This window comes from Collinsella tanakaei YIT 12063 (assembly GCF_000225705.1).
Taxonomy (GTDB): Bacteria; Actinomycetota; Coriobacteriia; order Coriobacteriales; family Coriobacteriaceae; genus Collinsella; species Collinsella tanakaei.
On the sequence record NZ_JH126472.1, the window covers coordinates 1 to 57,671 of the forward strand.

At 60.1% G+C, this 57,671-nt stretch carries 49 protein-coding genes, 1 rRNA gene and 1 other RNA gene (1 of these 51 running past the window's edge); 12 read left to right on the plus strand and 39 right to left on the minus strand.

What is annotated here, in order from left to right:
* The 4 genes from HMPREF9452_RS08630 to HMPREF9452_RS08645 form a co-directional block, all read right to left on the minus strand.
* Positions 1 to 106 (minus strand): 16S ribosomal RNA (locus tag HMPREF9452_RS08630); the annotation flags it as partial.
* A 456-nt stretch (positions 107 to 562) separates the two neighbouring features.
* Positions 563 to 1,957: a phosphohexomutase domain-containing protein gene (locus HMPREF9452_RS08635; protein ID WP_009141757.1), complete on the minus strand. Its 1,395-nt coding sequence runs from the start codon at positions 1,955 to 1,957 to the stop codon at positions 563 to 565.
* Between the two features lie 146 nt (positions 1,958 to 2,103).
* Entirely contained in the window at positions 2,104 to 3,066 is a 963-nt protein-coding gene (locus tag HMPREF9452_RS08640) for a homocysteine S-methyltransferase family protein (protein ID WP_009141758.1), read from the minus strand.
* A 6-nt stretch (positions 3,067 to 3,072) separates the two neighbouring features.
* Complete coding sequence (locus HMPREF9452_RS08645; protein ID WP_040362851.1) at positions 3,073 to 3,498, minus strand: metal-dependent transcriptional regulator; 426 nt, start codon at positions 3,496 to 3,498, stop codon at positions 3,073 to 3,075.
* A gap of 137 nt (positions 3,499 to 3,635) precedes the next feature.
* On the opposite strand from HMPREF9452_RS08645, the gene pepT reads away from it, so the two are divergent.
* Positions 3,636 to 4,883: a peptidase T gene (gene pepT, locus HMPREF9452_RS08650; RefSeq protein WP_009141760.1), complete on the plus strand. Its 1,248-nt coding sequence runs from the start codon at positions 3,636 to 3,638 to the stop codon at positions 4,881 to 4,883.
* Between the two features lie 139 nt (positions 4,884 to 5,022).
* Here pepT and HMPREF9452_RS08655 read toward each other — a convergent pair whose 3' ends face one another.
* The 16 genes from HMPREF9452_RS08655 to HMPREF9452_RS08730 form a co-directional block, all read right to left on the minus strand.
* Positions 5,023 to 6,177: an LCP family protein gene (locus tag HMPREF9452_RS08655; protein ID WP_009141761.1), complete on the minus strand. Its 1,155-nt coding sequence runs from the start codon at positions 6,175 to 6,177 to the stop codon at positions 5,023 to 5,025.
* A gap of 14 nt (positions 6,178 to 6,191) precedes the next feature.
* Positions 6,192 to 7,475, minus strand: a complete 1,284-nt coding sequence (murA, locus tag HMPREF9452_RS08660; protein ID WP_009141762.1) for a UDP-N-acetylglucosamine 1-carboxyvinyltransferase — start codon at positions 7,473 to 7,475, stop codon at positions 6,192 to 6,194.
* A 102-nt stretch (positions 7,476 to 7,577) separates the two neighbouring features.
* On the minus strand, positions 7,578 to 7,976 hold the full coding sequence (gene atpC / locus HMPREF9452_RS08665; protein ID WP_009141763.1) for an ATP synthase F1 subunit epsilon: 399 nt from the start codon (positions 7,974 to 7,976) through the stop codon (positions 7,578 to 7,580).
* A gap of 2 nt (positions 7,977 to 7,978) precedes the next feature.
* Positions 7,979 to 9,412: a F0F1 ATP synthase subunit beta gene (gene atpD / locus HMPREF9452_RS08670; RefSeq protein WP_009141764.1), complete on the minus strand. Its 1,434-nt coding sequence runs from the start codon at positions 9,410 to 9,412 to the stop codon at positions 7,979 to 7,981.
* A complete protein-coding gene (atpG, locus tag HMPREF9452_RS08675; protein WP_009141765.1) occupies positions 9,412 to 10,323 on the minus strand; it encodes an ATP synthase F1 subunit gamma in 912 nt (303 codons plus the stop codon). Before atpG ends, atpD begins: the two co-directional genes overlap by 1 nt.
* Before the next feature lie 5 nt (positions 10,324 to 10,328).
* Entirely contained in the window at positions 10,329 to 11,939 is a 1,611-nt protein-coding gene (atpA, locus tag HMPREF9452_RS08680; RefSeq protein WP_009141766.1) for a F0F1 ATP synthase subunit alpha, read from the minus strand.
* 4 nt (positions 11,940 to 11,943) lie between these two features.
* Positions 11,944 to 12,426: a F0F1 ATP synthase subunit delta gene (locus HMPREF9452_RS08685; RefSeq protein ID WP_009141767.1), complete on the minus strand. Its 483-nt coding sequence runs from the start codon at positions 12,424 to 12,426 to the stop codon at positions 11,944 to 11,946.
* Positions 12,416 to 13,021 carry a F0F1 ATP synthase subunit B gene (atpF, locus tag HMPREF9452_RS08690; protein ID WP_009141768.1) on the minus strand — a complete coding sequence of 202 codons (606 nt, stop codon included), beginning with the start codon at positions 13,019 to 13,021 and terminating at the stop codon, positions 12,416 to 12,418. Before atpF ends, HMPREF9452_RS08685 begins: the two co-directional genes overlap by 11 nt.
* A 48-nt stretch (positions 13,022 to 13,069) precedes the next feature.
* A complete protein-coding gene (locus HMPREF9452_RS08695; protein ID WP_009141769.1) occupies positions 13,070 to 13,264 on the minus strand; it encodes an ATP synthase F0 subunit C in 195 nt (64 codons plus the stop codon).
* A gap of 96 nt (positions 13,265 to 13,360) precedes the next feature.
* Positions 13,361 to 14,161, minus strand: a complete 801-nt coding sequence (gene atpB, locus HMPREF9452_RS08700) for a F0F1 ATP synthase subunit A (RefSeq protein ID WP_009141770.1) — start codon at positions 14,159 to 14,161, stop codon at positions 13,361 to 13,363.
* Positions 14,162 to 14,208: 47 nt separating this feature from the next.
* The gene (locus HMPREF9452_RS08705; protein ID WP_040362854.1) at positions 14,209 to 14,514 is read right to left on the minus strand and encodes a hypothetical protein; all 306 of its coding nucleotides are present in this window, start codon (positions 14,512 to 14,514) and stop codon (positions 14,209 to 14,211) included.
* 218 nt (positions 14,515 to 14,732) lie between these two features.
* Positions 14,733 to 15,380: a uracil phosphoribosyltransferase gene (gene upp, locus HMPREF9452_RS08710; protein ID WP_009141772.1), complete on the minus strand. Its 648-nt coding sequence runs from the start codon at positions 15,378 to 15,380 to the stop codon at positions 14,733 to 14,735.
* Between the two features lie 97 nt (positions 15,381 to 15,477).
* Positions 15,478 to 15,942, minus strand: a complete 465-nt coding sequence (gene rpiB / locus HMPREF9452_RS08715) for a ribose 5-phosphate isomerase B (protein ID WP_009141773.1) — start codon at positions 15,940 to 15,942, stop codon at positions 15,478 to 15,480.
* A gap of 80 nt (positions 15,943 to 16,022) precedes the next feature.
* Positions 16,023 to 17,567: a glycerol kinase GlpK gene (glpK, locus tag HMPREF9452_RS08720; protein WP_009141774.1), complete on the minus strand. Its 1,545-nt coding sequence runs from the start codon at positions 17,565 to 17,567 to the stop codon at positions 16,023 to 16,025.
* A 274-nt stretch (positions 17,568 to 17,841) separates the two neighbouring features.
* Complete coding sequence (locus HMPREF9452_RS08725; protein WP_009141775.1) at positions 17,842 to 18,498, minus strand: L-threonylcarbamoyladenylate synthase; 657 nt, start codon at positions 18,496 to 18,498, stop codon at positions 17,842 to 17,844.
* Positions 18,498 to 19,604: a N5-glutamine methyltransferase family protein gene (locus HMPREF9452_RS08730; protein WP_009141776.1), complete on the minus strand. Its 1,107-nt coding sequence runs from the start codon at positions 19,602 to 19,604 to the stop codon at positions 18,498 to 18,500. Before HMPREF9452_RS08730 ends, HMPREF9452_RS08725 begins: the two co-directional genes overlap by 1 nt.
* 276 nt (positions 19,605 to 19,880) lie before the next feature.
* On the opposite strand from HMPREF9452_RS08730, the gene HMPREF9452_RS08735 reads away from it, so the two are divergent.
* Positions 19,881 to 20,903 (plus strand): YitT family protein, encoded by a 1,023-nt coding sequence (locus HMPREF9452_RS08735; protein ID WP_009141777.1) that lies wholly within the window; start codon positions 19,881 to 19,883, stop codon positions 20,901 to 20,903.
* Between the two features lie 123 nt (positions 20,904 to 21,026).
* Here HMPREF9452_RS08735 and prfA read toward each other — a convergent pair whose 3' ends face one another.
* The gene (prfA, locus tag HMPREF9452_RS08740; RefSeq protein ID WP_009141778.1) at positions 21,027 to 22,094 is read right to left on the minus strand and encodes a peptide chain release factor 1; all 1,068 of its coding nucleotides are present in this window, start codon (positions 22,092 to 22,094) and stop codon (positions 21,027 to 21,029) included.
* A gap of 417 nt (positions 22,095 to 22,511) precedes the next feature.
* Positions 22,512 to 23,396, minus strand: coding sequence for an aldose 1-epimerase family protein (locus HMPREF9452_RS08745; protein WP_009141779.1), 885 nt, complete (start codon positions 23,394 to 23,396; stop codon positions 22,512 to 22,514).
* Positions 23,397 to 23,619: 223 nt separating this feature from the next.
* On the opposite strand from HMPREF9452_RS08745, the gene menA reads away from it, so the two are divergent.
* Complete coding sequence (gene menA / locus HMPREF9452_RS11430; protein ID WP_009141780.1) at positions 23,620 to 24,639, plus strand: 1,4-dihydroxy-2-naphthoate octaprenyltransferase; 1,020 nt, start codon at positions 23,620 to 23,622, stop codon at positions 24,637 to 24,639.
* Positions 24,640 to 24,733: 94 nt separating this feature from the next.
* Here the strand turns inward: menA and HMPREF9452_RS08755 are convergent, their stop codons facing one another.
* From HMPREF9452_RS08755 to HMPREF9452_RS08775, 5 genes are all read right to left on the minus strand, one after another.
* Positions 24,734 to 25,525 (minus strand): amino acid ABC transporter ATP-binding protein, encoded by a 792-nt coding sequence (locus HMPREF9452_RS08755; RefSeq protein WP_009141781.1) that lies wholly within the window; start codon positions 25,523 to 25,525, stop codon positions 24,734 to 24,736.
* Positions 25,526 to 25,528: 3 nt separating this feature from the next.
* Positions 25,529 to 26,731 (minus strand): amino acid ABC transporter permease, encoded by a 1,203-nt coding sequence (locus HMPREF9452_RS08760; RefSeq protein WP_009141782.1) that lies wholly within the window; start codon positions 26,729 to 26,731, stop codon positions 25,529 to 25,531.
* 205 nt (positions 26,732 to 26,936) lie between these two features.
* Positions 26,937 to 27,863 carry a transporter substrate-binding domain-containing protein gene (locus tag HMPREF9452_RS08765; protein WP_009141783.1) on the minus strand — a complete coding sequence of 309 codons (927 nt, stop codon included), beginning with the start codon at positions 27,861 to 27,863 and terminating at the stop codon, positions 26,937 to 26,939.
* 572 nt (positions 27,864 to 28,435) lie between these two features.
* A complete protein-coding gene (locus tag HMPREF9452_RS08770) occupies positions 28,436 to 28,903 on the minus strand; it encodes a low molecular weight protein-tyrosine-phosphatase (protein WP_009141784.1) in 468 nt (155 codons plus the stop codon).
* A gap of 341 nt (positions 28,904 to 29,244) precedes the next feature.
* Positions 29,245 to 29,817, minus strand: coding sequence for a histidine phosphatase family protein (locus HMPREF9452_RS08775; RefSeq protein ID WP_009141785.1), 573 nt, complete (start codon positions 29,815 to 29,817; stop codon positions 29,245 to 29,247).
* Between the two features lie 274 nt (positions 29,818 to 30,091).
* On the opposite strand from HMPREF9452_RS08775, the gene HMPREF9452_RS08780 reads away from it, so the two are divergent.
* The 4 genes from HMPREF9452_RS08780 (at position 30,092) to HMPREF9452_RS08795 (ending at position 35,004) form a co-directional block, all read left to right on the plus strand.
* Positions 30,092 to 30,607, plus strand: coding sequence for a MarR family winged helix-turn-helix transcriptional regulator (locus HMPREF9452_RS08780; protein WP_009141786.1), 516 nt, complete (start codon positions 30,092 to 30,094; stop codon positions 30,605 to 30,607).
* Positions 30,604 to 32,475 carry an ABC transporter ATP-binding protein gene (locus HMPREF9452_RS08785; RefSeq protein ID WP_009141787.1) on the plus strand — a complete coding sequence of 624 codons (1,872 nt, stop codon included), beginning with the start codon at positions 30,604 to 30,606 and terminating at the stop codon, positions 32,473 to 32,475. The genes HMPREF9452_RS08780 and HMPREF9452_RS08785 overlap by 4 nt, the downstream gene beginning before the upstream one ends.
* A complete protein-coding gene (locus HMPREF9452_RS08790) occupies positions 32,468 to 34,381 on the plus strand; it encodes an ABC transporter ATP-binding protein (RefSeq protein WP_009141788.1) in 1,914 nt (637 codons plus the stop codon). The genes HMPREF9452_RS08785 and HMPREF9452_RS08790 overlap by 8 nt, the downstream gene beginning before the upstream one ends.
* 245 nt (positions 34,382 to 34,626) lie before the next feature.
* Positions 34,627 to 35,004 (plus strand): DUF4143 domain-containing protein, encoded by a 378-nt coding sequence (locus HMPREF9452_RS08795; RefSeq protein WP_261792607.1) that lies wholly within the window; start codon positions 34,627 to 34,629, stop codon positions 35,002 to 35,004.
* A gap of 213 nt (positions 35,005 to 35,217) precedes the next feature.
* Here HMPREF9452_RS08795 and HMPREF9452_RS08800 read toward each other — a convergent pair whose 3' ends face one another.
* Positions 35,218 to 36,090: an HAD family hydrolase gene (locus HMPREF9452_RS08800; RefSeq protein WP_009141790.1), complete on the minus strand. Its 873-nt coding sequence runs from the start codon at positions 36,088 to 36,090 to the stop codon at positions 35,218 to 35,220.
* A 178-nt stretch (positions 36,091 to 36,268) separates the two neighbouring features.
* Between HMPREF9452_RS08800 and rlmKL the strand changes: the two genes are divergently transcribed.
* Together rlmKL and HMPREF9452_RS08810 are read left to right on the plus strand one after the other, a co-directional pair.
* The gene (rlmKL, locus tag HMPREF9452_RS08805; protein ID WP_009141791.1) at positions 36,269 to 38,659 is read left to right on the plus strand and encodes a bifunctional 23S rRNA (guanine(2069)-N(7))-methyltransferase RlmK/23S rRNA (guanine(2445)-N(2))-methyltransferase RlmL; all 2,391 of its coding nucleotides are present in this window, start codon (positions 36,269 to 36,271) and stop codon (positions 38,657 to 38,659) included.
* A gap of 284 nt (positions 38,660 to 38,943) precedes the next feature.
* Positions 38,944 to 41,079 (plus strand): KUP/HAK/KT family potassium transporter, encoded by a 2,136-nt coding sequence (locus tag HMPREF9452_RS08810; RefSeq protein ID WP_009141792.1) that lies wholly within the window; start codon positions 38,944 to 38,946, stop codon positions 41,077 to 41,079.
* A 760-nt stretch (positions 41,080 to 41,839) separates the two neighbouring features.
* On the opposite strand, the gene HMPREF9452_RS08815 is transcribed toward HMPREF9452_RS08810, so the two are convergent.
* The 6 genes from HMPREF9452_RS08815 to HMPREF9452_RS08840 all read right to left on the minus strand — a co-directional run bounded on the left by HMPREF9452_RS08815 (position 41,840) and on the right by HMPREF9452_RS08840 (position 48,573).
* The gene (locus tag HMPREF9452_RS08815; RefSeq protein ID WP_009141793.1) at positions 41,840 to 42,643 is read right to left on the minus strand and encodes a nitroreductase family protein; all 804 of its coding nucleotides are present in this window, start codon (positions 42,641 to 42,643) and stop codon (positions 41,840 to 41,842) included.
* A 157-nt stretch (positions 42,644 to 42,800) separates the two neighbouring features.
* The gene (locus tag HMPREF9452_RS08820) at positions 42,801 to 45,020 is read right to left on the minus strand and encodes an LTA synthase family protein (RefSeq protein WP_009141794.1); all 2,220 of its coding nucleotides are present in this window, start codon (positions 45,018 to 45,020) and stop codon (positions 42,801 to 42,803) included.
* A gap of 322 nt (positions 45,021 to 45,342) precedes the next feature.
* Positions 45,343 to 46,113 carry a tyrosine-protein phosphatase gene (locus HMPREF9452_RS08825; protein ID WP_009141795.1) on the minus strand — a complete coding sequence of 257 codons (771 nt, stop codon included), beginning with the start codon at positions 46,111 to 46,113 and terminating at the stop codon, positions 45,343 to 45,345.
* A 270-nt stretch (positions 46,114 to 46,383) separates the two neighbouring features.
* Entirely contained in the window at positions 46,384 to 47,100 is a 717-nt protein-coding gene (locus tag HMPREF9452_RS08830) for an ABC-2 transporter permease (RefSeq protein ID WP_009141796.1), read from the minus strand.
* An 84-nt stretch (positions 47,101 to 47,184) separates the two neighbouring features.
* Positions 47,185 to 48,111: an ABC transporter ATP-binding protein gene (locus tag HMPREF9452_RS08835; protein ID WP_009141797.1), complete on the minus strand. Its 927-nt coding sequence runs from the start codon at positions 48,109 to 48,111 to the stop codon at positions 47,185 to 47,187.
* A gap of 84 nt (positions 48,112 to 48,195) precedes the next feature.
* Positions 48,196 to 48,573 carry a GntR family transcriptional regulator gene (locus HMPREF9452_RS08840; protein WP_009141798.1) on the minus strand — a complete coding sequence of 126 codons (378 nt, stop codon included), beginning with the start codon at positions 48,571 to 48,573 and terminating at the stop codon, positions 48,196 to 48,198.
* Between the two features lie 430 nt (positions 48,574 to 49,003).
* On the opposite strand from HMPREF9452_RS08840, the gene HMPREF9452_RS08845 reads away from it, so the two are divergent.
* A complete protein-coding gene (locus tag HMPREF9452_RS08845; RefSeq protein WP_009141799.1) occupies positions 49,004 to 49,624 on the plus strand; it encodes a helix-turn-helix domain-containing protein in 621 nt (206 codons plus the stop codon).
* 569 nt (positions 49,625 to 50,193) lie between these two features.
* Here HMPREF9452_RS08845 and HMPREF9452_RS08850 read toward each other — a convergent pair.
* Together HMPREF9452_RS08850 and HMPREF9452_RS08855 are read right to left on the minus strand one after the other, a co-directional pair.
* Positions 50,194 to 52,116: an ABC transporter ATP-binding protein gene (locus HMPREF9452_RS08850; protein ID WP_009141800.1), complete on the minus strand. Its 1,923-nt coding sequence runs from the start codon at positions 52,114 to 52,116 to the stop codon at positions 50,194 to 50,196.
* A 1-nt stretch (position 52,117) separates the two neighbouring features.
* The gene (locus HMPREF9452_RS08855) at positions 52,118 to 53,905 is read right to left on the minus strand and encodes an ABC transporter ATP-binding protein (RefSeq protein ID WP_009141801.1); all 1,788 of its coding nucleotides are present in this window, start codon (positions 53,903 to 53,905) and stop codon (positions 52,118 to 52,120) included.
* Between the two features lie 169 nt (positions 53,906 to 54,074).
* On the opposite strand from HMPREF9452_RS08855, the gene HMPREF9452_RS08860 reads away from it, so the two are divergent.
* Complete coding sequence (locus HMPREF9452_RS08860) at positions 54,075 to 55,385, plus strand: AlbA family DNA-binding domain-containing protein (RefSeq protein ID WP_009141802.1); 1,311 nt, start codon at positions 54,075 to 54,077, stop codon at positions 55,383 to 55,385.
* Positions 55,386 to 55,439: 54 nt separating this feature from the next.
* On the opposite strand, the gene ffs is transcribed toward HMPREF9452_RS08860, so the two are convergent.
* An RNA gene (gene ffs / locus HMPREF9452_RS11625) (signal recognition particle sRNA small type) lies at positions 55,440 to 55,533 on the minus strand.
* Between the two features lie 278 nt (positions 55,534 to 55,811).
* Positions 55,812 to 55,982, minus strand: a complete 171-nt coding sequence (locus tag HMPREF9452_RS12200) for a hypothetical protein (protein ID WP_232205049.1) — start codon at positions 55,980 to 55,982, stop codon at positions 55,812 to 55,814.
* Between HMPREF9452_RS12200 and HMPREF9452_RS08865 the strand changes: the two genes are divergently transcribed.
* Positions 55,981 to 57,267, plus strand: a complete 1,287-nt coding sequence (locus HMPREF9452_RS08865; RefSeq protein WP_232205050.1) for an MFS transporter — start codon at positions 55,981 to 55,983, stop codon at positions 57,265 to 57,267. The two genes, HMPREF9452_RS12200 and HMPREF9452_RS08865, sit on opposite strands and share 2 nt — an antisense overlap.
* A 194-nt stretch (positions 57,268 to 57,461) precedes the next feature.
* Here the strand turns inward: HMPREF9452_RS08865 and HMPREF9452_RS08870 are convergent, their stop codons facing one another.
* A protein-coding gene (locus HMPREF9452_RS08870; protein WP_009141805.1) for a MalY/PatB family protein crosses the window boundary here: on the minus strand, positions 57,462 to 57,671 show its 3' portion. Its footprint extends 1,032 nt past the window's final position; 210 of the gene's 1,242 nt are visible here — the last part of the coding sequence; the start codon falls outside the window, past its right edge — the gene reads right to left on this strand; its stop codon occupies positions 57,462 to 57,464.

Genomic DNA, 57,671 nt, shown 5'->3' on the forward strand with positions numbered 1-57,671 from the left:
CAGCCGTTCGCCACTCGCTTCCCTCCGAGGAGGGGTGCCGTTCGACTTGCATGTGTTAGGCGCGCCGCCAGCGTTCATCCTGAGCCAGGATCGAACTCTCCGTCCAAAGTATGTTGGGCGCGGATGAGCCCGTCCGGCCGGCTGTAACGCCGATCGGATCCATTCGAATATAAAAGCCGTTTCCTGCTTGGAAAGGAATCGTAAGGGTTCGCCTTACTCATCTGACTATTCCGTACATCACTGCTCACCATCGAAATGGTTCTTAAGTTCTGTCTCCCGGCGATCGACCATGCTGAAGGCACGGCCTCTCGCCTCGCAGTATCCGGTTCTCAAGGTACGCGCCGCCGGTCGCTTCGGCGCCGCGCGGCAAGGAGATATATTGCCATACCCGGGGCGCCGCGGGGGCGTCTTTCCCGTCCTCCACGGTTCCTCCATATTTCATGCCGCCAGGCGATTGAATCGAACCGCTCGCCCAACTTGTTTCTTCCTTTATTACATCCATACAGCGAGCCACTAATATTTCTCTTTTGCCCTAGCGGCTTCACTGCTCTACGAGCGCGCGCTAGGCGTTCCCCTTGGCCATATCCGCTCCCGCATCCAGAAGCTCATCTCTTATTTCCACTGACGGCGCCTCGGCATACACACGCACGACCGATTCGCTTGCGCTGGGTCGCAAGAGCAGCCATGATTCGTCCTGAAATTCAAAACGCAGACCGTCCATATGACTCACCGCTACGGGCTTTCGTCCGCCTACGAGCTCCGGATTTAATCCGGGCATTATCGTTCTCAGCATTTCCACCTGTTCGACCCGTACCCGAACGTCCCTCCGGCCGTACCACAGTCTGCCGAAGTTCATTTCCAGCTCATTGACCAGCTCGCCAAGCTTCTTCCCCGTAGTTGCCATCAGCTCACAGAGAAGCACATTGACAAGCAGGCCGTCGCGTTCGGCCACGTGAGACGGTATCGCGAACCCGCCCGACCCTTCTCCACCCAGCAAAACGCCTCCCTTTCGCATCTCCTCATATATATAGGTGAAGCCGATGGGGCGCACGGTTACCTTGCACCCAAGCGATTGAGCGACGCGGCGCGCCAACACTGACGTTGCCTGGTTCACCACAACCCGCCCGGTCATTCCACGATTGATTACGAGATGCCCAAGCACAAGCGCCATGATCTTTTGGGGGCTTACGTAATTGCCGTACTCATCTACCGCGCCAACACGCGCGGCATCTCCGTCATTTATCAATCCCGCATGTGCGGCGCATTCGACAACCGCCTGCTCGCAGTCATCCACCCAAGGCTCGATTGGCTCCGGCCTTACATCGCGCCAACCTTCATCGTCCGCACCATGAATCTCCTCGACCTCTACACCAAGGGCGCCCAGCAGCTGTGGCATATACGTTCGAGCCGCTCCGTACATGGGGTCGTACACCACCCTAAGGCGAGCGCGGGCAATGGCATCGCCGTCGACCAGCGTGCTGAGATAGTCAAAGTAGGGAGTCACGAAGTCTTTGATCGCATAGTGCTCGCGCACGCCATAGACCTCGGGCTCGATAAGATGCTCTATTTCCTCGATAAAGTCCGGGCAACCGGTGCCTCCGTCTGCGTTGCACAGTTTCACGCCCAGGTAGTCATAGGGGTAATGCGAGCCCGTAACCGCAAAGCCACCGCACACGCGTGAGTTGCGCGACACGGCCCAGGTTAACGCCGGCGTGGGCGCCACTCGATCAGACAAAACGGCGGCGACGCCATGGGCGGCAAGCGTCCTGGCCGCCGCCTTCGCGCATTCCTCCGCACCAGGGCGCGCGTCATAGCACACGTACACCATGGCACCGGGATTTCTTCTGTTCCAATACTCTCCGGCTGCATCAGCGATGCGCACGACGTTTTCCTCTGTGAAGTCTCCGTCCGTGCGAGCCCTCCAGCCGTCGGCTTCAAAATGTATGATTGCGCTCATTGCGTAACAGCATCCTTACGTTTAGGCATGGCCTATAAAGGTTACCCGTGCTGGCGCATGCCAACACGGGTGCAAAACAATCACAGAGTTGTCAATTTCCCATCGATGTCCCGCGCGCCGGGTCTCGCGCACGGGCGACACGACGGTTAGCCGTGCAAGGCGCCCGAGATGGCGCAGGTGGCGATCGGCGTAAAACCGCAGCATGTTCCCACCAGCCTGGCACCGTCGGCCACCCATTGGACAGACGCCCTGGCTACTCCCTCGACATCCTCATCCCAATGCGGGCAACCGTCTTGGTCCACAGTTGGAGCGCCCGCGTTGGGCCTAACCATTACGGGAAGATCGACCGCGCGAACCATGCGGGGCACCGCCTGGGTGGCAGCGCATACGGAACAGCAGTTCACGCCAACCGCTTGGGCGCCCAGATCGCGCGCGGCTTCGCACGCTTGCTCAATTGCCGCGCCGTCCCCAAGGAGATGGCACGCATCATCGATAGCGAAGCTAGCCAGCACGGGCATGCCGTGGGCTGCCTCGACCGCACCTGTCACGGCGGGTTCAAGGTCGTGCAGCGAGCAGAAGGTCTCCAACAGCACGCCGGCGACGCCGGATTCGAGCAAGATGGTCGCCTGGTTGCGATAGGCCTCGCGCGCAAGCTTGTGCACGGCCGACTCGGCCTCCTTATCCGCTTTGGTTCCCTCTTCGCCCTCCTCCTTATCCGCATCTTCCCACGCTATGCCGCACGGTCCCACGGAACCCAGCACCAACTTGGCGGGCACCCCCGTGATACGCGAGCACGTAAGAGCACAGTCCGCCCCCGCCCTGTTGACAGAACGATAATCCTGCAAGATGCTGTCGCGCTTAAGGCAGGGCGCACTCGCCTGAAACGTGTTGGTGATAAGGACATCCGCGCCCGCCATTTGGTAGAGCGCGTGCATGCGCGTCAACGCCTGCGGCTCGGCGATGTTCCAAAATGCCGCCGGTACATCCGCTGTGCCCGCCTCATCGGCCAGCAGGCTCCCCGTGGGGCCCTGGGCAACAAGGGGTCCGGCAGCAAGGCGGTCCATCAGCTCTTTTGCCGCGTCCCTGTTGTAATAATCCTGCGCCGCCATGAGCACCTACTCGTCCACGACCACAACGCCTTGAGCCTCAAGATAGGCCAACCAGCGATTCATGGTGTCCTCTGACAGCGCGTGCTCCATCATGCATGCCTCCGAGTCCGCGCGGTCATACTCAACGCCAAGCTCCTGCATAAGAAATGTTCGCAAAAGACGGTGGCGATACCACACCGCCTCGCCAACGCACCTGCCTTCTGGCGTGAGAATCACCTTTCCATAATGCGATTGCTCAACCAGGCCCTGTCCCTTAAGCGCCGTAACGGCCTTATTGACAGAAGCCTTGGAAACATTGAGTTTTTGGGCGATGTCCACGGAGCGAACGCCACCGTGCTCGCCATCTTCCTGCTCGATGCGAACCATACATTCAAGATAATCTTCGTTTGCGACCGTAAGGTGGAGCTCGCGGGAGCTATCCGTTGTATCCATGCGGGATTCCCCTTTCTTCACTCTCACGATTCTACCCTCCCGCACCGGCAACTCAACCCCATGCCGGCCCCACGCGGCTTACAAGCGGGTATCCTAGAAAACGTACGGGCACGTCAGCCAACACAAGGAGGAACCACATGCCTATCGAGCATTCCGATGTTCTCGAGCGCTTTTTGCGCTACGTCCAGATTGACACCACCTCGTCCGAAGAGCACTGCGACCAGGTTCCATCGTCCAAAAAGCAGTTTGACCTGGCAAACGTGCTTTCCAAGGAACTGGAATCATTGGGCGCGGCAAACGTCCGCGTAAGCGAAAACGCGTATGTTACCGCCCGCGTTGCCGCAAGCAAGGGCTGCGAGCACCTGCCCGCCCTTGGCCTGATCGCCCACCTGGACACCACCGAGGTCGCGCCTGGAGCCGGCGTAAAGCCCCACATTGTCACGTATACGGGCGGCGATTTGGTCTGCGGCGAAGTGGACGGACACAAAATTGCGATGACTCCGGCAAAGCTGCCCGCGCTCAATAGCCTTGTAGGCGAGGATCTAGTTTGCACCGACGGCACCACGCTGCTGGGAGCCGACGATAAGGCGGGCGTTGCCGAGATTATGGCCCTTGTCGCCCGAATTGCCCAAAACCCCGAGCTCCCCCATCCCGCACTGGGCATTTGTTTTTGTCCGGACGAGGAGATTGGCCACGGCGCCGAACTGCTGGATATCGAGGACTTTGGCTGCCTATACGCCTATACCGTAGACGGCGGCCCTATCGGCGAGCTGGAATGGGAGTGCTTCAACGCCTGCGAAGCCACAGTTCGATTTGACGGCTATTCCATTCACCCCGGCGACGCCAAGGACCGTATGGTGAACGCCACCAACCTCTTCACGCGTTTCCACAGCATGCTGCCCGAGGCCGAGCGCCCCGAGCACACCGCCGGCTACGAGGGCTTCTACCACATAGAGGGCGTCTCTAGCACAGTGGACCACGCCACCGCGCGCTATATTGTTCGCGACCACAGCGCCGGCAAGTTTGCCCAAAAGATCGACAGGCTGCACCGCATCGCCGACTTTATGAATGCCGATCTGGGCGAGGAACGCGTGCATGTTGAGATTGAGCAGCAGTATCGCAACATGGCGGAGATTGTCGCCGACTACCCGCAGCTCATCGATGCCGCCAAGCAGGCCTTTGAGGCGGCTGGCGTAGAGGCGAACGTCATCCCCATCCGTGGCGGTACCGACGGCGCGCAGCTCTCCTTCCGCGGGCTGCCCTGCCCCAACCTGTCCACCGGCGCCTACTGCTGCCACGGCGTCAACGAGTTCATTCCCGTTAGTTCCCTTGAGCGCATGGTCGATGTGCTTGAGCAGCTGGTCGCCCTGTTTGCCCGCAGCTAGCCCTACGGCCCACATTGCAAGACCTAATACGGCAAATGCCGGGCGCCGCGTCGATTCGACGTGCGGCGCCCGGCCTTTTCATGTTGCATGGGACGATGATGAAGGGGTGTTTACGAAAACGCCCTCGCGATCGAACTGGCTACTCCTCCCCCTCTGCGGAAGAGTCCGTCTCACCGCTTACCGATGCGGTGCCGTTAGACCAATCGGACGCTTCATTGTTGGAAAGGTCACCGACGGTGGCAGAAGCATCGGTGGTCGATCCAATGGTCTGGGGTCCCCTGGGATCCTCGCCAGCGTCCACGCGCTCCATCATCGCTGCAAGCTCGTCTTCAAGCGCGACAACGTAGCTCACGCCAGTAGAGTCGTCCGTGGTAGACGGGATGTTCGCAGACCAAATCTCGTCCGTATTCATGCCGCGCATAGCGTTGGCGAGCGCGACGATATCCTGAATGCTCATATCCGTCTCGACCATGCCGGAAAGCGAGTCGATCAGAGGGAAGATGGTGGCGGCGTCGGTGTTGTTGAGAACCTGTTTGGCAAGAGCCGCAATGAAGATGCGCTGATGACGCATGCGGGTGTAGTCGCCATCGGCAAAAGCGCGCGAACGGCAGAAGGTCAGCGCCTCTTCGCCGTTAAGCTTCTGAAGGCCGGGCTCGATCACCACATTGCCCGCCTTGGGGTCATCGATCTTATCCGGAACGTCTACCTCAACGCCGCCGATTGCATCAACAAGCTGCTGCATGCCCTCGAAACTCACCTCTGCATAGTGGGATATCTCGATGCCGCACAGCTCGTTGACCGCCTTGACAACATCATCGGGGCCGCCAAGCGCGTGCGCGGAGTTGATCTTCGCCGTTTCGCCGTTACTTAGGGTCACGCGGGTGTCTCGGGGAATGGAAATAAGCGTTACCTGCTTGTTCTTGGGGTCGATGCGACTAAGGACGATGGTATCCGACCTGAAGCTCGATTCGCCCGGCCTGCCATCTGTGCCCAGCAGCAGCATGTAGAAGGGATCGCTTGTAACATTGCTATCGACCAACGTTGCAAGCAAGTCGCTTGTGATATTCACTCCATGGAGGTTGCCGGCGATCTTAGAGACCCAAAGGCCAGCTGCGCTCACGCCGCACAGCAGCACCGCGAGCAGCGTGCAGACGATGGTGCGCCGAATGAGCTTTCCACGACGGCGCTGGCGCGCACGCTCCGAGTAACGGCTCACGTTATCGCGGCTATAGATGCGACTGCTCGCCCCCACTGAGGGACGACGGGTCTGTTGAACAGGCTTCTTCTTACCCATAAGGTTTCCTTGCATTAATCGTCGATAGAATCGGGCAGCGTAACGCGCTCAACGCAGGCGCCCAGAGCTGTAAGCTTTTCTACAAATCGCTCGTACCCACGGTAAATATGATGGATAGCGGAGACTTCCGTCACGCCCTCGGCAATAAGGCCCGCGATGACCAAGGCGGCACCGCCGCGAAGATCCGGAGAGACTACCTGCGCGCCGGAGAAGCCGTCCACGCCGTGAATGAGCGCATGATGATCCTCAACGCGGATATTCGCGCCCATGCGAGAAAGCTCGGATGCAAACATGAAGCGATTTTCAAAAATGTTTTCCGTGATGATGGAGGTGCCGTCTGCCAAGGCGGAAAGGACCATAACCTGAGCCTGCATATCCGTGGGAAAGCCGGGGAAGGGCAGCGTCTGGATATCGACCGGCGCAATGCGGTCGGCGCGGTACACCTTCATACCGTTCTCGGTACGTTCCGTGCGTATGCCCATGAGCTCCATCTTGCGAAGCACCATGCCAAGGTGAACGGGATTGAACCCGGTAACCTCAACGCCCTGCTCAGACGCCATGATGGCGCCCGCCACCAAAAATGTTCCAGCCTCGATGCGGTCACCCACAACACGATGTTCAACGGGGTGAAGCTCGTCCACGCCTTCGATAGTCACCACGGGCGTGCCGGCGCCGGTGATCTTAGCGCCCATCTTATTAAGCATATTGGCGAGGTCGACGATTTCGGGCTCGCGGGCGGCATTATCGATAACCGTCTCGCCCTTGGCCTTGACCGCGGCCATGATGAGGTTCTCGGTAGCGCCGACGCTTGCGAACTCAAGGGTTACCGACGTGCCGGTCAAGCCCTTGCTTGCATCCGCGTAGATATAGCCATGATCGGTGTCGAACTCGACGCCAAGGGCCTCAAGACCGAGAATGTGCATATCGATCTTACGGGCACCAAGATTGCAACCGCCCGGCATGGCAATCTTGGCGCGTCCAAAGCGGCCGAGCAACGGGCCCATGACAGCGGTAGAGGCACGCATCTTGGCAACAAGCTCATAAGGAGCTTCCCAGGAGTCAACGCTCGAGGTATCGATGACAAGACTGTGCTCGTCCACCACTTCGATAGTGGCGCCCATACGCTTGAGGACCTTGCCCATCACGTGAACGTCTGAGATGTTCGGGACATTGGTGAGTGTGGTCTTGCCCGGAGCAAGAAGCGTGGCGGCCATAAGCTTTAGAGCGGAGTTCTTTGCGCCAGAGACGCAAACCGACCCCTCGATAGCGTGACCACCTTCAACGCGGATGATATCCAAACGTCTTCCCTTTCAAAAAACATGCCCGGGAACGCGAGCGCCCCCGGGCATGATGCTCATCGCAAATAGGTTTGCAATGCTGATACGTATCGCATTGCGCTCTTATTTGGAAAGCAAGAGCTTACACCATGCGATTTCATTATAGAGATACGAGCGGTGTGCATCATCCTTCGACAAATTACTCAGCTTCTCTTCAAAACCTTGAATATCAGCTTGAACCTTCTCGACGTCGAGCTCGCTCAAATCCTGCGCGCGCTCGGCAAGGATGACCACTTCATCACCCGTAACCTCAGCGTAGCCAACATCCACGGCAAACGTATGGCTGACCTGCCCTATCGCCTCATCACAGATGGTGACAAATCCGGGCTCGATGGTGCAGATTTCGTTTGCGTGGTGCGGCGCGACACCAAGATTGCCATCGGTAGACGGGATGGAGACAAACGCGGCATCCGCGTCGTACGCGCTGTGCTCAGGGCACACAATGCGGATACGCAACGCCATCGCTACGCCCCCATCTTTGCGGCGCGCTCGCGCACGTCATCGATGGTGCCCGCATAGCGGAACGCCTGCTCGGGCAGATCGTCGCACTCGCCGTCGACAATGGCCGCGAAAGAGCGAACGGTGTCGGCAACGCGAATGTACACGCCGGGGTTTCCGGTGAACTGCTCTGCGACGTGGAAGGACTGCGACAGAAACTGCTGCAGCTTACGCGCGCGGTTGACCGTGAGGCGCTGCTCGTCCGAGAGCTCGTCCATACCCAGAATGGCGATGATGTCCTGCAAGTCGGAGTACTCCTGGAGCATCTCCTGAACCTTGACGGCCACGCGGTAGTGCTCCTCGCCCACGACCGCAGGATCCAGAGCGTCCGAAGAGGAGGCCAAAGGATCGATTGCGGGGTACAGGCCGAGCTCCGCGATGGAACGCGAAAGAACGGTGGTTGCATCCAGGTGGGTGAAGGTGGTTGCCGGAGCAGGGTCGGTAAGGTCGTCAGCGGGAACGTAAACAGCCTGAACCGAGGTAATGGAACCGGTCTTGGTCGAGGTGATGCGCTCCTGCAGGTCGCCCATCTCGGTAGCGAGCGTGGGCTGGTAGCCAACGGCAGAGGGCATACGGCCAAGAAGCGCCGAGACCTCAGAGCCCGCCTGCGAGAAGCGGAAGATGTTGTCGATGAACAGCAGGACGTCCTGGCCGCGATCACGGAAGTACTCGGCCTCGGTAAGGCCTGCCAGTCCGACGCGCAGACGCGCTCCGGGCGGCTCGTTCATCTGTCCGTAGACCAAGCAGGTCTTGTTGATGACGCCGGACTCGCTCATCTCGAGGAACAAGTCGGTACCCTCGCGGGTGCGCTCGCCTACGCCGGTGAAGACGGACGTGCCGCCGTGCTCCTGCGCCAGATTGTTGATGAGCTCCTGAATCAGAACGGTCTTGCCAACACCGGCGCCGCCGAACAAACCGGTCTTGCCACCACGAATGTAGGGCTCGAGAAGGTCTACGGCCTTGATGCCGGTCTCGAAGATCTCGGTCTTGGTGGTCAGCTGGTCGAAGCTGGGCGCGGGATGGTGGATAGGATAGTAATCCTCAACCTCGGGCATCTCCTTGCCGTCCACAGGCTGACCCATAACGTTCCAGATGCGACCGAGGGTCTGCTTGCCAACGGGCATCTTCATGGGAGCGCCCGTATCGACCACCTCGAGGCCGCGCTGAAGACCATCGGTGGATGTCATAGCGACCGTGCGGACAACGTCGCCGGGCAGCTGACTTTCAACCTCGAGAATGGTCTTGACGTGGCCCACCGGGGTATCAGCGTCAACGGTAAGGGCGTTGTAGATGTTGGGCACGCCATTTTTGAATTTGACGTCGACAACGGCGCCGATGATGCGGACGATGTGGCCGACACCGGCAGTCGCCGTCGAATCGACAGAAATGGTATCTGCCATTAGTAATCCTCCAATGCTGCGGCTCCACCGATGATCTCGTTGAGCTCGGTGGTGATGGATGCCTGGCGCACGCGATTGTAGGTGCGCTTGAGTTCGCTAATGATAGCGCTGGCATTCTCGGTTGCGGAGTGCATCGCTTTACGGCGAGCGCCCTGCTCGGCAGCAGCAGAATCGATAAGAGCCTGCTGAATAACGGTGAGCACGTACGTAGGGATGAGCTTGCCCAGGACGTGCTCAGCCGAAGGAGCGTAGGTAAAGGGCGACGAGATGCGCTGGGGCGCCTCGTTCTCGTTGTTGCGGGGTCCGCGAGCCGTCTTCAGGACGACGGGGTCCAGAGGCAAGATGCGCTCTTCGCGCAACACTTGCTCGACACGGTTCTTAGCGTGGTGATAGATGATGTCCACGCGTCCAAACTTGCCTTCGGAAAAACCGTCCTCGATGTAGCTCGCAATCGCGCGAGCGCGTTCGATGCTAGGGTTATCGGACTCACCAACGACTTGCATCACGACATCAGGATACTTGGAAAAGTACTCAGACACCTTACGGCCGCAGGTAATGAGTTCGATGCGCTTGGCGCCGTGCCGGCGGAAGTGCTCGATGCGCTTCTCGACCGCACGGTCGATCTGCACGTTGAAGCCGCCCGCCAGGCCTCGATCAGAGCTGATTGCCACGATGAGGGCGCACTCGTACGTCTCGGGATTCGCGAGAAGCGGAGAGACTGTCTCGGCCGCGGTGTCGCCCGCAACCGTGAGCATGACGTCGGTGATGGCGTCACGAAATGCCTCAGAACGCTTCTCGCGATCGAGAGCGCGCTTGATCTTCGCCGTGGCGACCATCTCCATAGTGCGCGTGATCTGCTCGGTAGTAGATACCGAACCGATTCGCTTCTTTATTTCACGGAGGTTGGCCATCGGGCTTAGTTCCCCTCATTCTCCACGGACTCAGTGCCCAAAGCGGCACCTGTTGCTGCCAAGAATTCCGCCTTGTAGTCGGAAATTGCCTGCTCAAGCTTCATGCTCAAAGCATCATCGATCTTGCCCCCGCCGATCTCTGCCAAGACCTTGCCGTAGGCGCCCTCGAGATACTGGATCAGACCGTCGCGGAACGGAACCACGTCGGCGATGTCCAGATCGTCAAGGAACCCCTTGTTGCCGGCGAAGAGCACGGCGACCTGGCTGTTGACGGACATGGGCTTGAAGCGAGGCTGCTTGAGAAGCTCGGTCATGCGAGCGCCGTGCGTAAGCTGGCGCTGCGTAGCGGCATCCAGGTCGGAACCAAACTGAGTAAAACCAGCAAGCTCGCGATACGCAGCAAGGTCGAGTCGAAGGTTACCGGCGACCTGCTTCATAGCCTTGGTCTGGGCGGAACCGCCAACGCGGCTAACGGAGATGCCGACGTCGACAGCGGGACGCTGCCCCTGATGGAACAATTCGCCCTGCAGGTAAATCTGGCCATCCGTAATGGAAATCACGTTGGTGGGGATGTATGCGGAAACGTCGCCATCCTGCGTCTCGATGATAGGCAGGGCGGTCAACGAACCGCCACCGTTCTCCTCGGACAGCTTGCAGGCGCGCTCCAGCAGACGAGAGTGCAGATAGAAGATGTCGCCGGGGTATGCCTCGCGTCCCGGCGGACGACGAAGCGTAAGCGACATCTGACGATACGCAACGGCCTGCTTGGACAGGTCATCGTATACGACCAGCACGTGACCGCCAGGGTTGGTGCGGGACGCAGGGCGTCCGTCCTCACCGTTGTACATAAAGTACTCGCCTATGGCAGCGCCTGCCATAGGAGCAATGTACTGAAGCGGAGCGGAATCAGCAGCGGTAGCGCTTACGATAACCGTGTACTCGAGCGCATTGTGCTGAGCAAGGGTCTCGCGAATATTCGCCACCGTGGATGCCTTCTGACCGATAGCGACGTAAACGCAGATCATGCCTTTGCCGCGCTGGTTGATGATGGCGTCGATCGCGATTGCGGTCTTACCGGTCTTACGGTCGCCAATGATGAGCTCGCGCTGGCCGCGGCCAACGGGGATCATCGCATCTACAGCGAGAAGCCCGGTCTGAACCGGCTCGCACACCGGGGTGCGGTCGATGACACCGGGGGCTTTAAACTCAATGGGACGACGATGGGTCTCGCCAAGGTTGCCCTTGCCGTCGATAGGCTGGCCAAGCGGATTGACAACGCGGCCGAGCATGCCTCGGCCGACGGGGATGTCCATAACGCGGCCAGTAGTACGGCAGGCGTCGCCTTCCTTGATAGAGTCGACGTTGCCGAACAAAACGGCGCCGACCTCATCGCGGTCCAGGTTCTGAGCCAAGCCGTAAACGGTCTCTCCCGTCGCGGAACTGGTGAACTCCAGCAACTCACCAGCCATCGCGCTCTTGAGACCGAAGATGTGAGCGATACCGTCGCCCACCTCGGCTACATGGGATACTTCTTGGGTATCGACGGTAGCCGTCAGGTCAAACAGGCGTTGCCGCAAGACCTCTTCGATGTTCTCGGCACTGATTGCCTCGGACATGTGGCTATACCTCCGAATTCTTTACTGCATGAGTCATGACCTTACGGGCCTGCTCAAGTTGATGACGCACGGATGCGTCGCGACGACGGCCGTTCACCGAAAGGATCAGGCCGCCGATGATAGACGGGTCGACGCGCTCGATAAGAAACACGTTGCAGCCCAGATCGAGCTCGCACTTTTGGGTAACCAGCGCACGAAGCTCGTTATCAAGCGGAACAGCGGTCGTGACGGTGACGCCAACGGTCTGCTGATCGCCATCTGCCATCTCGCTATAGAGGTCGAGGACCTCGGACAGCTTATCCAGGTCGCCGTGAGCGGCCATCTGGGACAGAACCGACAGGACCTCGGGACTCGCCTCTGCTTCCGCTTTGAGCGGAGCGAGATTCTCGTACACGCGGTTCTCGGTCTTTGCGGCTTCGAGCAGCGTGCGTGCGTAGGTTTCAAGCTTGCGCTTTTCCAGGCGCTCGCTGATCTGCTTATCGGCCATTGAGGGTGCCTACTTCCAAGAGATACTTCTTGATGAGCTCGCGCTGCTTCTCCTCGTCGTTTGCGAGGGTTTCGCCAACAATCTTGCCGGCAACGGCGACAGACATCTTCGCGATGGTGTCGGTAGCGCTGGCATAAGCGCGCTTCATCTCGTCATCGGCACGATCATGTGCCTTAGAGATGATCTCCTCAGCCTCGCCGTGGGCGGCCGCGACGATGCGGGCGCGCTCCTTCTCGGCATCGGAACGAGCATCCAGAACGATCTCAGAAGCCTTGCGACGCGCGTCGGCGATGATTGCATCCGCCTGATCGCGAATCTCGGCAGCCTCTGCCTTGGTAGCGTCAGCCTCCTCGATACTATCCTCGATCTTGTGCTCGCGTGCATCGAGCACAGAGATAACCTTTGGCCAAACGAACTTGGCAAGCAGGAACCAGATGATGAGGAAGATAACGAGCGCGGGAACGAACTCCGCCATCTTGGGGATAAGGATATCCGCACCGCCCGACTCCGTACCCTCGGCGAATGCCAGGGCGGGCACGCTCGACACCGAGGCGGTGACCCCGAGTGCTATCCTCACGCGTGTAACGTTCTTCATGACTCCCCCTCGGGATCTGAAGTCCGGCGTTCTATTTGGAACACCCGACTATTTAACAACCAATGCAACAACAAAGCCGATCAGGGCCAGGGCCTCAGCAAAGGCGGCGCCCATGATGAAGACAGTGAAGACGCGGTCCTGAACCTCAGGCTGACGTGCCATGGCGAGCGCGACGCCATGAGCGGCCAGGCCGATAGCAAGACCTGCACCGATAACACCAAGACCGTAACCGATAACTCCCACAATTCCTCCTTGAGTTCATGCGCCATCTTTGACGCACTTTGAACACGATACCTATATCAAACGCACTCTATATATATGCGTCTGGTATCCAAAACCTTAATGGCCCTCCGCCTCGGCGCCCTGAATGTAGACCGCGGTGAGGACGGTGAACACGTACGCCTGGATAACGCCGACGAAAATCTCGATTGCATAGATGACAAAGAGAATCGCCGCAAACGCAAGCGACGGAATGGCGCCAAGCAGATTCGCCGCGGTAAGCTGCTGGATGAGCGGCTCCGCGAACAGCGACACCATGAGGGCGAAAGAACCCAGAACGATGTGGCCCGCGAACATGTTGCAGAACAGACGAACTGCAAGCGTAATGGGACGAAGCAGGGTGGAGATGAGCTCGATTAACCAAATGAGGATGTTGAGCGGGAACATAACCCCCTTGGGGGCGAGGCTCTTAATATAGCCCCATACTCCGTGGTTCTTCATACCGATGCAGACAAAGTAAATGAAGACAACGAGGGCGAGCGCCGCAGTGGTAGAAATGGTGCCCGTACCCGGCTTCATTCCAGGAATGATGCCGATGATGTTGTTCACAAGAATGAACAAGAACAGCGTACCCAGGAACGGCATGTGGCGACGCCAGGACTCTTTGCCCAAAATGCCGATTCCCACGTCGTTCTCGAGATACTCGATCACGTACTCGATCGCGTTCGCAAAGCGACCGTGGGGAACCACCGATACGCGGCGTGCAAACGCGAACATGATGACCAGCAGCACGATCGAAGACACGATGAGCCAGAAAGAATACTGGGTGACTCCGTGCATCAGATCGCCAACCACGGGGATCGAGCTAAAGCTCGATACGAGGTGATTGATCTCTCCCGGCAGCTTATCGAACGCTTCCAAGGTTTCACCTTCCTTTTGTTCGCTCGCACACATGTGCGGGCTCGCAACTACTTTCGCCTGCCGCCCGTCATGCAATACACGGCGAAGAGCGTCCAGCAGACAAAGAAGCCCACAAGTTCCCCCACTAAACACGCTAGAACACGTTTTTGCGAAAACAAGTAGACCACTATAACGCCCGAATGTAGCAAAGCAAGCGAAATCATGATTGAAACAAACCCCTTGGCGAGGCTTGCCTTGCGCTTATGCCGCAACACCGGCAGCAGCACAGCCATCAGGATTCCAAATGCCAAGACACCTATCGCGACTCCAGAAATCGCAAACGGAATATTGCCCAAGTTGTCTTGACCAAACACCGTTTCACCCTTCCTGCCGCACGGGCTCCGCCTCTTCAGCGGGACTCGCCGAGCGCTCGAGACCCTATTGTAAGCAGTTGCTTGTTCATTTCAATGGGTTTATTTCACACTGGTTACCTATATCGCCGACCAGTGCGCGTTATGCAACAAACGGGCTGCATATGACGACTAACGGTGCATGCAGCCCTTGTTTCATGTGGTTGATTTATGGACAACTGTTACTTAGTACCGAAGATTCGGTCGCCCGCATCGCCCAAACCGGGAACGATGTAAGCGTTTTCATTCAGTCGCTCGTCCACCGAGCAGGTGTAGACGCGCACGTCCGGATCCGCGTCGAGGACCGCCTTGATGCCCTCGGGTGCGGCGATAAGAACCAGGAGGCGAACATCCTTGACGCCCTGGCTGCGTAGATACTCAATAGCGGCAGTGGCGGAGCCGCCGGTAGCGAGCATGGGGTCGACCACCAGGCAGGTGCGCTGGTCGATATCTGCGGGAACCTTGCAGTAGTACTCGTGAGGCTCGTGGGTTTCCTCATCGCGGTACATGCCCACATGTCCAACGCGAGCTGCGGGGATGAGCTCGAGCATGCCGTCGACCATACCCAGTCCGGCACGCAGGATAGGAATGATAGCGACCTTGCGACCGGCGATCTGCTTGGCGGTAGTGGTGCAGATGGGCGTGGTCACCTCAACATCCTCAAGCGGAAAGTCGCGCGTCGCCTCATAGCCCTCGAACAGGGCAAGCTCCTTCACTAGCTCGCGAAACTGCTTGGAGCCCGTCTTGACGTCGCGCATGATGGTAAGCTTGTGCTGCACCATGGGGTGATCGACTACGGTCAAGCGACTCTGGTCAAATTCAACGCTCATATATCTCCAATCAAAAAGGGGCCGGCACTGGTTTCATGGCTCCCATAAAACCCGCACCGGCCACAGCCATACAAATGGATACTCGGGATTCGCAACGCTACGCAGAGGCCGCGTTCTTACCGGTGGTGTCGAGCTTCATGATCTTCTCGACGCGTGCCGCATGGCGCCCGCCCTCGAACTCCGAGGTAAGGAAGACCTTGACGATGTCGCGGTTGACGGCCGGGTCGACAAAGCGGCCGGAGAGACCGATGACGTTGCCGTCGTTATGGCGACGGAACAGGTCCGCGAACTCGGGCGAGGTGATGGACGAGGCGCGAACGCCAGCGACCTTGTCCGCCGCAATAGCGATACCGATACCGGTGCCGCACACGCAAACGCCGCGGTCTGCCTCACCAGAAGCCACGCAGCGCGCGACCTTCTCGCCGTAATCCGGATAATCGACGCGGTCGTCCGTGTCCGGCCCCAGGTCGATGACCTCATGACCGAGCTCGTCCGCAAGATATGCGGCAAGCATCTGCTTCTGCTCAAAGCCGGCGTGGTCGGAGCCAATGGCGATACGCATGGAAACGTTCCTTTCCTCGTTGGTTGCCTGGGTCACTTACATGTGCCCCTCTTGACGGCGCTCTATTAGCGACACGTGTCTCACTGTAACACGGTACGGGACCGCGCCACAGCGTCATGCCAACCTGATAGTACCCGCGCAAGCTCAACGGGATTACCCGCAGGCTCAAAACATTTGCCAAGATTTCTATTCTGAACCAGCTCGTCCCTGTCTTCCCAATAGCCAACGGCAAGGCCCGCCAGGTACGCGGCACCCAGCGCAGTTGTTTCGATGCTCTCGGACTGAGTGATGGGGATTCCCAGCAAGTCCGCTTGGAACTGCATGATGAACTCGTTGCGAGAGGCGGCGCCATCGACGGAAAGCCCGGAGAGCTTGCGACCGGCATCGGCCTCCATGGAGCGAAGGACGTCATAGGTCTGATACGCCATGGACTCGCATGCGGCACGCACCAGCGTGGCGCGATCGGAACCCGCGGTAAGCCCGCAGATGAGACCGCGCGAATCGGGATCCCACCACGGTGCGCCCAAGCCGCTAAACGCAGGAACAAGGTAGCAACCGTTGTTGCTGGACAGCGAGCGGGCTATCGCGGCGGTTTCTCCCGCGTCGGCGATGATGCCGAGCTTGTCGCGCAGCCACTGGATGGTGCTGCCCGCATGGAAGATGGAGCCCTCCAGCGCATAGCTAATCTTGCCGTTTTCCGCGATGCCGATGGTGGACAGCAGCCCGTTCTTGGAATGCACAACCTCATCGCCCGTATTCATGAGCATGAAGCAGCCGGTTCCGTAGGTATTCTTGGTCTGCCCGGGCTCGAAGCAGCAATGGCCAAAGAACGACGCTTGCTGATCGCCGGCAACGCCCGTGATAGGGGGCGTGTGCGTCATGATCTCGCTTGAGACGCGACCAAAGTCACCCGAGCTCCAACGTACCTCGGGCAGCATAGAGCGCGGGATGTCGAGCGCCTCCAGCAGCTCATCGTCCCATTCAAGGGTATGGATGTTGAACAGCATGGTACGGCTGGCGTTGGTGTAGTCGGTGGCGTACACCATGCCGCCAGTGAGGTTGTAGATCAGCCAGGTATCGATGGTGCCGAACATAAGCTGACCGGCGGCCGCCGCCTCTCGAGCACCGCTCACGTTATCGAGAATCCATTTGACCTTGGTGCCGGAGAAGTACGCGTCCGGCTTGAGGCCGGTCTTCTCGCGGATAGTCTGGTCCATACCCTCATGCACCAAAGCGTCCGCGATGGGAGCGGTACGGCGGCACTGCCACCCGATAGCGTTATAAATAGGCTGGCCGGAATCGCGGTCCCACACAACCGTGGTCTCGCGCTGGTTGGTGATGCCGATGGCGGCGATGCTGTCGGAGTGGATGCCGCTCTTAAACTGGACCTCCATCATGACGGCAATCTGCGACGCGAGGATCTCCATGGGATCTTGCTCCACCCAGCCGGGCTGGGGGTATGTTGTGCTTATTGCGCGCGAAGCCTGCGCCACGATGCAGTCGTACTCGTCCACGATGATGGCACGAACCGACGTGGTACCCGAATCGAGCGCCATGATATAGCTACCGCCGTGAGGCAGGTACATTTGGTCGACCAAGCCCAGGTCTTTTAACGAGAACGCCATAGCGGCACCTTTCTTGAGCACAAAAAGCAACCAGGTTGCACACCCGGTGAATTTACATCGAATTGTCTGTTGTTGCAGCATTGTGTCACATCGCCCATGCGCACCCTGTGATGGTTTTATAGCCACCCGACAAGCGGGTTGAATGGTCGGTTAACGACAAAAGCGACCCTTCGCGCAGGGTCGCTTGCACCAATAGGCACCAACAACGAGGCGATGCGTCCGCTATCGCTCACGCTTGAGCACCATGTCTCCATATTGCTGTTGCACGCGCGGCCTACGCGAGCGCCGCCCGGATCTCACCGGCAGAGATTGCCCCCTCACGCAGAATCACGGGCTCGCCGTCGCGCACGGCAACGATGGTCGATGCATCACGGCACGTTGTCCGCCCCGCGTCCACCGCAACGTCCACGCCCGCCACGATACGCTCCTCCGCCGCCGCAAACGAATCTGGCGCCGGCGCACCATGCGTGTTGGCAGATGTCACCGCCAGCGGGGATCCGCAAGCGCGCACCAGATACTGAATGACCGGAGAGGCGGAGGCGCGCAGCGCCACGGTATTGTCCGCCGCCCGCATAAACGAGGGAACCAACGGCGACGCCTTCACCACAACCGTCAGCGCGCCTGGCCAAAAAGCGGATGCCAGCGCGCGAATCTGAGGCGCGACATCCCGCCCAAAGCGATCAAGGTCCTTAGGTCCAGCCACCAGCCACGGCACGGTTTGGGCGACGTCGCGATGCTTCAGCGTAAAGATTCTGCCGTATCCCGTTTGGGGTCCCGGCGTCTCCCCGCATGCGCTGTAGGCGCCCACGCACACGCCCACACCATACACGGTTTCGGTGGGCAGCAGGGCAAGGGCGCCAGCCCTGAGCGCATCCGCAACCCCATCAAGACCGTCTGTGCAACCAGGACCAACTGCAACAACCTTAGTCATTAAGCCTCTCCAACCGTCGCCAAGATGATACGGGGGCGGCGCGCAAGGTCTTCGATTATCCTAACGTCCTTGAACCCTGCCGCAGTGCAGATAGCCGCCGCATCCTGAAGCGACTCCTCGTGCAGCTCGCATGCAAGCAAGCCTCCAGGTCGCAGCATCCTAGGCGCCGCGGCGACTAAGCGGCGGAAGATGTCGAGCCCGTCTTCTCCGCCCTCAAGAGCTAAATGGGGCTCATAATCGGTCACCTCTAAGGGGAGGACCTCCATCACCTTGCGCGGAATGTACGGCGGGTTTGACACCAGTACGTCAAACGCCCCGGCCTCATCCGGGCGCACCGGCGACACCAAGTCGCCCAAGCGAAACGCCACCGTCTCCTCGTCCATATGAAGAGCATCGCGATTAGCGATCGCAAGCTCCACGGCTTTGGGATTGACGTCCGTGGAGACGCAGCGCACGCTCCCCTCTCGCTCCGCGGCGATTGAGAGCGATATGCATCCGGTTCCGCAACCAACCTCAAGAACTCGCGCCACGCGCTGCCCATCTTGCGCACCGGATTGCCCGGACTCCGCATCCAGCCCAGCCGCGACGTCGGCGGAAATGTCCTCGGCCACTAGAGCCGTCTCGCCAGCCGCCTCGGTGCCCTCCTCTTCAGCCCGCTTCGCGGCGGCAGCCTCCTCTGCTCGTCGAGCCTCCTCAACCTGGGCGTTCCAGGGCAGCTCGACGCGCGCTCTACCAGAGGCGGGGCCCGCCCCCAGCACGCTGCGGTCAAGGTAGTCCAGCACCTCGCCCACCAATACCTCGGTTTCTGGACGAGGAATCAGCACCCCCGGGGCACATTTGATCTCAAGCGTCCTAAACCCGGTTGTCCCCGTAATGTACTGCACGGGCTCACCCTTGGCGCGTCGCACCACCGCTTGATGCATGCGATCGAGCTCGACGGGAGACATGGGCTTATCAAGCCCCATATAAAGGTCGATGCGCTTCATACCGGTCACGCTGGTCAAAAGCAACTCGGCCGTATAGCGGGCATGCTCGTCACCTTTCTTGCCCAGGTAATCGCGCGTCCAGTCCAGGCAGCGGCCGATAGTCCATACCTCGTTCGCCATAGCCCAACCCTTCCTCTCGCTCGCCTCGCAACCCGCCAAGGGCGTGAAGGCGCTTCGTGTTTCGCAAGCGATTCTACTTCATGAACAATCACACAAGGAGAAAACCAGCGCTTTTGCATGACTAGGAGCCGTTTTTTCTTGGCAGCATGTCCCATGTGCGCACAATCTATCAGAAAACTCGTCCGCATCTTCAAACGTGCGCCGCTTGTACTACTATGTGCACGCAGCGTCGAGCCGCACCCCATCAGCCTTCCGCCCCAAAGGAGATGACCGCGAATGTCGGGCACCAGCCCCCTCGAGAGCATCAAGCACCTTGGTCGCTATATCTTTGTCCGCCGTGTTGTCACCCTGCTCTGCGTTCTAGCCTCCGCCCTGCTTCAAACCTACGTGATCCAAGCGTTTGTCAACCCTGCCAACCTGCTTTCCGGCGGCTTCACCGGCATCGCGCTGCTTATCGACCGCGTCACGTCGCTGGTAGGCGTTAGCTTTCCCACGTCATTGGGCGTGCTGGCGCTCAACGCCCCCGTCGCCCTCTTCTGCTGGCGCAGCATCAGCAAACGCTTTGTCATCTTCTTCATGATTCAGGTAGCGCTGCTCAGCCTCTTCCTGCGTATCTTCTCATTCCAGCCTATTCTGGGCGAAACCCTGCTCAACGTCATCTTTGGCGGCGTGCTCAACGGCATCGCCATCGCCATCGCGCTCAAAAGCGGCGCGTCCACCGCGGGCACGGACTTTATCGCGCTGTACGTCTCCAACAAAACGGGCAAGACCATCTGGCCGTATGTTTTCGCCGCCAACTGCTGCGTGCTGGGTATCTTTGGCGCCATCTTTGGCTGGGAGCACGCCGCGTACTCCATAGTCTTCCAGTTCATCTCCACCAAGGCGATCGATGGCTTCTACCACCGCTACAACCGCTCGACGCTCATTATCACGACCAAGCGCCCCAAAGAGGTGGCGGACATCTACACCGCGACGTTCCACCACGGCGCCAGCATCATCGACGGCACCGGTGCGTATAGCGGCGAGGCCGTTGGCATTATCCACGCGGTCCTGTCCTCCTATGAAGTGGGCGATGCCATCAAGACCATCCGCTCCGTCGATCCGCGCGCCGTCATCAACGTGCTCAAAACCGATGACTTTGCGGGCAACTTCCACCGCGCCGGCGTAGACGAACCCCTGCCCAGCGAAGTGCTGTCCACCCCCGACGACGATCCGGTGCTAGAAATCGCCCAGCACATCCGCGCCGGCGCCGATCTTGCCAAGACGCCGCGCAAACCCTGGATGCGCCCCCGCGATTAGCGTCCGCGAAGCCACCTTGCACCGTAAGGCCGCTTCTCCCAAATGAAGAGAGCCGGAGCTCCCACACGGACGCCCCGGCTCTCTTCATTGCTATCATTGCGCGCGCAGCGACTCTAGAACGCCTTAGACGGCGGCGGCGAGCTTCTCCGCGCGGTCGGCAGCGGCGAGCGCCTCGATTACGGTGGACAGTTGGTCGCCCAGCAGAACGCCGTTGTAGGTGGAGTTGAATCCGATGCGGTGATCGGTCACGCGGTCCTGCGGCTGGTTATAGGTACGAATCTTCTCAGAACGGTTGCCGTGGCCAATCTGGCTGGAGCGCTCGGCACCCAGCTCTGCCTGCTGGCGCTCAAGCTCCATCTCGTACAGGCGGGCGCGCAGCATCTGCATGCAGACCTCGCGGTTCTGGATCTGAGAGCGCTGCTCCTGGGACTGCACCACGGTGTTGGTGGGCAGGTGGGTGATGCGCACCGCCGAGTAGGTGGTGTTAACGCACTGACCGCCGGGGCCGGAAGCGCAGTAGGTGTCGATGCGCAGGTCGGACTGGTTGATCTGAACGTCGATCTCCTCCGCCTCGGGCAGCACGGCAACGGTCGCGGTAGAGGTCTGGATGCGGCCCTGGCTCTCGGTCTTGGGAACGCGCTGAACGCGGTGCACGCCGGACTCGTACTTCATAACGGAATAGACCTTGTCGCCCTCGACCTTGAACTCGATGCTCTTGAAGCCGCCAGCCTCGCTGGGGCTGGAGTCAAGCACGGTCATCTTCCACTTCTTGGTCTCGAAGAAGCGCTGGTACATCTTGAACAGGTCGCCGGCAAAGATTGCCGCCTCGTCGCCACCGGCGGCGGAGCGGATCTCGACAATGGTGTTCTTCTCATCGTTGGGGTCGCTGGGGATGAGCATGAACTTGATGTCTTCCTCCAGCTGGGGCAGCTTGGCCTCGTTCTCGGAGATGTCCATCTGGAGCATCTCCTTCTCGTCCGCATCGCTGGCCTCGCGCAGCATCTCCTTGGCAGCCTCGATGTCATCCAACGCAGAGATGTACTCGCGTGCGGCGTTCACCAGGTCGGTCTGGTGCGCGTACTCCTTGTTGAGGCGCGTGAACTCCTTGATGTTGCCGGCAACGGACGGATCGGAAAGCTTCTTCTCAAGCTCCTGGTAGGCGATGATGATCTTCTCGAGCTTATCGCGCATAGCTGATCTCCTTATTTACATGTGTGGGTCGACTAAGGGCGGCCGCGCGGGGCGGCACATCATATAGCAACTCGGCGTATGGACATGACGGGGCACTCGCGCAACCACGGCGCGAGAAAAACCTACCTAGCTAGAGCATGTCGAATGCAAAACGCACGAATAATCCCCTTTCAACGGCTGCTATGATACCCAACCTCGGGGCGCCTGGGCAACATCGAGCGCGTCTTTGCAGATAAAGCGGGGTGCTATAACGCAAAACGCCCACAGATGGCAGGTCTCGATCAGACCTCGTGCACCAAACGCCGTCGATAACAAGAAGGCCTCCCCTTCCTCCCCCGGGATGTTCTGAGGCGCAACGCGCCGAACACATCCCGGGGGAGGAAGGGGAGGCCCCACCTACTTATATATATTGGTGCGCTAATGAACCGTCATCGAGAACGAGCGCTCGTCCACATCGCCCGGAGCCAGAATGATGATGTTGTCGCGATGCTCCAGCACATCGTCCTCATCCGGCATGCCGGCGTGGCCCGTCCAGGGCTCAACGGCAACAAACGGCGCATCCGGCTTGGCAGACCAAATGCCCACAAAGTCAAAGCCGGGGAAGTCCAGGCGCACGCCACGGCCGGAGACCTTGCTTACCAGGTCGATGGTATTGTTGGGCACGCTGCGCAGCACCACGGTGTCAAAGTCGAACAGACCGCGGTTGACGGCGATGGCGTCGCTGTCCTGCAGGATATGGATGGGATCGGTATAGGAGATCATGCCGCCGTCGACAATCTTGGGGGAGTCGCCCGTCCAGGGCTCGCAAAAGCGCAGCTCGTAATCGTCAAAAGACTCATCCGTGGTACCGGGCATGGGCACGTTGAACGCGGGGTGGCCGCCCACGGCAAAGGGCATGGCGACGTCGCTGCTGTTGGTCACCTTGAAGGTTTGGGTAAGCGTGGCGTCGCCGGTGATGGCGTAGGTCATGTTGAGGGTGAAGTTGTAGGGGTACACGGCCAGCGTCTTATCGCTTTGGGTGAGCTCGAAGGTGACGGAAGACTCGTCCTGGGCGATCACCTTGTGCTCGAAGTCGCGCGCGAAGCCGTGGCGCGGCATGTGGCACACGCCGGCAGAGCACTGCAGCTCTTTGGCGCCGGGCTCGCCCACCTGGGGGAACAGGACGGGAGAGGTCTTGGCCCACCATGCGGGGTCTGCCTGCCACAGGTACTCGTCACCGTTGAGCGCCAGCCCCATAAGCTGCGCGCCCTTGGTGTCAACGCGTGCGACCAGGCCGCCGCGCGAAAGCGTGATGATGGACATTGCTCCTCCTAAAAGCCGTGCTTGTGCATCGATTCCAGCTGCAGCGCCGGGTACGGTCGCGCAACACGCGCGGGCACCCGGCATACTTTCTCCATTCTACCGCGATGCGGAAGCCCACCGGGTGCACACGCGTCCTCACGCGATGGCTAAACTGGTTAGGATGAGGGCAGCAAGCTCCTATAATGAAGTGCTTGACGACGCAGGTGAAAGGCATGGCGACATAATGAACGCGCAGGTACAGAACACTTCCGCACATGAAGTTCGAGCGGCATGGATCGAGGCGGCTCGGCTGCGCACCCTACCGCTGGCGGCGTCGGGCTCGCTCATCGCCGCAGGACTGGCGGCGGCGCGCGGGGCCTTTAGGGTCGAGGTCTTTATCCTCATGCTTGTTGTCTCCGTGCTGCTGCAGGTTATTGCCAACTTTGCGGACGATTACGGTGACCTTGCGCACGGCTTGGACGATGAGACCCGTGTTGGCCCTAAGCGCGGCATGCAGAGAGGCATTATCACACCACGGCAGATGAAGCGCGCGCTCTTTGGCACCTGTGCCCTTACCTTTGCGCTGGGATGCCTGTTGATTTGGGTGTCTTTCCTGCGCGGGCCCGCGCTTGACGGAAACGCCGTCGCCGCGATGGGCGTCTTTCTGGCATTCGGCGTCGCCGCCATTGCCGCCGCGGTCTTCTACACCGTGGGGCCGCACCCCTATGGTTACATGGGACTGGGCGACATTATGAGCTTTATCTTCTTTGGCCTGGTCGCCGTATGCGCAGGCAGCTTTCTGTACCTGCATCGCTTTGATGCCGCATCGCTGGTCGCGGGCGTGGCGCTGGGCCTGCCGGTAGCCGCGGTGATGAACATCAACAACATGCGCGATTCGCTGGACGATGCCTCCAAGGGCAAGCGCACCATCGCCAACAGGCTCTATGAGCTGGGCGAGGGCTGCGGCGCAACCGTGCACGGACAGCGCGTAAACGGAGAGCAGGCCATGCGGATATACCACACGGCCCTGCTCTACCTGTCACTTATCTTGTTTGTCGCCTTCATCTTTGTCGTGAAGGGATTCTCGCTGCGCACCTTTGTTGCGGGCGCCGCAATCTGCCTGAGCTTTCAACCCCTTATGAGCGCGCTGGCAGGCATTGTGCAGGAGCCCGACCACACCAAGCTCGACCGCTTTATGGCGCCCACCAGCCTGGGCACCGTGGCCGTCGCCATCATGGTGACCATCTGCCTGGTGGTCGCGTAACGGCCGTACGCACCGTAGCGAGGCCGCGGTAACGTGGAACCTGCAGCCGAAACATCCGCAGACTCCACAGGCACGGCGGCCGCGCGGACGGGAATTACGCCCTCACCGCGTCGGCATCGTCCAGATAACGCTTAAGGAACTCGCGAGTACGGGCATGCTGCGGGTTGCCAAAGATCTGCGCGGGAGCGCCCTGCTCTGCGATCACGCCCTTGTCCATAAAGACCACGCGATCGGAAACCGTGCGCGCAAAGGCCATCTCGTGCGTGACCACCACCATGGTCATACCCTCTGCCGCCAGCTTGCGCATAGCCTCAAGCACCTCGCCCACAATCTCGGGGTCAAGGGCGCTGGTGGGCTCGTCGAACAGCATGATCTTGGGGTTCATGCACAGCGCGCGGGCGATGGCGACGCGCTGCTTTTGACCACCGGACAGCTTGGCTACGGCGGCGTCGGCAAAATCTGCCAGGCCAACGGACTCCAAATGGTGCATAGCGGTTTGCTCGGCCTCTTGCTTGGTGGCTTTTTTCAGCGTGACCGGCGCCAGGGTGCAGTTGTCCAGCACGTCCATGTTGTTGAACAGGTTGAATCCCTGGAACACCATGCCAATGTCCTCGCGCAGCTTATTCACGTCCACATGGTCGGCGGTGAGGTCGGAACCCTGGAACCACACGTGGCCAGCGTCCGGCGTTTCAAGCAAATTGATGCAGCGCAAAAGGGTCGATTTGCCCGAGCCCGATGCGCCGATGATGGTGACTACCTCGCCCGGCATAATATCCAGGTTCACATCGCGCAAGACCTCGAGATCGCCAAAGGATTTACGCAACCCCTCGATGCGCACCATGGGCTTAGCGCTTGCGCCGTCTGCGGTGGTATTGATCTGTGCCATGGTTTATTTCTCCTCCACGTTGATGGGCTGGTCCGACGTGCCGCCAACCTTGACCGCGGCCACTTCCAAGCGGCGCGCCAAGCGGTTGAGCAACCACGAGGCAAGCATGGTGAGGCACAGGTAGATGATGCTGGTGATAAGCGCGGCATCAAACTGGCGATAGTAGGTGCCACCCACCGTGGTAGTGGCGAACATGAGGTCAAACGTGCCGATGACGGAGAGTACTGACGAGTCTTTGATATTGATGATCAGCTCGTTAGACAGGCCCGGGATGGCAAACTTGACGCCCTGGGGAAACACAACCTTGCGCATGGCCTGCCACTGGGAGAGACCCAGCGAGCGCGCGGCCTCCGCCTGGCCCATATCCACGGATTCGATGCCGCCGCGCAGCACCTCCATCATGTAGGCGGTTGAGTTGAGCGTAATGGTCACCAAGCCCGCCGCAAACGTGCTCCAAATGCCGTTGATCTGCGTGGTGGTGAGATTGGTCATCTTAAAGAGGCCAAACACGCCAAAGAAGATGATCATGGCCTGGACCATCATAGGCGTACCGCGCACCACGGTGCTGTAAACCTTGGCAAAGCCGGATCCAACCACTTTGAGAAAACGGACAAAGTCGTTATCGGAACGGTCGACAACCTGAATGCGCAGGAACACAAGAAGCAACGCCAGGAAAAACGCGATGCTGGTACCAAAGACCGCCAACAGCACGGTGGTCTTAAAGCCCTCGTAAAACGTGCCGCGACCCTTGTACAAAACGTAGAGCATGCGCTCCAGCGTGGTCTCGGGCATAGACGTGGCAGTAGATGCAACCGCCCACGCGGACGCCAGGCCCATGCCAATGCGGTCCACCACCAGTACGGCGACAATAAGCCACACCACGTAGGAAACATAACGCAGGAGGCGTGCCACAGCGGGCTTGGTAAACAAAGACTCGTCCGCATAGGTACGCCACTTAGCAAGCTTGAACACCAGGGCAACAGCGCTTAGCACCAGCCAAGCGATCAAGATGTAGTACATGACCACCTCGACCATGTAGGCGTTTGCCATAAAGCTCATTGCGGGACGAGGGCTACTGGAAAGCATCGCGCCCAGGGCGGCGACGGCACTGGTAGCCAGCAATACATAGCGGTGGTCAGACAATATAAACGTTGCTAGACGGCCGCGGCTGTTTGCGCCTGCCGTCTGCGATTGATTGGAGCCCATGTCTTCTCCCATACCTCAATCAGTACTGTTGTGTTTGTTCTTGCAAATTGCCGCAAGACGCACGCCGGCCAATGTTCAACCGACGCGCGTCTGCGCAGTGCTTCTATGTTGCAAATGCACCCGGCCAAAACTTCGTCCGGCCAAGGGGCTGCCATCCAAACGTAGCGACCGGAGCTCGCCGCCCCAAGCGCCACGCCGCATCTATTTACATAGGCTGACGATCCATGCAGGCAGTCCACATGGCCTGACGGTCATCCTCGTTGATGCCCGCGATGATCTCGTTGATCTGGTCCAGCACCGCATCCTGCCCCTTGGCGATGGCGGCGTTGTCCGGCATGACGGAACCCTCGAACTTATCGGTCATCTCAAGCTCGACAAAGTCCGGGTAGGTCTCAAGCAGCTTGGGAACAGAAAGCATGGAATAGGTGACGATGTCGCAAGTACCGTTGTTGAGGTTCTCAACAACCATGGGCACGGTCTCCGCCGGCGTCATATGGTTGATGTTGGGAATCTGGTCGATGACGTCATCGTACATGGTCGCGGCCTGACCCAGGATCGATGCGCCCTCGAGCTCGGCAAACGTGGTGGCCCCAGCGAAGGCGGAATCCTTCTTGGTAATCATGACAATGTCATCGTCCACGTAGGAGTCAGAGAACGCCGCGGCGGACTCACGCTCGGGTGTGACGGACATACCGGCGCACACAATGTCGATCTGACCATTGTTAACGGCGTCGATCAAACCTGCAAAGTCAAGTTTGACGGCGACGGGCTCAAGGCCCAGCTCCTCGGCGATGATCTTGGCAACCTGAACGTCATAACCGTCCGCATAGGCGCCCTTGACGTTCTCGATGGGAATGGTGAAATCGGACTCTTCGGTGACCTGCCAGTTGTAGGGTGCGTAAGCCGCCTCCATACCAACTCGCAGGGTCTTGCCATCACCAAGGGTAGCCTTCTTATCGCTCTCCTCCGCGGAGCCCTTGTCCGCATCGCTCTCAGGCGCGGCGGGGCCGCAGCCGGTGAGAATCAGCATTCCGCCCATACCCAGGGCGGTAACACCGGAAAGCTTGAGAAAATCTCGACGTGAGCACTGGCTAGTTGCAGCAACCATCTGCTGCTTTGCGTTCTTGGTCATGGCGGTTCCTTCCGTTTATGAGCGCAATATCCCCTTCCGTGCCCCGCAACCGGAGGGGACCCATTCCCCTCCCCCTTGCAACTTAATGCGAGAAAGTTACGTGCACAATCGCCAAGGATAGCGTGAATGCGCAGCAGACGCTAGCGCGCAATAAAGCGGCAACATTCACTTTTTGGCTCATTTGATGCGCTAACGGCGGCTCTTTTTTCACAACGAACAACGTCGGCGCCTCGCCTCTCACCATTCTCTTCATCCAATACCGCTTACGCATCGCTCGGTACACTAATAGTGCATTAATGCCTGTCATTCATTCATTACATCTTTGGACGAGTGCTTGAAGCATAGATATCTATTCATTAAAAGTTGCTTATTATCTATCTTTTATACAATAGCATGCGGAAGCATCCCCACCGGCCCCTCGACATATGCGCCACACCCCATGACACCCGCGCCGCGGCCGGGCATTCAAAAAAGAACATGATTCGCACACTAACGCTGCCACTATTTACGCACGCGGTCACGCCCTCTGCCTCGCCCCGCCCAGCGTCCCTGAGCCCCGCACCGCGCAACCGCTACGCAAGCATCTCGAGCAACGCCGTGCAGCCGTTGACCACGTCCGCGTACGTCGCGTCAAAATTGCCCGTGTACCAGGGATCTGCCACATCGCGCGATGAACCCGCGAACGAGAGCAGCTTTGCCAACTTGGCGCCGCCGTCTGCCCGGCACGCAGCATTGGACGAGAATATCCTGGAAAGGCCGCGCATGTTCTCGCCATCCATACCAACAATGTAATCCCAGTCGCCATACTCGTCCCCACGCACCTGTCGGGCACGGTGCGGCACCACCGCGATGCCGGCGCGCTGCAAGCGCGAAACCGTGCCGCGATGCGGCGGGTTGCCGATCTCTTCCCTACTGGTCGCTGCAGAATCGGTGCGAAACTCGCCCTCGCGACCCGCCTCTGCCACCAGGTGCGCCATCACGGACTGAGCCATGGTGCTCCTGCAGATGTTGCCGTGGCATACAAAGAGAATGCGGTACATGGGTCCTCCAGATTCGTCCGCGATGACGTTGCCACAAGCTAGCTTACCCGCAAACCGGCTTATCCACTGGAGTCGACAAACCTTGGGTATTAAGAAGGACCGTTTTTCAATGCCTAAGTGGTCCGTTTTAATACCTCTGTGAAAATCGGTATTATCCTTTACCACTTTTCTACGATTTTTTGGTCATCTTTAATACCGATTTCCAAATCGGTATTACAGCGTGTCATTTTTAGCATTCAAAATGGCACGCTGTAATACCCATGCCACATGAAGCGCGCAAGTCAGTCTGCGGCCTCAATCATGGACGTAGGACCAGGGCGGTATCTTGGCCACAGCTGACGCTACTCCAAGCGAATCGCCTGTTCAAAGCTAAAGACGCCGTCTTCAAAATCAAACACCAAGATTAGACAGTTTCCCCAACCGCGGGCAAGCTCCTCTTTGGCGGCATGGTAGACCGCGCGCAAGAAGTTGTAGTTTGCGCCCCCATGGCTCACGGCAAGCACGCGCTCGTGCCCCTCTTGGCTCATAACCTGGGTTAGGGTCTCCACCATACGGTCTCGCACCCAATCCGACGAGTCGCCGCCAAACGGCAGGTAATAGCTCACGCACTCCTCGGGCGTTTTGGCGCACAGGTAATCTGGCAGACCCTCTAGCTTGCCAAAGTTCATCTCCTTAAGACCGCGCAGACGCGTGTACGGCATGCTGGTCATAAGCTCAAGCGTATCGCTCGCGCGCTCGGACGTTGAGCAGTACACATGATCAAATGCGATGCCCCGCTCTTCAAAATACCTGCCTACCGTACGAGCCTGCTCTCGTCCGCGGGCGGTAAGGGGCGAGTCGCACCACCCCTGCACGCGATGCTCAACATTGAACTGCGTCTCACCGTGACGTACCAAATACAGTTTCTTGCCCATGCGTGCTCCTCCTCCGCATCGCGCCTTCACCGCAATCCAATCTTTGCGCCGCAGGCTTATCGTGCCACCTTGATAAAGAACCTTACGCACGGGCTAGACACATGTCCAATACCTATATCTTATCCAATGACATGCATAGCTGTTATAAATACTGGTATGTAAAACAGGTGACCATATCTTTTAGAGGGGCAGGTCGCAATATTTAATTCGGTACCTTGACATCTATCGAGCGCGGATTATACTTGCCACGGCAATCAAAGGTAAGGAGAATTTTGTGAACGGTTCTGAAGAAGAGCGCAGAGAGGTGACGGCAAGCAACGCGATGCGCGGGCCAGTGTGCCCGGACCTGCCGGACGCCCCCGCCCTAGAGGAGGACCCCGTGATGGCTCGCGCCGCGCGCATCCTCACCAACCTGGGATTCTGCGGTCACTACATGCACTTTCATCGCGGCGGCAGATCGGGCCGGGCGCCCATTTTGTGCCTGCTGGAGAAAAACGGCGGCACCATGTCGCAGCAAGCGCTTGGAGCGTCCTTTGATCTTAAGGCCGGATCGCTTTCAGAAATCCTTTCAAAAATGGAGGGCGGCGGACTCATCACCCGTACGCGCGACCGGCAAGATCGCCGTCAGCTCACCGTCTGCTTAACCGAAGCTGGCGCAGAGGCGGCCCGCTTGGAGACCGAAGCGCGCATTCGCTTTAGAACCCGCGCGTTTTCAAATCTCACCCCAGAAGAACAAGACCAGCTGGCCGACCTGCTCGACCGCGTGAAGTCCCGTTGGGAGGAACTATGATCAAAACCCTTGCGGCATCGATCCGTGACTACATAAAGCCCACCATAGCCACGCCGCTACTGGTGCTCTGCGAGGTTGCCTGCGAGATGGCCATCCCCTTTGTGACGGCAAACCTCATCGACACCATTAAGGCCGGCGCCTCGGTGGAACAGATCCTGCCCACCGCCGGCATCTTGGTGCTCCTCGCCCTTGTCTCGTTGTTCTTTGGCGCCGCCGCTGGCATCACCTGCAGCCATGCCAGCTGCGGCTTTGCCAAAAACCTGCGCCATGATTTGTTCTACAAGATCCAGACCTTCTCGTTCGCCAACATCGATGCGTTCTCCAGCTCCTCGCTGGTCACGCGCCTCACCACCGACGTCACCAACGTGCAGCAGGCGTTCATGCTCATCATCCGTATCGCCGTGCGCGCGCCGCTGGTGCTGATCTTCGCCTTTGTCATGGCCTATGCCATGGGCGGCTCCATCTCCTTTGTCTACCTTGCAATGATTCCGCTGCTGGGCTTTGGCCTGGGCTTCATCATCCACAAGGTGGGACCCATCTTCACCCGCGTGTTCCATAAGTACGACGCGCTCAACGAATCGGTAGAAGAGAACGTCACCGGCATGCGCGTGGTCAAGAGCTACGTGCGCGAGGACTACGAGAAGCAGAAATTCGCCGTCGCGGCGCAGGACGTCTGCGCCGACTTCACCCGTGCAGAGAAGTTGCTCGCCTTCAACAACCCCATGATGAACCTGTGCGTCAACGGCGCCTTTGTCCTCATCATCTACCTGGGTTCCAAGCTCATCATCACCAGCCAGGCGACCGCCTTCGACGTGGGCCAGCTCTCCTCTACGTTTACGTACGGCTTTCAAATCCTGATGAGCCTCATGCAGCTCTCCATGATCTTTGTCATGGTCACCATGGCGGAGGAAAGCGCGCACCGCATCAACGAGGTCTTGCATGCAACGCCCACCATCGCCAACCCCAGCGAGCCCGCTACGCAGGTCGCCGACGGCTCCATCGATTTCGACAACGTGAGCTTCAAATACTCCAAGAATGCCGAGCGCCAGGCCCTTGATAGCATCGACCTGCACATCAAGAGCGGCGAGACCATCGGCGTCATCGGCGGCACCGGCTCGGCAAAGTCCACGCTGGTCAACCTTATCGCCCGCCTCTATGACGCCACCTCCGGCACCGTCCGCGTAGGCGGCATCGACGTCCGCGACTACGACCTGGACGCCCTGCGCCATCAGGTAGCCATGGTGCTGCAAAAGAACGTGCTGTTCAGCGGTACCATCGCCGACAACCTGCGCTGGGGCGATGCGAATGCCACGGACGAAGAGATTCGCGAGGCGGCACATCTCGCCTGCGCGGACGAATTTGTCGACGGCTTCCCCAAGGGCTACGACACCTGGATCGAGCAGGGAGGTTCCAACGTCTCCGGCGGTCAGAAGCAGCGCCTCTGCATCGCCCGCGCCCTGCTGCGCCGACCCAAGATCTTGATCTTGGACGACTCCACCAGCGCCGTCGACACCAAGACCGATGCCAAGATCCGCGCCGGGCTGGCCACTTACCTGCCCCAGACCACCAAGATTATCATCGCCCAACGCATCTCCAGCGTGCAGGACGCCGACCGCATCATCGTCATGGAAGGCGGGCGCATTGCGCAGATTGGCACGCATGAAGAGCTGCTCGAGACCTCGGACATCTACCGCGAAACCTACACCTCGCAAAACAAGATGAGCGAAGAGGCGCAAGAAGTCGAGGAGGCGGCCGCTGAAGCCGTTGCCGAAATGACCCAGAGCGCGCTCGTCGCAGGCCAGACTCAAATAGACAGGGCAACCACGTTGCAAGACATCGACCAGAAGGGAGGCGAGGCAAATGAGTAAGCCCGCTGCAAGCGCCAAATCCAGCATGCCCGGCACCATGTCGCGTCTTATCAAGATGCTGTTCTCGTTCTTCCCCGTGCTGCTGCCCTTGGTCATGGCCGGAGTCATCCTCTGCGGCCTGATCAACTCCATCGGAGCCGTGTTCCTACAAAGCGCGCTCGAGGTCATCTCCACCTCTTGGCAGACCGGCGACTGGGCTGCCGCACAGCCCAAGATCTTGAAGATCGTCCTCACCCTGGGCGCCATCTACCTTGTGGGCAACCTCTCCTCGCTGTTCTGGAACCGCTACATGGCGGTCATCACCCAAGGCTCGCTTGAGAAGCTGCGCGAGAAGATGTTCAACCGCATGCAGGACCTGCCGATCCGCTACTTCGACACCAACCAGCGCGGCGATATCATGTCGCATTACACCAACGATATCGATACGCTGCGCCAGATGATCTCGCAGTCTCTGCCCAACCTGCTGCAGACCGTCATCGTCCTCACCACCGTGCTGTGCATCATGCTGTACTTCTCCGTATGGATGTGCCTGGTCATCATCACCGGCATCGCCTGCATGGTCGCGCTCACCAAGCTTTTGGGCTCCAACTCGGCGCGTTTCTTCATCGCGCAGCAGCGCGAGCTGGGCGTGGTCGAGGGCCACATCGAAGAGGTCATGAACGGCCAGAAGGTAGTCAAGGCGTTCTGCCACGAGGCCGCGGCCGAGGCGGATTTCGACGAGCGCAATGAGAAGCTCTTCGAGGTCTCCCAGAAGGCCAATATGTACGCCAACATCCTCATGCCCGTCCTCATGAACCTGGGCAACCTCATCTACGTGGTGGTCGCGCTGGCCGGCGGCGTCTTCCTCGCGCTCAACGTTCCCAACCTCTCCTTCTCCGGCCTGCCCCTCAGCATCGCCGTGGTGGTTCCCTTCCTCAACATGACCAAGCAGTTCTGCGGACAGATTGGCCAGGTCTCCCAGCAAATAAACGCCGTGGTCATGGGCCTTGCCGGCGCCAGCCGCATCTTCGAGCTCCTTGACCAGGAGCCCGAGGTGGACGAGGGCTACGTCACCCTGGTGAACGCCCGCGTGAACCCCGACACCTGGGAACTCGAGGAGACTGATGAGCGCACAGGCATGTGGGCCTGGAAGCATCCGCACAAGGCCGACGGCACCGTCACCTACGAGCCCCTGCGTGGAGACGTGCGCATGGTAGACGTCGACTTTGGATACACGCCGGACCACGACGTCCTGCACGGCGTCTCCGTCTATGCCAAGCCCGGTCAGAAGGTCGCCTTCGTCGGAGCCACGGGTGCCGGCAAGACCACCATCACCAACCTCATCAACCGCTTCTACGACATCGCCGACGGCAAGATCCGCTACGACGGCATCAACGTCAATAAGATCAAGAAGGCGGACCTGCGCCGCTCGCTGGGCGTTGTCCTGCAAGATGTCAACTTGTTCACCGGCACCGTAATGGACAACATCCGCTACGGCAAGCTGGATGCCACGGACGAGGAGTGCATCAAGGCGGCCAAACTCGCCGGCGCGGACGACTTCATCTGCCGCCTGCCCGAAGGCTACAACACCATGCTCACCGGCAACGGGTCGCAGCTCTCCCAGGGCCAGCGCCAGCTGATCTCCATCGCTCGCGCCGCCGTCGCGGATCCCCCGGCCATGATTCTGGACGAGGCCACCTCGAGCATCGACACCCGCACCGAGGCCATTGTCCAGCGCGGCATGGACGCCCTCATGCAGGGCCGCACCACCTTTGTCATCGCGCACCGTCTGTCCACGGTCCGCAACTCCGACGTCATCATCTGCCTTGATCACGGACGCGTGATCGAGCGCGGCAACCACGATGAGCTCATCGCTAAGAAGGGGTACTACTATCAGCTCTACACGGGAGCGTTCGAGCTGGAGTAGGCACCTGGGCGCGAGACCCCGACCGATGTCCCCGCACGCGCGCCTCGCGAAGCTTTTCGGGAACATCGCCGGGGACCTCGCCGCCGTAAAGCGCCTTCTCTTCTCGAAGCGCCTTGGTTGATACCTTGATTGAAGAACCCCGTAGGATGGCTTGTACCAGCCGCCTGCGGGGTTCTTTTGTTAGCCATGGCGAACAGAGCCTCTGGCCTTAAGCGTGATTCCAGAAATAATCTCCGTATTGGGAGATTTTTTCTCGAAACGATGCATCTCCCAGCGACTTCGACGGCAAAGACCACCGCAGCGCGCGCTTTCGCGGGGGCATGGCGGAGAACTACGTCATGCAGCAGCTAGTATCCACCGGCGCAAAGCCATACTACTGGGGCATGCAGAGCGTCCAGAAGGTCGAGTTTGTTCTCAAATTCCCCAACGGCATCGCTCCCATCGAGGTCAAATCTGGCAAACGCGTCTCAAGTTCAAGCGCTAAAAAGTTTGCAGACAAATATAACTGCCCGCGCGTCATTCGCGTGACTGAGAAGAACTATGGAATGGACGAGGGAATCAAGAGCGTACCTCTATATGCTGCGCTACTCATTGGCGAGGAGGCCATAGGGCTAACCAGCTGACAAGAGGTAAAACGGATGAGTTGCAACCAATCCCCAGCAGACAGTGGATAGCGCCGAGTCGCGCCTTCTTCATCTTGATAAAAACTAGGCGGAACCGCTTGCGCGACCCCGCCTTACAAAACCCAAAGGTTATTCTGTCTGACTCCATTATGGAAGATCGGGGCCACTTGTCAAACAAGCCCACCACTACGGTCGCCCCTCCTCGTCCACGCGCTAGATCAGTCCAAAGTGGCGCAGGGCCGCCGGAACGCCGTCCTCTTGAACCGAGGCCGTTACGTAGCTCGCAGCCTGTTTGACCGAATCCAACGCGTTGCCCATCGCCACGGGATGATCCACCACGCGCATCATGGGCAGATCGTTCTCGGAGTCGCCAAACGCAAAAGTACGGTACGCCGCATCTGCAGCGGCATCCGTGCCATCCAGCTTCGCTAACGCCTCGAGCGCATGGTGAATGCCGGATCCCTTATCGGTGCCGATCACGCTCATCTCGCCCACGCCTACGCCCAAATCGCAGATGGTGTAGTGCTTGCCCAGAAAATCCCACGCGCTCCGCAGCGCCGGGACCTCGCTGTTCATGAACGAGATCTTGTCGAACACCTCATCGCCCGCCAACGCATAGAAATCTTCGACGGTGTGCACGGTCGCCACGCCGGGAAAATCATCATAGGGCACGCCCGCGGGCACAAGGCTCACGCACAGGCTCGCGCCTTCATACATCACGCCCGCGCCTGCCTCGAAGACCACCTTGAGGGTTTGGTCCAACAACTCGCGCGCGATGCCGTTTTGGTAGACGATCTTTCCGTCTATAACAATAGTTGCCCCCGCGCCGCTGATAAGGCCCGCGGGCTTAAGGTCGAGCAGATCCTGTGCCACCAGGCTCAACGGGCGCCCCGTACAGATAAACGCCTTGTGGCCGTTGTCCGCCAGCGCGTGAAACGCCTTGTATACCTCGGCCGACGGAGGATTGCTAACGATGTTCTCGCCCGTCGCGGCATCCGGATCATGCCACACCAACGTACCATCCACATCAAAGAACAGCGCCGCCGGCATAGCCAGGTCGGCAGGTTTTGATCCAAACGCGGTCATGTAGTCCCCCCTTATAACGCAGTTATCCTCCCATATTGTAGCGGTCAGGTGGGGGCGAGCTGCCCCGCGCGCCACTATGCGATAATGGCACCTTGAACACGTACGCGCCCGCGCCGATGCCATCGAGCAGGCCTCGCAGCATCGGCATCATCGCGGCGCCCTTATGAAAGGCAGCACCATGAACGAAGCAACGCAAGCCGCGCTCACCGCGACATACCTGGAGTTCTACGCCAGCTGCCCGGAGGGGTTCGAAAGCGCGCTCGACGCGGAACTGCGCGCCATGGGTCTGCGCAAGACCCGCCGCCTTAAGGGCCGCGTCACCTTTACTGGTACGGTTGCCGACGCCTACCGCGCCTGCCTGTGGTCGCGCCTGGCCAGCCGCGTCTTTGTGGTCCTTGGCCGCTTTGATTGCTGGGACGCCAACGCCCTGTATGACGGCGCCTACGACATGCCCTGGGAATCTATCCTGGTCCGAGGCGCCAGCATCGCCGTGACCGCCCGTGGCTCCAACAAAGAACTGCGCAACTCGCACTACGCCGCGCTGTGCGTGAAAGACGCTATCTGCGACCGCCTGGCAGACGAGGCCGGCGCCCGCGCCAACGTCGACACCGAGCATCCGGACGCGCGCATCGCCCTCTCCATCCGCGGCGAACGCGCCAGCATCCACCTCGACCTCTCCGGCGAGCCCCTTTTCAAGCGCCTGCCGCGCGAAGCCACCCGATCCGGCGCCAAGGCGCACGTGCTCCGCCCGGACTACGCCGCCCTTATGCTCGCCCAAACCGGCTGGTCGCAGGCGGTGTCATCGCTTGATAGGAATCAGGACTCCCCCACGGCGCCCGCCCTAGTGGACCTCTCCTGCGCCGGCGGCGGGCTGGAGCTCGAAGCCATCAGCCAGCTTATCGACCGCGCACCCGGCTTATTGCGCCAGCAATGGGGCTTCACCGGTTGGCAGCGCCATGACGAGGGCGCATGGAACGCGCTTATCGCGGAGGCGGACGGGCGCGCAGAGGCGGGCAGAAACCGTCGAGCCGTTATAATCGCCACGGATGCAGACCCGGCGTCCGTAAGCTACGCCGCCCGCGTGCTGCGCTCCGCCGGCATGGCCAAGCACGCCACCCTGGTCGCCGCCCGGGCGGAAGACGTGCTCGCCGCCCTAAAAAGCGAGGACGCCGACGCCATCTCGCTGCTCGCCGACACCACCGAGGTCCCCTTCACCCAAACAGCGGGCATCCTCTCCCTTATCACCAAGGTCCGCACCGCATGCGGTTGCTCTCAGCTGGTCGCGCTCACCCGCGACGATTTCCTTTCGCGCAGTCTCAACCTTGAGCCCAGTGCGTCCATTTTGGTGAAACCCAACAACGAAGAGGCCCACATCACCGTATTCTCGTCCGCAGAATCATTGGACGAGGAGGGGGCGAACGAAAAGCTTGTCCAACCCGTCACGCATGCCGTAGATTTGGGCGATGGCAAGCAAGTCGCCGTTTTGGTGCCCGAATCCGACCAATTCGCCGCGCGCCTGAAAAAGGTTGCCAGGCTGCGCCGCAAATGGGCCAAGCGCGCCGGCGTCACCTGCTACCGCGTCTACGACGCAGACCTTCCGGATTACGCCGCGGCAATCGACCTGTACCAGGGCAGCGACGCCACGCCCGGCCGATGGCTGGTAATCGCCGAGTACGCCGCGCCCAAAACGGTAGACCCCTCGCTGGCCCGCGCGCGTCTGCTCGATATCCTCACCATCGCTCCTATCGTCCTAGACGTTGACCCCGACCACGTCTACGCCAAGGCGCGCACGCGCTCGCGCGGCGGCTCGCAATATGCCGACGCCGGCCGCAGCTCCATGTCTCGAAGCGGTCGCGGGCCGCAAGATGCCGTCGACGAGGACTCGCGTCGCAGACTGCCCCGCATCCAGGAGGGCGGCCTTACGTTCCTGGTCAACTTTGACGACTACCTGGATACAGGCATTTTCTTGGACCACCGCGTCACGCGCGACCTGGTGCGCGAGCACGCTCGCGGCAAGAAGCGCTTCCTCAACCTATTCGCCTACACCGGCACCGCCACCTGCTATGCAGCGGACGGAGGCGTTGAGGAAACGGTTACCGTCGACCTCTCCAACACGTATCTTGATTGGGCCGACCGTAACATGCGGCTCAACGGCTTTACAGGCCGCAACCATGAATTTGTCCGCGCGGACGTACGCTGCTGGATCTCGGAGCAGCGGGAGACCCGCAACCGCTGGGACCTCATCTTCTGCGACCCGCCCACGTTCTCCAACTCGTCCAAGATGGGCAACCGCACCTTCGACGTGCAGCGCGACCACACCGAGCTCATCATCGGCCTGTCGCGCCTGCTCACCCGCCAAGGCGAGGCGATCTTCTCGTGCAACCTCCGCACCTTCAAGCCCGATATCGAGGGCCTGGCGCGCGCAGGCGTGGTCTTGACGGATATCACCACGCAGACGATCCCAGAGGATTTTGCCCGCAACCCGCGCATCCACAAGTGCTACCTGGTCAAGCGCTACACGGTTGAAGAGGCCATGCAACGCGCGGGCATCGAGGCGGACCCCCGCTAAGCGCTCTGACCACGACCGCCAGACGGAAGGCTTCGCCCGTCGATATAAACCCATCCAACGCCGCTGCCCGCCCTTTTCCATGTGCGGGCAGCGGCGTTTTTCATACCGCATGGCAAGGCGCAATTAACCTGCATAGCATCGGCATCCAATGAATGGCGAACTACTTCCAATAAGGCTATAATCTCGTGCCACCAAGGCGTGCAACCCACGACGCGCGACCTTGGTATCGATTCGCCCCACGTCCAACCGGACTGAGGCCCGTTTCATCAAGGAGCATAGAACCGATGACGCAATCGACTGCCTCCGATCAAAAGGAGCACACGAGCGGCACGCAGGGCACGCGCAAGCCCGATGACCACGGCGCAGCCGCAATTAAACGAAAATCTAAAAATGAATCAAAACACGGGGATGGGGATGACAAAAGCCACAACATTCCGGTAAGCATCGCCGCCATGTTGGTAACGCTGGGCGTCGTTTACGGCGATATCGGCACCTCGCCCATGTACGTCACCAAGGCGCTGCTCGCCGGCCAGGGTGGCATCATGCAGGTTACCGAGGAGTTCATCCTGGGAGCCTTGTCGCTGGTTATCTGGACGGTCACCCTGCTGACCACGGTAAAGTACGTGTTGATCTCGCTCAAAGCCGGAAACCATGGCGAGGGCGGCATCTTCGCTCTGTACAGCATCGTCCGAAAATATGGAAAATGGCTCATCATCCCTGCGATGCTGGGCGGCTCCGCGCTGTTGGCTGACGGCATTCTCACTCCCGCCGTCACCATCACCACGGCCGTCGAGGGCCTGAGGACCATTCCCGCCATGCGGTCGTTGATCGGCGATGGGCAGACCAACGTGGTCATCATCACCCTTATCATCGTCAGCCTGCTGTTCGCCGTGCAGCGCGCGGGCACCAGCAAGATCGGCCGCGCCTTCGGCCCCGTCATGACCTTCTGGTTCTTGTTCCTGGGCGCTAACGGCTTGGTCTACGTACTGGGCAACCCCGCTATCCTGCTGGCTTTCAACCCGCTGCGCGGTATCGCGTTTTTGCTCTCGCCCAACAACCACGCCGGCGTCATGATCTTGGGCAGCTGCTTCCTCGCCACCACCGGCGCGGAAGCCCTGTATTCCGACATGGGCCACGTTGGCCGCGGCAACATCTACGCCACCTGGCCGTTCGTCAAGATCTGCCTGCTTTTGTCCTATCTGGGCCAGGGCGCTTGGCTGCTCGCCAACGCCGGCAACCCCGAGCTTGCCGCCATCCAGGACCTCAACCCGTTCTTTGAGATGCTGGGAGAGGGCATGCGACCGTTCGCCGTCGGACTGTCCACCTGCGCGGCCATCATCGCCTCTCAGGCGCTTGTTACCGGAGCCTTCTCGCTGGTCTCCGAGGCGAGCCGCCTGGACCTCATGCCCCATATGCAGATCTTCTATCCCGCCGAGACCAAGGGCCAGCTCTATATCCCCATGGTGAACAACGTCATGTGGGTTGGCTGCATCGCCGTCGTCCTGCTGTTCCAGTCCTCCGCGCACATGGAGGCGGCGTACGGCCTGGCGATCACCATCACCATGATCTGCACGTCGATCCTGTTGTTCTTCTTCCTGCATAACATTCGCAAGCGCAAGATCGCAGCCTGGATCTTCGTCATCTTCTTCGTCGCTCTGGAAGGCTTCTTCTTTGGTGCATCGCTCACCAAGTTCTTCCACGGCGGCTACTTCACCATCCTCATGGCTGCCCTCATCATGGGCATCATGGTCAGCTGGTACAACGGCACCTCCGTCGAGCGCCGTCAGGCAACCTTGCTGCCCATCCGCTCCTATCTGGGCCAACTTGACAGTCTTCGCAACGACGAGACCTATGAGCTCATGAGCGACAACCTGGTGTACCTCACCAACGAGACCAACACCAACTACCTTGACCGCGACATCCTCTACTCCATCTTGGACAAGCACCCCAAGCGCGCCCGCGCCTATTGGTTCCTAAACGTAGAGGTAATGGACGAGCCGCACACGTTCTCCTACTCGGTCGAGACCTTTGGTACCGACTACGTCTTCCGCGTCCATCTCTACCTTGGTTACAAGGTTAACCAGCGCGTGAACGCCTACCTGCGCCAGGTGGTCTCCGACCTGTCCGCCTCCGGCGAGCTGCCGCCGCAGACGCATGAGTACTCCGTGTACAAGAAGCCCGGCCCCATCGGCTCGTTCCGCTTCTGCATGCTCCGCAAGATGCTGGCGCCCGAGAGCGACGTGGACAGCCGCGAGCGTTCCGCCATCGCCCTCAAGTACACCATCCGCCGCTTTGCCGGCTCTCCGGCTCGCTGGTTTGGCCTTGAGAGCTCCAGCGTGTTCTACGAGTACGTGCCCTTGTTCACCAAGTTCAAAGAAGTCGACCGCATGACGCGCATCGACCCCAACACGCGTCCGTAGCGCTTGCTTCTATCGCGCTTCCGGCAACCGGCGCGACGCGCGCGTTCGTGCGCCACTACGGGTTGCATCCTGTGCCAGGGCTGCACCTTGCGTATAGCCTCGCCGCCCACAAGCTGGCGGCGCAAAAAGACCCGTCGATCTGCAAGAGATCGGCGGGTTTTTGCTTGCCAAACGTGCCGCACGTACCACGTGCCCACCGCGCACCCGCCGTTCGCAGGCCGCGTGGGCGCCTCTCAAGACCCCGCGCGCGGACGATGTCAAAAAGAGCCTTAGTGCGGAAGGCGGGCTGGGACAAATATCGAGTTAGTGCGGAAGTTAGGTCAAATAATGCCTTAGTGCGGTCCCTAGAGTGTCAAATAGTGCGTTAGTGCGGAACGAGAAGAGGATAGTAAGGGTACCTTGTGAATAAAGTATTCTCTTAACGCATGGTAGAAAGCTTAAGTGATTACGCTCGATGCATAAAGATACGCGACCAAAGCGCCTCCAAACCGCACTAACGCACTATTTGTCCTAACCTCCGCACTAAGGTGTTTTTTGACACGCGCGAGCCTGTCGTCCTTTTCGCAGCGGCTCTATATTTGCCCCGCGGGCGCGTAACTACGTGACCGCCAAGCCCATCTACGAGAAATCGCCGTGAAGAACCCTTCGAGAGGGCCTTCACGGCGATTGAGCGAGGCGCAATCTGCAAAGAAAGAAGAGCCGCCCCCTACAGAGCAACTTAAGCAAACGCCAGTATCAAGCATGAATGAGGAGCGAGGGGCTACGCCTTCTCCTCAGCGCTCCAATTGGCAAACCACTGTTCCATAGAGCGATTCATCTCAGCCATAAAATCGCTTGTATGTTTACGAGTGTAGATATCGACCACGCGCGCGCCCGCCTCAGTTGCGTGCGGACGGAACATGGCATCCATTTCCGCTATCTGGGCATCCATAATCGCGGCGTCCGCACGGCGATAGCGCTCGCTCATGACCAGGTTCTCAACCGGATGCGGCGTGGCAGGGCGCTCCTTATGCGGCACGCCAAAAACCAGCATGCTGAGGGGCATGGTGTGCGCGGGCAACCCCAGCAACTTGCCAACCTCTTCAGCGTTCTCCACAATGTCGCCGATATAGCAGCTGCCCAGGCCCACGGCCTCCGCAGCTATCACAGCGGTCTGCGCTGCGATAACGGCATCCTGCGCAGCGATCGCAAAGTCACCAAGACCGCACGTGCGACGGGCAGAGCGGCCCGTTTTCTGTACAAACTCATCTGCGAAGCACCCCGCGTGCTCAAAAAGATCGATCCACTTGCAGTAATCAACCACAAAGACAAGAGCCCATTTGGCCTTGGCGATGAAAGGCTGATTATCGCAGAGCACAGATAGGCGATCGAGGGTCTCCTGCCTCTGGATGTCGATAATCGAATACATCATCATAGCGCCGGCAGATGGGGCTCGCGTGGCGGCATGGAGCACCGCAGCGCGCTGCTCATCGGTAATGGCCACGTCGGCGAATTTGCGTGTGGACGAGCGCCGATCGATAAGGTCGAGCATGGGTGCGGGCGCGGCGGCAGCGATTTCAGCCATAGAAAAACCCTCCTACGGGATGTCTCGGGTACACCGAGCATCTTACCGCAGGAGGGCTGATGCTTTACGTGTCTTGCCGCCAAGCGGACACGCGGATACCGGACCCATTGCCCCGGCTCGCGATTAGGACAAGCCTGACCGGCGCGCGGTGACGGAACTACTTGATCTGCGTTGTGCCGGGCGCCAGGTTGGGGTCGGTCTCGTTCGCGGCGGATTGATACATCTTGGTGTAAATGTCCTTGCCATCGCGGAACAGCTCGTAGTACTGCATCTTAGCGTAATCGCTGCGAGCCTGGACGGCATCCGCCGCCGCGCTCCCCGCGGGATATCCGTCGTACGTCGCGGCGCTAGAGAGGTACCATTGCAGGCTCTTGTCCTCATAGCCGGTGGCGTTGATGGCGGGCAGGGCCTCGCGCAGGGTAATATGCGCCTTCTGGTAGCTGGTCAGCGGCGCACCGATGAGATCCATCAAGACGCTGCTGAGGTAGTTGACGGAGAGATCGTCTTGAGCGCTTTCCTGGTCGCGGCCGGCGACGTCGTAGTTGGCCCAGATGAAGTAGTCGGTCTGCCACAGCCGCTCGTTATGGACCGCATCGCTCTCGCCTGTAAACCAGGCGTCGTTGAACTCGTCCGGGAAGAACGGCTGATGATCGCCGAAGAAGACCAGGATCACCTTGCGGTCGAGCTTGCGCAGCTGGTTCACAAAGTCCTCCAGCGCACGGTCGGACTCCTCGATAAGGGCCAGGTACTCGTTGACCTCCGGATCGCTCACGCCATCGATAACGTAGTTGACTTGTTTATCGACGGGAATCAAGCCGGTGTCGTAACCGGAATGGTTCTGCATGGTCACGTCGAAGATGAACTGCGGATTGGAATTCTCGTCCAGCATCTGCAGGATCTTGTCATAGGTCGCTGCGTCCGTCACCATGCCGCGAAGCTTCCCGGCGTCCTGGAAGTCCTGGATGGTAAGGAAGTTGTCAAAGCCAAACGCGCTGTAGACGTTCTCGCGGTTCCAGTTGGTGCCATGGTTGGGATGGATGGCCGTGGTGTCGTAACCAAGGTCCCTGAACTGCTGGGACAGGGTCTCGGTGCGGGTGAGGTCGTAGATGGTGTACGGATAGGTGCCCGTGCCCAAGAACGCCATGGAGTTTCCGGTGAGGTATTCGAATTCGGTGTTGCAGGTGCCGCCGCCAAACGCGGAAACGTAGAGCACGCCGCGCTGCAGAGTGTCGGACAGGTTCTTGAAGAACTGCGGGCCCTGATAGTCCGCATGCAGGTTCTGGTAGATGGAGAGATCCGAGAAGGTCTCGTTCATGATGGTGATGACCGTGGGCTTTTCCTCATCAAACTGCGAGACGGCTTGCGTGCGCTCAACGCTTGCAGCCCGGTTGGCATCATACTGGTCCGCGTAGTCAGAAATGAGCTCCTTAGCCTGGTCCATGTCATAATCCTCGGGCACGGGAGGCTTGATGGTCTGGGCGCCAGAGATAAAGCTGGGCAAGAAACCCTGACGGTAGTAGCTCTCAAGCGGGCGCCAGGTATAAACCTGAATGCTAAGCGTGTTGTAATAATCGACCAGCGTCACGTGGGCACCCACGCCCGCCAAGCATGCGATGCCCACCATAAGGTTGATGAGCAGCGCGCGGCGATTGCCGCGATCGCGCTGGGGACGAAGCATAGCGGCCATGCGGCACAGCTGCACGGAGATGGCCATGAACGCCATGCCATACAGACAGAAGGGCGACAGGATGTAGGAGTAGCCAGTGCCGGCAACGGCCATCGCAGTAGACAGGGCGGAAATGTCACCCGGAGCGATGGGCATGGACTTGAAAGTGATGATGAAATACTCGACGATGCCCAAAATGCTCATGAGCACGGCGACGACCGCGGGCGGGGTATGACGGCGCTGGGAGATGAAGAACACGCCAGCCATGATAGCGGTGATAATCGCCCACTCGAGCAGCAGGCAGAGCGGATACATCCACAGCAAGTTGTGGTTGCTGGGAATCTCCAGGCCCAGTGTGGCGCCCACGCCCGCCAAAAACAACAGGATCACGCACGCGATGAGCGGATGGGCGAAGCGGCCGGCAGGACCCGCGATCTTAAGCAGGCGCTCGCGCACCAGATCGCGCTCAAGATTAAGCCAGGCGCAACCCGTAAGAACCGCGTTGAGGACAAGCGGCGACAACACGTCGTTGGCGACGCCGCCCATTGCCGCGTAGAGCCCTACAGCAAGCTGCAGCACGGCGAAAAACACAACCGAAAGCACGGTCGATCGGCGTGCGGAGCGCGCGTCCTGGTCCAAGGTGCGTACCTTGCGGATGGTCAAGGCGACCGTTGCCGCAAAGGCAACAAGGGAGATGATGGCTACGAGCATACGGATCCTTCTTTACTTGGGATGCCGCGAGCGGCTGCTTGCGGGTGATCTCTGTTAAGAACCTGTTAGGTTTGCCCTATAGGTTTGCAGCCCACCATACTAGCGCCCGATTATCGAGTTTTTGTCAATGTGTGGAGACGGACCGCATGTAGCGAGCCTAATCCAACGAATGTACACAAGGGGAAACATTTGTGTGACACCCAAGCGTCGCACCACGGGAGCCCGCGGCGCCTAACGTTATGCTTGCACACCACTTACGCGGGCATGATGTCCCGGCGCGCACGGCGTCTGTAGCAGCGCCGCAGCCCGCTCCCAACCCGGTCTAAAGCCCTTCGCCACGCAGCTTTGCGGTAAGGCGGTCGAGAAGGGCGGGATCGCACCCCGCATAATCCTTCAGATACTCGCGCGCGGTGCCATAACGAGCATGCAGATGCTCAAGCGTGCGCTCCATCTCTACGGGGGCAGACTCGAACAGGCAGCGAGGCGCCTTTTTGAGCAGCAGAATCGAGACGCCGGCACGCTGGGCTCGCAGGCCGCGACCCATGTAGTCCTGCGTCACACGATAGTCCGCAACTATAAATTCATCGTCCACGCCCGCCAGGCCAAGCAAAAGCATGGCGATCACACCGGTGCGGTCTTTGCCTGCGCGGCAATGGAACAGCGAGCAGCCGGGGCCGTCGAGCGCTTCCATAACGGAGCGGATGCTGGAGGCGTCGTTATCCAAAAGCGACTGGTAGACGTCGAACATGCAGGCGGGCAGCGCGCCGCGAAAGCCACTTGAGTTGAGCTGATCGAGCATGGGGATATGCGTGTAGAAGACGCCTTCTTCCGGACGCTTGGCGTACGGATCTGGCCAATGCTTGAGTTCGAAGTTGCTGCGCAGGTCGATGACGCGGCGCAGGCCGTAGCACCGCAGCGCCTCGCGGTCGCCCAAAGTGAGCCTGCCCAGCGTGCCCGAGCGCAAAAAGGCGCCAAACGCCGTGGTTCCGCACTCGCCCGCTTGGCGCGTATATGGATATCCTCCAAGATCGCGCACGTTATGGGCCCCCTTGAGGGGCAGCGGGATCGATGCAAAGGGTTTGTCGCCTGCCATAGAGCCTCACCGTACAGGGCGCGGCACGAGTAACGCCGCGCGTGAAAACAAAAGCGCCCCGGCGCCATGCCGGAACGCTCTTACTATAGTCGAATTGATTTTGCGTGTGCCTCCCCCGCTACGCGGGCTTACCGTCCCTTTACGCGAACGGTCATGCAGACGAGGGCGGACGGGTGCGGGTCTATCGCAGGCTCGGCGGGAACAGACCGGGCGAGCACGGGGCGCAGCAACTCAAAGTCGCCGCGAAAGCCGTAATCGAGCGGCCGGGGCCTAAAGGTCGCGGCGAGCGGAGATACGCATAGAGACCGCGGCGCTAACGGAGAGAACAAACGCGGTGAGCACAATGAGAACGAGGGAGAGGACCGCAGTCCCCGCATAGCTCTCCATCCAGGATGCGAAGCGGGCCAACACTTCCGCAGCGTCTATATGGTCGGCAATCTGCCCAAAGCCAACCATGCAGATAAAGTATGCAAGCATTACAAACATGGGCAGGAATTGCGTCGCTTTGGTGTTGCCGAACTTGAAATACGCCGGAATAGTAAAAGCCGCGGCCGAAGCCCCCATAAACAAGCACAGAAACAGCGAGAAGATGCTTGCGAGAACATCCGCCTGGGTCATATGCAGAACGTCTCGAAGGTCCCCGGGAAGAATATTCAACGCGCCAACTGCCACAGCCAACACTTGGAGGGCAATCCCAAGCGCGACACCGGCACCTGCCATGGCAATCACCGCAACATACCTGCCAAGCACCACGTCGCGACGGGATAAAGGCAGCGTAAGGCGATAGGCACCCCAGTTGTTCGCGTCGTCGTACGCGCTTGCCGCCATCGCCCCCATCATGCTGAACATGGTGACAAAGATACCGGCAAGCGGAACTACGGTCCCCATGCCAAAAGCAACAAAAAACCCCACGATCGCCGCTATAGGCAAAAGCTGCTTGATATAACCGGTGAGCACCGTCAGCTCGACCAAAAAAGCCTTTTTCATAGTGAGTCCCTTCAAAAGGAAGCAGAGATGGACAAGGACATCGTCCAAAGAAGCGCGGACAAGAAGGCCGCGGGCGCGGAGCAGCTAGCAGTAGCGCTCGCCCTTGATCATGAACACCATGTACTCGTCGATGCCCATGCGGTCGCACGGGATGGACGGGAAGCTTTCCGCAAACGCGAAGCGATCGGGCACCAACAGGTCGATGCCGTAATCCTGCCGCATGATGCGCATGGCCCCAGGGGCGATGACGCCGGAACAAGCGATCTGCTCAAGTTCCGCGGCGCGGCAGCGGGCGACGCCCATGAGGTCGCAGACCTCGTCCTTAGCGATGTTGAAGACGGGATGCCCGGCGTCGATGCAAAGCACCGTGTCCGCGATCTTATCCAGGTCGCTAGTGATATGGCTGGACATGAGGATGCCGTTCACGGGGTTGCCCTGGGCATCCTCGACCGCCACGAAATCGCGCAGCGCGTCGAGCACCTCATCGTGAGCTATGGGATCAAGGCCCGCCGTCGCCTCGTCCAAAATGAGCAGGCGAGGGTTGTGCGACAGCGCGCAGGCAAGAGAGAGCTTCATGCCCATACCGCGGGAGAGGTCCTTGACGGCTTTTTTGGGGTCGAGGTCCGCGGCGCGAAGGCGCTGCTGAAAGCCGGCGGCATCCCAGGTTGAATACGCGCGGGCCATAAGCTTGCCCACCTCTTCGATTTTAAGGTGACCCGGCAGGGAGATGGTGTCGAACACCACACCCACCTGCTCTTTTGCCCTGGCGGATGCCGTGTTCGCAAGATCACGGGGCGAGTAGCCCAGGACGCTTGCCTGGCCGGCGTCCAGCGAGATGAGGCCCAACAGGGCTTTGATGGTGGTCGACTTGCCGGAGCCGTTCTTGCCGACAAAGCCCACCACCTGGCCGGGCTCGACCGTGACGTTGACGCCCGCGAGCGAGAAGCCGGGATAGTGCTTGGTAAGGCCGCTTGCCTGGATAAGGGGCGCGGCAGCAGTTACTTGGTTCATGGTCTCCATCCTTGGTATGGCTGGATTACGTGTTGGTTTGGCTTGGACAAGGTGGACGAGGTGGGCTTGCGCTCACAGCGAGGGCTACTCGTCCTGATCGAGCAGGAGGTCGAGCATCTCGCGCAGTTCCGCCGGCTCAAGGCCCAGGTCGCGCCCGGCTTCGACCGCGCGGGAGAGATGCCCCTCGATCTCACGCAGGTGCTCCTCGCGGATGAGCTCCTTGTTGCCACCGGCGACAAAGCTGCCTTTGCCCTGGACGGTCTCGATGAAGCCCTGGCTTTCCAGGTCCGCATAGGCACGCTTGGTGGTGATGGCGCTCACCCGCAGGCTGTTTGCCAGCGCGCGGATAGACGGGAGCTGCTCGCCCTCCGCCAGCTGGCCCGCGATGATCTGCGCCTTGATCTGGCTGGTGATCTGCTCGTAGATGGGCTTGCTGCTGGAGTTTGAAATGATGAGTTCCACGTTGTTGGTCCCTTTCCCTACATACCGCCGCCGCGGGGCGTCCCCCAGTCGGTGGCGGCCCGCCGCCCGACGTCTCGAGCGACTCGCGGTTGGCGCCCGTCGGCACTGCCCGCTACTGAGCATAGTGTATATACTCGTTAAGTACAGTATATACACACGCATACACAGTGCAAGAGATTTTTTGGGATTTTGCCGCGCCGACTCATAGGGTAAAGGGCGTGCTGCCAGGGTCCGGACCCACCGACCCTCGCGCGCGAGAAAAGATGCGGCGCTGCAGAGGAATTGCTGGTCAGAGGCATGTATAAAGCATTTTGACGAGGTTTTTCATCCTTGTGAGAAGGCGCTATAAACACCTTTGATGGTACGATTCCCCCGTCAATGCCATGGTGACTCTCGACAGGGGTCACCCCGACCCCCAAGGAGCAGGAGCATGGAGCTGGGCTCGCACATCAAGGAGCACCGCAAGGAGCTGGGCCTCTCCCAAGACGATCTGGCGGAGCGCATCTACGTGTCGCGCCAGACCATCAGCAACTGGGAGTGCGGGCGCACGTATCCGGACGTCCAGAGCCTGCTTCTGCTCTCGAACGTGTTTGGGGCGACCGTAGACTCCCTCATCAAAGGAGACGTGGAAACCATGGCACAGGTAATGGATGCAGCGGTCAAGAAGTACAACAACCTCTCGACGGTGGCGGTAGTGAGCGCAGCGGCCTTTTTGCTGCTGGGAATCTGGGGCGCTTTCCAATACGAATGGGGATGGGGCGAGCACACGATCCCCACGGTGGTGTTCGCGCTTGCGTCCCTGTTTGTGATGTTGATTGCGTTCGCCAACCTAGAGCGCTTGAAGAAGCAGCATGACCTGGCCACCTATCGCGAGGTTTTGGCATTCAGCCGCGGTGAACACGTGGACCGCGACACGCCTGCCGGACAGCACGCGCGCGAGATGAAGCCGTGGAAGAAGGGCGTGATCAACAGCCTGAAGATCATCCTCGGCGCCGCCGTGGGCGGTGCTATCGGCATCGGCATCGGCATGCTCATCAAGATGCTGGCCTAAGTTGCCATGCATGCACAGCGCAAAGACAGTGCGCGGGGTTTGGGATTTCGCTGATCCGCGCCCTTGCTAAAAACAGCCTTCAGTTGGAGTTGCCCTCCAGCCGAGCACGCTAAAAACGACCTTCAGTTGGAGTTGCTGCTAAAAACGAGGTCCAGTTGGACTTGGACTCTGCTGAAATCGAGCTCCGTTTCACCCGTAGCTCTAAAAACGAGGTCCAGTTGGACTTGCGGCATCGAAGTATCTGAAGACGCACCGCTCCTACCTGCGACTTCTTCAAAGACAGCCTCGCAAGAGACCACGCCAAGTCCAACTGAAGGGCGATTTCAGCAGCACCAACTCCAACTGAAGGCCAAAACCAGCAAGCGAACGCGAACGGAGGCCGTTTTCAGCAAGGCAGCAGCGGCATCCCAGCCGTGCTTGCCCACAGCGCTGGCGACCGCGCATTGAAGCCGCGTGTTGAGGCCGCTATCAACAGGGCCGCAGCTGCTTTCCAAGGGATGCCCCGAGGCGCGAGGCGCCGGTGCGCATCCCGTGAAACAGCTGCGGCCCTCCATTAAACCCCGCTGTCCTTACTCGTCCACCCACTGGCTGTTATAGAGCTCCGCGTAGAACCCGCCCTGGGAAAGCAGCTGCTCATGGGTACCGCGCTCGATGATTCGACCATCGCGCATGACCAAGATGCGGTCAGCCTCGCGGATGGTGGAGAGGCGATGCGCCACCACAAAGCTGGTGCGACCGTGCATAAGCTCGTCAAAGGCCGCCTGCACCTGCGCCTCCGTACGGGTGTCAATAGAGCTGGTCGCTTCATCAAGCAGCAGGATCTCTGGGTCGCAGAGCATGACGCGGGCGATGCACAGCAGCTGCCGCTGGCCTTGCGACAACGTGCCTCCGCCCTCGCCTATCACCGTGTCGAACCCCCGGGGCAGTGCGCTGATGAAACCGTCCGCATGCGCCCGGACAGCCGCCCGCTCAACCTGCTCGCGCGTTGCGCCCGGGCGGCCGTAGGCGATGTTGTCGTGCACGGTGCCTTCGAACAGCCAGGTATCTTGCAAGACCATGCCAAAGCGCGAACGCAGGTCCGCACGAGCGTAGGAGGCGATGTCGACGCCGTCGAGCTCTATGCGTCCCCCTTGCACATCGTAGAAGCGAAGCAGTAGGTTGATAAGGGTGGTCTTGCCGCAGCCCGTGGGTCCCACCAGGGCAATGCGCTGGCCGGGGGCGGCGTGGATGCAGATGTCTTGCAGCAGCGGGCGCTCCAGCGTATAGCTGAAATTGACGTGGTCAAAAACCACCTCACCGCGGGCAGAACTGGCAGGCCCGGCAAACTCGGCAGGCCCGGCAAACTCGGCAAGCTGGACGGCAGGAGCTGCCAGAGCCTCCCGATCAGCCTTCTCCGGCGATTCCTCGTCCGCATCGAGCAGTGCAAACAGACGACGGGCGGAAGCATAGGCGGTCTGCAGCTGGGTGATGACGTTGGTGACCTCGTTGAACGGCTTGGTGTACTGGTTGGCGTATGACAAGAAGGTCTGCACGCCGCCCACCGTGAGCGGGGCCGGCCATCCGGTGATGACGCACATGCAGCCAATGACCGCGACCGCCGCGTAGATAAGGTTGTTGATAAAGCGCGTACCGGGGTTGGAAAGCGAGCTTAGAAACTGCGCGCGCTCGCCCGCCGTGTACAGCTCGCCGTTCATGGTGTCAAAGCGCTCCTGTGCGCGGTCGCCGTAGCAAAACGTGCTCACCAGACGCTGGCTGCCAACATATTCCTCAATATGGGCGCCCAGCTGACCCTGGATACGCTGCTGTGCTGCAAAGCTCTTGTTGGAGAACTTGGCGATCAGCGTGGCCGCCATTATGGAAAGCGGGGTCACCAACACAACCACTACGGCCATGGGCACGGAGATGGAGAGCATGAACAGCAACGTTCCCACAATGGTCACCACGCCGGTGAACAGCTGGTTGAACCCCTGCAGCAGGCCATCGCCAATTTGGTCGACGTCGTTGACCACACGCGAGATCAAATCGCCGTGCGGATGCGCATCGATGAAGCTGACGGGCATGCGACCGATCTTCTCGCTGGCGTCCACGCGCATATCGCGCACACAGCGGTACGTAAGCAGGTTGACGCAATACCCCTGCACCCATTGCAGGGCAGAGGCGGCAAGCACCACCAGGGCAAGCTGGACCAGCAGCGGTGCCAAGGCGGCAAAGTCAACGCGGCCCATGCCTATGATGAGGTCGATGGCGCGCCCTACCACAATGGGCACGTAAAGCTGCAGCACCACGGAGAGGCCGGCGGATACAAACGACGTTGCAAACGATGCCGCATGCGGGCGCACGTAGGCCATGAGGCGCCGCGTCACCTGCTTGGTGGTAAGGGGCACGGCGGGCGCGAGCACGCCGGCGGCGCGGACGTTGTTTTTGGACGATGACCCGCCCGCGATGTTCGACGTGACGGTCGACACCGATCCAGTGGATGTATACGGGTTCACGCTACGCCACCTCCTCGCGCTCAAGCTGGGACTCGCAGATCTCGCGATAGACGTCGCAGGCGCTAAGCAGCTGGGCATGCGTACCCAGACCCACCGCACAGCCGCGACGCATAACGCAGATAAGGTCCGCGTCGCGCACGGAAGACACGCGCTGCGACACGATCACCGTGGTAAGGGGCACGGGCGCATCTGGACGAGGATCCTTCGCGGAGCTCGCGGCAAGCTCGCGCAAGGCACGGCGCAGGCGGGCGTCCGTTTGCAAATCGAGCGCGGAGGACGAATCATCAAGCACCAAGATCTTAGGGTCTCCCACAAGAGCGCGGGCGATGGTGAGGCGCTGGCGCTGGCCTCCGGAGAAGTTCTTGCCGCCCGCCTCTACCGGGGCATCCAAGCCGGCCTCGAGCGCACGAACAAAATCGGCCGCCTGGGCAACCTCGAGGGCGCGCCAGAGCTCGCGATCATCCGCATTCGCTTTGCGCCAACACAGGTTTGAGCGCACCGTGCCAGAGACCAGCTGCGCCGTCTGGGGCACCATGCCTATAACGCCGCGTAGCTGGTGCAGCGGCCAGGCGCGCACATCCGTGCCAAATACCTCCACGCCACCGCGGGCCACGTCATACAGGCGCGGCAGCAACGATACCAACGTGGATTTGCCAGAGCCCGTACCGCCGATGATGCCCAGCGTTCCGCCAACGGGCAGCTGCAGGGTGATATCGCCCAGCGCATCTGCAGAGGCGGAGCCGTAGCGAAAACTCACATGGTCAAAACGCAGCGCCGGCACCGCGGCGGCCTCGAGCGCGCACGCGGGGAGCGCAACCGGGGCGGAACCGGTATCCGTGATGGACGGCTCGCACGCCAGCACCTGGTTGATACGCGACGCACTGGCGCTTGCCTTGGTAAAGATCACCACCATATTGGCCACGTACACAATAGAGAGCAACGTCTGGGTCATGTAGTTCACAAACGCGATCACCTGGCCCTGGGTAAGGTCGCCCACGTTCACCGCCGCGCCGCCGCTCCACAAAATGGCGCACACCCCCAGGTTCATGACCAAAAAGGTCACGGGATTAAGCACGCTCGACAGCTTGCCCACCGCGATGGCGGTCTGCGCCTGGTCGGCAGCGGCGGCGGCGAAACGCTCGCGCTCGTGCTGCTCGCGGGAGAACGCGCGAATCACGCGGACGCCGGAAAGCCCTTCGCGCTGCACCAGGCCAACGTGGTCGAGCTTTGCCTGCATGCTCTTAAAATACGGCACGCTCTTAGCCATGACCAGCCAGAACACCACGGCGATAAGCGGGGTGGTCACCAAAAAGATCAGCCCCAGGCGGACATCGATCAACAGCGCGGCCGCCATGGAGCCCACCGCCAAGAACGGCCAGCGAATCAACATGCGTATAGTCATGGCAATGGCCAGCTGCACCTGGTTGACGTCGTTGGTGATGCGGGTGATGAGGGACGGCGTGCCAAAGCGATCAAGGTCCGCAAAGGACAAACGGTTGATGTGCGCATAAAGCTCGCGGCGCATGTCCGTACCCATACCCTGCGACGTCAGCGCGGCCACCTTTTGGCAAACCAGCGTGACCGAGATGCCCACCACGGCCATCGCCACCAGCACCAACCCGTGGCGCACCACAGAATCCATGTCGCGCGCGCCCACGCCGTTGTCGATCATGCTTGCCACCACCAGCGGCGTAATAAGGTCAAAGCACGCCTCTACCAGCTTGGCCAGGGGCCCTATGATGAAATACCGGCGGTACGCGCCGGAAAAACGCCTCAACAGGTTCAGCATCAAACGCCTCGCTGCTCATTGGAATTCACGGACCCATCAATGATATGCCAGCGCGCAGGCACCCATCCGGTAAAACACGGTGCCCGTGCCTTGGAAACCAATGAGAAACGCATCGCCCTGACGCGGGTACCATATCCTCAAATGCGCCGTCACGCTCAAAGGGGCCGCCATGTTCAGTCCGTTTCGCACCGCCAGCGGCAAGCCCAAAACGCTCGCCCAAGTTACGTGGGATGACCTTGCCCAGCTTGCAGATTTGGACGAGGGCTTCGCGCTGGAGTTCAAGCGCTCCTACAACGCATCCGTGCAAAAGAAGATCCCCAAGATCATCGCGTCGTTCGCCAATTCGCGCGGTGGCTGGCTGGTAGTGGGCATTGCGGACGATGACAAGTCCATCTGCCCCATCCCCAAGCCCAATGCGGACTTTAGCCAGATCATCGGCGAGCTGTGCCGGCGCCACGTCTCGCCCATACCCCACTTTGACGCACGCTTTATCTGCGACCCCGCTAACACCTCGCAAGGCGTGCTGGTCATGCAGGTTGCAGAGGGAAACTTCCCTCCCTATATCGCCAACGGCATTGTAGAGGTCCGCGAGGGTTCCACTTCCGGGCCGGCCCAAAGCCCCGCGCTGGTAGAGCTCTACGGCAAGGCTACCAAGCGCCGTGGCGAGATCGCGGGGTTCTGCCAGCGATCCGTCTACTATCCAACGGCAGACCGCTTCTTTGCCGCACAGGGCCACGCGCCCGCCGCGCCCAAGCCTTCCAACCCAACGCCCCTTTTCGACCTTTATTTCTACCGCATGAGCAAGCGCGCCGCAGAGGCCCCGTCGCGCGGCGACATCAACCAGCACGTCGCCACCATGCGCAAGGTCTTTACCGACCGCGGCATGGGGTGCCACGTGCAGCACGCGCACGACTCGCGTATTATCCGCGCGTCCGCCCTGGCGGGCGCCTTGGACGTCCACTCCGCTATCGAGCTGTTTGGGGATGAGTCAATCAAGCTCACCGTGCCCGCCGTGCTGTTGGATGGCAGGGAACTTGAACGCGCCAACATGCGCCTGCGCGCCGCAGGGCTTGCCGTGGACGATGAGAACCGGTTGATAGACGCGCGCGACACCCTGTGCCGCGTCACCCGCATGGCCACCGTGCTCGATAAATACGTACGCGAGCGCGGCATCGCCTGGCAGCAGTACGCCGTGGCCTACGAACTTGAGAACATGGCCGGCGTAATGCTGTGGAGCGACTCGCCCCTCTACCTGGATTACGTCGCCAAGCGCGGAGCCCTCTTTTGCGGCACCACGGATTGTCGCAGCCGCATTCGCTATCTAGACGATGGCGAGCACGAATCCTTTCGCGCTCGGCAGTTTGCGGGCAGCCATTTCTTCGAAGCGTGCGGTCTGCCCTTAGGATCGGACGATGACGAGGATAACGCGCTGGTAGACGCCTTGCTTAGCACCAGCCCCCAAGCTACGCTCAAGGAATAGCGACCGCGCCAGAATTGAGCTCAAGACACCCCTTAACGCAAAAACGCCCCGTGTGCTCAATGGGAACGGGTGCCCGGCAGAGGCTCCTTATGGCTGCTTCCTTCCGGACCTGACCAGATTCGGAACATATCGTCACCCGAACCCATTGAACGCGCGAAGCGTGTAAAAGTTATCCTACCCTATTTGGGGTGCATAAGTCGAGATGCAATTCTGCTCGGGCACATCATCATCGCAACCGCCGAGCCTGCGACCCATCTTTGTAAGTCGCCCGCAATAGTATGGACGAGTCTTTTCGCATGCCCCGCGTTATCGTTTGATAAACGCTCGCTCACAACAGCCTTCGCCACAAGCACAAGCGTCACAATGTACCGCTGGATTAATCTTGGCCAAAGTCTGCCCAATTGGCGTCGGCGACGGCTACCAGCACTACATTCGGGAGCGAACACGCAGCATGAGCACATCAACTCTTACGAGCACATCCAGCACGACAACCCAAACCGCAACCACGCCCGCAGCCAAAACCAAAACGCCGGCGGCGACGCCGTACAATCCAACGGCGACCATCGTCGCGTCCTCCGCGATGTTTCTCGCCTGCATGGACACTCTTATCACCAACCTGGCGCTGCCCTCCATCCAAGAGGAGCTTGGTGCCAGCCTGGCCGCGCAGCAGTGGATTGTAGACGGTTACACTCTGCCGTTCGCAACGCTTCTGCTACTCGCCGGCAACCTGTCAGATCGTTTTGGAGCCAAGCGTGCGTTTATCTGCGGGACCGCCGGGTTCGCCCTTAGCTCCGCCATCTGCGCGCTCGCCAACTCGGTAGAGATGCTTGTCCTCGGCCGCGCCCTCATGGGCGTCGCCGCAGCGCTGATCCTGCCCAGCTCCATGTCGCTCATCAATGAGGCGTACCTCACAGAGGGCCATCGTAGGCGCGCGCTCGCCGCATGGGGCATTGGCGGATCTGCCGCCACCGCGGTGGGGCCTTTGCTGGGAGGCCTTTTGGTCCCTATTCACTGGAGCTTGGTCTTTTCCGTCAACATCCCCATCTGCCTGGCTATTCTTCTTATGAGCGGCAAGCTTGCCACCTCGCCGCGCGTACCGCAGCCAGTGGATTTAATCGGCCAAATCCTGGCGATTGTGGCGCTCACCTGTCTTGTGGGCGGCATTATCGAGGGCGGGGCGCAGGGCTTTACCCAAACCATCCCCATGGCCCTGCTCATTGCGGGCGCGGTCGGACTCGCCCTGTTCATCTTCTCGCAGTCGCGCGTCGCATCACCTCTGATGCCCTTGTCGCTATTCAGTTCCGCGGGAATTCGCCTGGCGCTGCTGGGCGGTTTCTCGATGATCCTCAGCTGGAACGGATGTGTCTTCCTTAGCACGCTCTTCTTGCAGCAAGAGCTCTCTCTATCCCCGCTTGTATGCGGCCTGTCCTTTATTCCCAGCGCGTTTTCCGGCGCCTTTGGCAACCTTATGTCAGACCGTTTGGCGGGTGCGCGCGGTTCGCGCTTCGCCCTTATGGTGGGCACGGCGCTCCTCACGCTGGGCTACGGCCTCATCATAGTATTTGCGGGCCTAGACGTGCTCGATGCCCCTCTAATCGCCCTGGCCGTGTGCCTGGCGGGCATGGGCGGCGGCATCAACACGCCCTGTTTGGCAAACCTGGTACTTAAATGCACGGATGCCCAGCACAGCGGAATCGCCAGCGCCGTCTTCAACGCCATGCGCCAGGTTGGCGGCGCCATTGGCATCGCTGTTTTCGGCACGCTCACATCCGTGATGGCCACCATGAGCCTGGGCATAGCGACATCGCTTGGCATCTCCATCCTGCTGATGGTATTGCTCTTCATCACCAACCTCCGCACCCGCGAAAAGTCCGCGGCATAGCACAGGCGCGCCACGCTACATCGCCACGTGGCCCATCCCGCGATAGCCACGCGTCAGCCATCCCACAGAGCGGCCGCGGCGAACGGAGCCGCGGCTACGCAAAGAGGGGGCGGTGCTTGCATCAGAGCGTTCTGAGGCGCAACGCGCCGAACACGCTCGGATGCAAGCACCGCCCCCTCGCTTGGCACAAGGCCCTATTCCGCCAGCACGGCGGCAATGCGCTCGCAAGCCTCCATCAACACGGAACGCGGGCTGGGCACGCACATGCGCTGGAAGAATTCGCCGCCATCCGGATCAAAATTAAGGCCGTCTTGCAAGATGACCTTTGCCTCCTCGTAGATACGCCGATGCAACTCATCCCCATCAATGCCCAGCGCGCGGCAACGCTGGGTAAAGTCAAACCA

Bases quoted from the DNA above. Each gene is read 5' to 3' on its own strand.
- HMPREF9452_RS08730 (WP_009141776.1), bottom strand. From the start codon at position 19,604: ATGGCGAACGAGGTATGGACTATCGGCCGCTGCCTGGACTGGACGCGC.
- rlmKL (WP_009141791.1), top strand. From the start codon at position 36,269: ATGAACGAAGCAACGCAAGCCGCGCTCACCGCGACATACCTGGAGTTC.
- HMPREF9452_RS08845 (WP_009141799.1), top strand. From the start codon at position 49,004: ATGGAGCTGGGCTCGCACATCAAGGAGCACCGCAAGGAGCTGGGCCTC.
- HMPREF9452_RS08855 (WP_009141801.1), bottom strand. From the start codon at position 53,905: ATGCTGAACCTGTTGAGGCGTTTTTCCGGCGCGTACCGCCGGTATTTC.
- HMPREF9452_RS08775 (WP_009141785.1), bottom strand. From the start codon at position 29,817: ATGGGCAAGAAACTGTATTTGGTACGTCACGGTGAGACGCAGTTCAAT.
- pepT (WP_009141760.1), top strand. From the start codon at position 3,636: ATGCCTATCGAGCATTCCGATGTTCTCGAGCGCTTTTTGCGCTACGTC.
- atpA (WP_009141766.1), bottom strand. From the start codon at position 11,939: ATGTCCGAGGCAATCAGTGCCGAGAACATCGAAGAGGTCTTGCGGCAA.
- HMPREF9452_RS08760 (WP_009141782.1), bottom strand. From the start codon at position 26,731: ATGGGCTCCAATCAATCGCAGACGGCAGGCGCAAACAGCCGCGGCCGT.
- rpiB (WP_009141773.1), bottom strand. From the start codon at position 15,942: ATGCGTATCGCCATTGGCTCCGACCACGCCGGCTTTGAGCAGAAGCAG.
- HMPREF9452_RS08860 (WP_009141802.1), top strand. From the start codon at position 54,075: ATGTTCAGTCCGTTTCGCACCGCCAGCGGCAAGCCCAAAACGCTCGCC.
- HMPREF9452_RS08820 (WP_009141794.1), bottom strand. From the start codon at position 45,020: ATGCTCGTAGCCATCATCTCCCTTGTTGCCTTTGCGGCAACGGTCGCC.
- HMPREF9452_RS08765 (WP_009141783.1), bottom strand. From the start codon at position 27,863: ATGACCAAGAACGCAAAGCAGCAGATGGTTGCTGCAACTAGCCAGTGC.
- HMPREF9452_RS08810 (WP_009141792.1), top strand. From the start codon at position 38,944: ATGACGCAATCGACTGCCTCCGATCAAAAGGAGCACACGAGCGGCACG.
- menA (WP_009141780.1), top strand. From the start codon at position 23,620: ATGAACGCGCAGGTACAGAACACTTCCGCACATGAAGTTCGAGCGGCA.
- HMPREF9452_RS08770 (WP_009141784.1), bottom strand. From the start codon at position 28,903: ATGTACCGCATTCTCTTTGTATGCCACGGCAACATCTGCAGGAGCACC.
- HMPREF9452_RS08825 (WP_009141795.1), bottom strand. From the start codon at position 46,113: ATGGCAGGCGACAAACCCTTTGCATCGATCCCGCTGCCCCTCAAGGGG.
- HMPREF9452_RS08655 (WP_009141761.1), bottom strand. From the start codon at position 6,177: ATGGGTAAGAAGAAGCCTGTTCAACAGACCCGTCGTCCCTCAGTGGGG.
- glpK (WP_009141774.1), bottom strand. From the start codon at position 17,567: ATGGCGTTCTCGTTAAAAGACCTGGGCTTGGTCGACCAAATGTACCTG.
- HMPREF9452_RS08815 (WP_009141793.1), bottom strand. From the start codon at position 42,643: ATGGCTGAAATCGCTGCCGCCGCGCCCGCACCCATGCTCGACCTTATC.
- atpC (WP_009141763.1), bottom strand. From the start codon at position 7,976: ATGGCGTTGCGTATCCGCATTGTGTGCCCTGAGCACAGCGCGTACGAC.
- HMPREF9452_RS08790 (WP_009141788.1), top strand. From the start codon at position 32,468: ATGAGTAAGCCCGCTGCAAGCGCCAAATCCAGCATGCCCGGCACCATG.
- HMPREF9452_RS08735 (WP_009141777.1), top strand. From the start codon at position 19,881: ATGTCGGGCACCAGCCCCCTCGAGAGCATCAAGCACCTTGGTCGCTAT.
- HMPREF9452_RS08830 (WP_009141796.1), bottom strand. From the start codon at position 47,100: ATGAAAAAGGCTTTTTTGGTCGAGCTGACGGTGCTCACCGGTTATATC.
- HMPREF9452_RS08835 (WP_009141797.1), bottom strand. From the start codon at position 48,111: ATGAACCAAGTAACTGCTGCCGCGCCCCTTATCCAGGCAAGCGGCCTT.
- HMPREF9452_RS12200 (WP_232205049.1), bottom strand. From the start codon at position 55,982: ATGCAGGCGAGAAACATCGCGGAGGACGCGACGATGGTCGCCGTTGGA.
- HMPREF9452_RS08645 (WP_040362851.1), bottom strand. From the start codon at position 3,498: ATGGATACAACGGATAGCTCCCGCGAGCTCCACCTTACGGTCGCAAAC.
- atpF (WP_009141768.1), bottom strand. From the start codon at position 13,021: ATGAAGAACGTTACACGCGTGAGGATAGCACTCGGGGTCACCGCCTCG.
- HMPREF9452_RS08800 (WP_009141790.1), bottom strand. From the start codon at position 36,090: ATGACCGCGTTTGGATCAAAACCTGCCGACCTGGCTATGCCGGCGGCG.
- HMPREF9452_RS08755 (WP_009141781.1), bottom strand. From the start codon at position 25,525: ATGGCACAGATCAATACCACCGCAGACGGCGCAAGCGCTAAGCCCATG.
- HMPREF9452_RS08785 (WP_009141787.1), top strand. From the start codon at position 30,604: ATGATCAAAACCCTTGCGGCATCGATCCGTGACTACATAAAGCCCACC.
- HMPREF9452_RS08745 (WP_009141779.1), bottom strand. From the start codon at position 23,396: ATGTCCATCATCACGCTTTCGCGCGGCGGCCTGGTCGCACGCGTTGAC.
- atpD (WP_009141764.1), bottom strand. From the start codon at position 9,412: ATGGCAGATACCATTTCTGTCGATTCGACGGCGACTGCCGGTGTCGGC.
- HMPREF9452_RS08865 (WP_232205050.1), top strand. From the start codon at position 55,981: ATGGACACTCTTATCACCAACCTGGCGCTGCCCTCCATCCAAGAGGAG.
- atpG (WP_009141765.1), bottom strand. From the start codon at position 10,323: ATGGCCAACCTCCGTGAAATAAAGAAGCGAATCGGTTCGGTATCTACT.
- HMPREF9452_RS08685 (WP_009141767.1), bottom strand. From the start codon at position 12,426: ATGGCCGATAAGCAGATCAGCGAGCGCCTGGAAAAGCGCAAGCTTGAA.
- HMPREF9452_RS08725 (WP_009141775.1), bottom strand. From the start codon at position 18,498: ATGACTAAGGTTGTTGCAGTTGGTCCTGGTTGCACAGACGGTCTTGAT.
- HMPREF9452_RS08640 (WP_009141758.1), bottom strand. From the start codon at position 3,066: ATGGCGGCGCAGGATTATTACAACAGGGACGCGGCAAAAGAGCTGATG.
- HMPREF9452_RS08635 (WP_009141757.1), bottom strand. From the start codon at position 1,957: ATGAGCGCAATCATACATTTTGAAGCCGACGGCTGGAGGGCTCGCACG.
- upp (WP_009141772.1), bottom strand. From the start codon at position 15,380: ATGAGCGTTGAATTTGACCAGAGTCGCTTGACCGTAGTCGATCACCCC.
- prfA (WP_009141778.1), bottom strand. From the start codon at position 22,094: ATGCGCGATAAGCTCGAGAAGATCATCATCGCCTACCAGGAGCTTGAG.